This is a genomic window from Streptococcus uberis, from assembly GCF_900475595.1.
Classification (GTDB): Bacteria; Bacillota; Bacilli; order Lactobacillales; family Streptococcaceae; genus Streptococcus; species Streptococcus uberis.
In genome coordinates, this window is sequence record NZ_LS483397.1 from 1,535,134 (window position 1) to 1,592,804 (window position 57,671).

At 36.2% G+C, this 57,671-nt stretch carries 60 protein-coding genes, 1 tRNA gene and 1 pseudogene (2 of these 62 only partly in view); 12 read left to right on the top strand and 50 right to left on the bottom strand.

From position 1 onward, the window contains the following. From tkt to DQM95_RS07925, 11 genes are all read right to left on the bottom strand, one after another. Positions 1–836: the start of a transketolase gene (gene tkt / locus DQM95_RS07870; protein WP_037593477.1), read on the bottom strand. 1,150 nt of this gene lie to the left of the window's left edge; only the first 836 of its 1,986 coding nucleotides appear in the window; it begins with the start codon at positions 834–836; the stop codon falls past the left edge of the window. Positions 837–1,015: 179 nt separating this feature from the next. Continuing rightward, complete coding sequence (gene fsa, locus DQM95_RS07875) at positions 1,016–1,660, bottom strand: fructose-6-phosphate aldolase (RefSeq protein WP_015911747.1); 645 nt, start codon at positions 1,658–1,660, stop codon at positions 1,016–1,018. 135 nt (positions 1,661–1,795) lie between these two features. Continuing rightward, positions 1,796–3,250: a helix-turn-helix domain-containing protein gene (locus tag DQM95_RS07880; protein WP_037593478.1), complete on the bottom strand. Its 1,455-nt coding sequence runs from the start codon at positions 3,248–3,250 to the stop codon at positions 1,796–1,798. Then, the gene (locus DQM95_RS07885; protein WP_046389616.1) at positions 3,247–4,584 is read right to left on the bottom strand and encodes an NAD(P)/FAD-dependent oxidoreductase; all 1,338 of its coding nucleotides are present in this window, start codon (positions 4,582–4,584) and stop codon (positions 3,247–3,249) included. The genes DQM95_RS07880 and DQM95_RS07885 overlap by 4 nt, the downstream gene beginning before the upstream one ends. Before the next feature lie 77 nt (positions 4,585–4,661). Then, on the bottom strand, positions 4,662–5,363 hold the full coding sequence (locus DQM95_RS07890) for an MIP/aquaporin family protein (RefSeq protein WP_015911750.1): 702 nt from the start codon (positions 5,361–5,363) through the stop codon (positions 4,662–4,664). A gap of 12 nt (positions 5,364–5,375) precedes the next feature. After that, entirely contained in the window at positions 5,376–7,205 is a 1,830-nt protein-coding gene (gene glpO / locus DQM95_RS07895) for a type 1 glycerol-3-phosphate oxidase (protein WP_037593480.1), read from the bottom strand. Positions 7,206–7,228: 23 nt separating this feature from the next. Continuing rightward, positions 7,229–8,731: a glycerol kinase GlpK gene (gene glpK, locus DQM95_RS07900; RefSeq protein ID WP_015911752.1), complete on the bottom strand. Its 1,503-nt coding sequence runs from the start codon at positions 8,729–8,731 to the stop codon at positions 7,229–7,231. Positions 8,732–8,872: 141 nt separating this feature from the next. Beyond that, the gene (locus DQM95_RS07905) at positions 8,873–9,130 is read right to left on the bottom strand and encodes a DUF896 family protein (RefSeq protein ID WP_037593488.1); all 258 of its coding nucleotides are present in this window, start codon (positions 9,128–9,130) and stop codon (positions 8,873–8,875) included. Positions 9,131–9,191: 61 nt separating this feature from the next. Further along, positions 9,192–11,231, bottom strand: coding sequence for a glycine--tRNA ligase subunit beta (glyS, locus tag DQM95_RS07910; protein WP_015911754.1), 2,040 nt, complete (start codon positions 11,229–11,231; stop codon positions 9,192–9,194). Next, positions 11,231–12,148: a glycine--tRNA ligase subunit alpha gene (glyQ, locus tag DQM95_RS07915; RefSeq protein ID WP_037593481.1), complete on the bottom strand. Its 918-nt coding sequence runs from the start codon at positions 12,146–12,148 to the stop codon at positions 11,231–11,233. Before glyQ ends, glyS begins: the two co-directional genes overlap by 1 nt. Before the next feature lie 502 nt (positions 12,149–12,650). Continuing rightward, positions 12,651–13,190, bottom strand: a complete 540-nt coding sequence (locus DQM95_RS07925) for an isoprenylcysteine carboxyl methyltransferase family protein (RefSeq protein WP_037593483.1) — start codon at positions 13,188–13,190, stop codon at positions 12,651–12,653. 345 nt (positions 13,191–13,535) lie between these two features. Here DQM95_RS07925 and DQM95_RS07930 point away from each other — a divergent pair. Beyond that, a pseudogene (locus tag DQM95_RS07930) lies at positions 13,536–13,863 on the top strand (transposase); the annotation flags it as partial. On the opposite strand, the gene DQM95_RS07935 reads toward DQM95_RS07930, so the two are convergent. From DQM95_RS07935 to nagA, 3 genes are all read right to left on the bottom strand, one after another. Continuing rightward, positions 13,855–14,154 carry a hypothetical protein gene (locus DQM95_RS07935; protein WP_145959610.1) on the bottom strand — a complete coding sequence of 100 codons (300 nt, stop codon included), beginning with the start codon at positions 14,152–14,154 and terminating at the stop codon, positions 13,855–13,857. The pseudogene DQM95_RS07930 and the gene DQM95_RS07935 sit on opposite strands and share 9 nt — an antisense overlap. A gap of 42 nt (positions 14,155–14,196) precedes the next feature. Beyond that, positions 14,197–14,454 (bottom strand): hypothetical protein, encoded by a 258-nt coding sequence (locus tag DQM95_RS10005; protein WP_145959611.1) that lies wholly within the window; start codon positions 14,452–14,454, stop codon positions 14,197–14,199. A gap of 645 nt (positions 14,455–15,099) precedes the next feature. After that, complete coding sequence (gene nagA / locus DQM95_RS07950; protein ID WP_015911757.1) at positions 15,100–16,248, bottom strand: N-acetylglucosamine-6-phosphate deacetylase; 1,149 nt, start codon at positions 16,246–16,248, stop codon at positions 15,100–15,102. 180 nt (positions 16,249–16,428) lie between these two features. Here nagA and DQM95_RS07955 point away from each other — a divergent pair, with 180 nt between their 5' ends. Beyond that, the gene (locus DQM95_RS07955; protein ID WP_015911758.1) at positions 16,429–17,154 is read left to right on the top strand and encodes a lipoprotein; all 726 of its coding nucleotides are present in this window, start codon (positions 16,429–16,431) and stop codon (positions 17,152–17,154) included. A gap of 34 nt (positions 17,155–17,188) precedes the next feature. On the opposite strand, the gene DQM95_RS07960 is transcribed toward DQM95_RS07955, so the two are convergent. After that, positions 17,189–18,031: a DegV family protein gene (locus tag DQM95_RS07960; RefSeq protein WP_015911759.1), complete on the bottom strand. Its 843-nt coding sequence runs from the start codon at positions 18,029–18,031 to the stop codon at positions 17,189–17,191. 138 nt (positions 18,032–18,169) lie between these two features. On the opposite strand from DQM95_RS07960, the gene DQM95_RS07965 reads away from it, so the two are divergent. Then, the gene (locus DQM95_RS07965) at positions 18,170–18,727 is read left to right on the top strand and encodes a TetR/AcrR family transcriptional regulator (protein ID WP_015911760.1); all 558 of its coding nucleotides are present in this window, start codon (positions 18,170–18,172) and stop codon (positions 18,725–18,727) included. A 25-nt stretch (positions 18,728–18,752) separates the two neighbouring features. Here the strand turns inward: DQM95_RS07965 and DQM95_RS07970 are convergent, their stop codons facing one another. The 13 genes from DQM95_RS07970 to DQM95_RS08030 form a co-directional block, all read right to left on the bottom strand. Then, the gene (locus DQM95_RS07970; protein WP_080939063.1) at positions 18,753–19,574 is read right to left on the bottom strand and encodes a Cof-type HAD-IIB family hydrolase; all 822 of its coding nucleotides are present in this window, start codon (positions 19,572–19,574) and stop codon (positions 18,753–18,755) included. 100 nt (positions 19,575–19,674) lie between these two features. Then, positions 19,675–21,078 carry a 6-phospho-beta-galactosidase gene (gene lacG / locus DQM95_RS07975; RefSeq protein ID WP_037593484.1) on the bottom strand — a complete coding sequence of 468 codons (1,404 nt, stop codon included), beginning with the start codon at positions 21,076–21,078 and terminating at the stop codon, positions 19,675–19,677. 8 nt (positions 21,079–21,086) lie between these two features. Then, the gene (locus DQM95_RS07980; protein WP_111685995.1) at positions 21,087–22,775 is read right to left on the bottom strand and encodes a lactose-specific PTS transporter subunit EIIC; all 1,689 of its coding nucleotides are present in this window, start codon (positions 22,773–22,775) and stop codon (positions 21,087–21,089) included. A gap of 15 nt (positions 22,776–22,790) precedes the next feature. After that, on the bottom strand, positions 22,791–23,105 hold the full coding sequence (gene lacF, locus DQM95_RS07985) for a lactose-specific PTS transporter subunit IIA (protein ID WP_015911763.1): 315 nt from the start codon (positions 23,103–23,105) through the stop codon (positions 22,791–22,793). Between the two features lie 10 nt (positions 23,106–23,115). Then, entirely contained in the window at positions 23,116–23,949 is an 834-nt protein-coding gene (locus DQM95_RS07990; RefSeq protein WP_037593485.1) for a PRD domain-containing protein, read from the bottom strand. A gap of 169 nt (positions 23,950–24,118) precedes the next feature. Next, positions 24,119–25,015 (bottom strand): aldose 1-epimerase family protein, encoded by an 897-nt coding sequence (locus DQM95_RS07995; RefSeq protein WP_015911765.1) that lies wholly within the window; start codon positions 25,013–25,015, stop codon positions 24,119–24,121. Between the two features lie 9 nt (positions 25,016–25,024). Beyond that, positions 25,025–26,008, bottom strand: a complete 984-nt coding sequence (gene lacD / locus DQM95_RS08000; RefSeq protein WP_046391556.1) for a tagatose-bisphosphate aldolase — start codon at positions 26,006–26,008, stop codon at positions 25,025–25,027. A gap of 5 nt (positions 26,009–26,013) precedes the next feature. Then, positions 26,014–26,949, bottom strand: a complete 936-nt coding sequence (locus DQM95_RS08005; RefSeq protein WP_015911767.1) for a tagatose-6-phosphate kinase — start codon at positions 26,947–26,949, stop codon at positions 26,014–26,016. A gap of 8 nt (positions 26,950–26,957) precedes the next feature. After that, complete coding sequence (lacB, locus tag DQM95_RS08010) at positions 26,958–27,473, bottom strand: galactose-6-phosphate isomerase subunit LacB (RefSeq protein WP_015911768.1); 516 nt, start codon at positions 27,471–27,473, stop codon at positions 26,958–26,960. A gap of 17 nt (positions 27,474–27,490) precedes the next feature. Then, positions 27,491–27,916 carry a galactose-6-phosphate isomerase subunit LacA gene (gene lacA / locus DQM95_RS08015; RefSeq protein WP_015911769.1) on the bottom strand — a complete coding sequence of 142 codons (426 nt, stop codon included), beginning with the start codon at positions 27,914–27,916 and terminating at the stop codon, positions 27,491–27,493. A gap of 113 nt (positions 27,917–28,029) precedes the next feature. After that, positions 28,030–29,478: a PTS galactitol transporter subunit IIC gene (locus DQM95_RS08020; protein ID WP_037592784.1), complete on the bottom strand. Its 1,449-nt coding sequence runs from the start codon at positions 29,476–29,478 to the stop codon at positions 28,030–28,032. A 15-nt stretch (positions 29,479–29,493) separates the two neighbouring features. Further along, the gene (locus DQM95_RS08025; protein WP_037592783.1) at positions 29,494–29,799 is read right to left on the bottom strand and encodes a PTS sugar transporter subunit IIB; all 306 of its coding nucleotides are present in this window, start codon (positions 29,797–29,799) and stop codon (positions 29,494–29,496) included. Then, the gene (locus DQM95_RS08030) at positions 29,792–30,265 is read right to left on the bottom strand and encodes a PTS sugar transporter subunit IIA (RefSeq protein WP_015911772.1); all 474 of its coding nucleotides are present in this window, start codon (positions 30,263–30,265) and stop codon (positions 29,792–29,794) included. The genes DQM95_RS08025 and DQM95_RS08030 overlap by 8 nt, the downstream gene beginning before the upstream one ends. 216 nt (positions 30,266–30,481) lie before the next feature. Here DQM95_RS08030 and DQM95_RS08035 point away from each other — a divergent pair, with 216 nt between their 5' ends. Next, entirely contained in the window at positions 30,482–31,249 is a 768-nt protein-coding gene (locus DQM95_RS08035) for a DeoR/GlpR family DNA-binding transcription regulator (protein ID WP_015911773.1), read from the top strand. A gap of 27 nt (positions 31,250–31,276) precedes the next feature. Here the strand turns inward: DQM95_RS08035 and DQM95_RS08040 are convergent, their stop codons facing one another. The 14 genes from DQM95_RS08040 to DQM95_RS08105 form a co-directional block, all read right to left on the bottom strand. Beyond that, on the bottom strand, positions 31,277–31,477 hold the full coding sequence (locus tag DQM95_RS08040) for a heavy-metal-associated domain-containing protein (protein WP_037592782.1): 201 nt from the start codon (positions 31,475–31,477) through the stop codon (positions 31,277–31,279). Between the two features lie 12 nt (positions 31,478–31,489). Further along, complete coding sequence (locus tag DQM95_RS08045; RefSeq protein ID WP_037592780.1) at positions 31,490–33,721, bottom strand: heavy metal translocating P-type ATPase; 2,232 nt, start codon at positions 33,719–33,721, stop codon at positions 31,490–31,492. Then, positions 33,714–34,154 carry a CopY/TcrY family copper transport repressor gene (locus DQM95_RS08050; protein ID WP_037592817.1) on the bottom strand — a complete coding sequence of 147 codons (441 nt, stop codon included), beginning with the start codon at positions 34,152–34,154 and terminating at the stop codon, positions 33,714–33,716. Before DQM95_RS08050 ends, DQM95_RS08045 begins: the two co-directional genes overlap by 8 nt. 102 nt (positions 34,155–34,256) lie before the next feature. Further along, positions 34,257–34,607: a 30S ribosome-binding factor RbfA gene (gene rbfA / locus DQM95_RS08055; protein ID WP_015911777.1), complete on the bottom strand. Its 351-nt coding sequence runs from the start codon at positions 34,605–34,607 to the stop codon at positions 34,257–34,259. Positions 34,608–34,705: 98 nt separating this feature from the next. After that, a complete protein-coding gene (infB, locus tag DQM95_RS08060) occupies positions 34,706–37,555 on the bottom strand; it encodes a translation initiation factor IF-2 (protein ID WP_037592778.1) in 2,850 nt (949 codons plus the stop codon). Positions 37,556–37,574: 19 nt separating this feature from the next. Further along, positions 37,575–37,877 (bottom strand): YlxQ-related RNA-binding protein, encoded by a 303-nt coding sequence (locus DQM95_RS08065; protein ID WP_015911779.1) that lies wholly within the window; start codon positions 37,875–37,877, stop codon positions 37,575–37,577. Next, complete coding sequence (gene rnpM / locus DQM95_RS08070; RefSeq protein ID WP_015911780.1) at positions 37,870–38,166, bottom strand: RNase P modulator RnpM; 297 nt, start codon at positions 38,164–38,166, stop codon at positions 37,870–37,872. Before rnpM ends, DQM95_RS08065 begins: the two co-directional genes overlap by 8 nt. Before the next feature lie 15 nt (positions 38,167–38,181). Continuing rightward, the gene (nusA, locus tag DQM95_RS08075) at positions 38,182–39,330 is read right to left on the bottom strand and encodes a transcription termination factor NusA (RefSeq protein ID WP_037592777.1); all 1,149 of its coding nucleotides are present in this window, start codon (positions 39,328–39,330) and stop codon (positions 38,182–38,184) included. A 55-nt stretch (positions 39,331–39,385) separates the two neighbouring features. Next, positions 39,386–39,868 (bottom strand): ribosome maturation factor RimP, encoded by a 483-nt coding sequence (gene rimP, locus DQM95_RS08080; protein ID WP_080502310.1) that lies wholly within the window; start codon positions 39,866–39,868, stop codon positions 39,386–39,388. A 158-nt stretch (positions 39,869–40,026) separates the two neighbouring features. Further along, positions 40,027–40,113 (bottom strand) — tRNA-Ser (locus DQM95_RS08085). Positions 40,114–40,145: 32 nt separating this feature from the next. Then, entirely contained in the window at positions 40,146–40,781 is a 636-nt protein-coding gene (trmB, locus tag DQM95_RS08090) for a tRNA (guanosine(46)-N7)-methyltransferase TrmB (protein WP_015911783.1), read from the bottom strand. After that, positions 40,781–41,572 (bottom strand): cell cycle regulator CcrZ, encoded by a 792-nt coding sequence (gene ccrZ, locus DQM95_RS08095; protein ID WP_015911784.1) that lies wholly within the window; start codon positions 41,570–41,572, stop codon positions 40,781–40,783. Before ccrZ ends, trmB begins: the two co-directional genes overlap by 1 nt. Positions 41,573–41,632: 60 nt before the next feature. Beyond that, positions 41,633–42,667 carry an ABC transporter permease gene (locus DQM95_RS08100; protein ID WP_037592775.1) on the bottom strand — a complete coding sequence of 345 codons (1,035 nt, stop codon included), beginning with the start codon at positions 42,665–42,667 and terminating at the stop codon, positions 41,633–41,635. Position 42,668: 1 nt separating this feature from the next. After that, on the bottom strand, positions 42,669–43,394 hold the full coding sequence (locus tag DQM95_RS08105) for an ABC transporter ATP-binding protein (RefSeq protein WP_037592773.1): 726 nt from the start codon (positions 43,392–43,394) through the stop codon (positions 42,669–42,671). Positions 43,395–43,669: 275 nt separating this feature from the next. Here DQM95_RS08105 and DQM95_RS08110 point away from each other — a divergent pair, with 275 nt between their 5' ends. Together DQM95_RS08110 and DQM95_RS08115 are read left to right on the top strand one after the other, a co-directional pair. Continuing rightward, entirely contained in the window at positions 43,670–44,089 is a 420-nt protein-coding gene (locus tag DQM95_RS08110; protein WP_015911787.1) for an HIT family protein, read from the top strand. Further along, positions 44,086–44,391, top strand: a complete 306-nt coding sequence (locus DQM95_RS08115) for a hypothetical protein (protein ID WP_037592771.1) — start codon at positions 44,086–44,088, stop codon at positions 44,389–44,391. The genes DQM95_RS08110 and DQM95_RS08115 overlap by 4 nt, the downstream gene beginning before the upstream one ends. 27 nt (positions 44,392–44,418) lie before the next feature. On the opposite strand, the gene lytR is transcribed toward DQM95_RS08115, so the two are convergent. From lytR to DQM95_RS08135, 4 genes are all read right to left on the bottom strand, one after another. Continuing rightward, positions 44,419–45,735, bottom strand: a complete 1,317-nt coding sequence (gene lytR, locus DQM95_RS08120; protein WP_037592770.1) for a glycopolymer--peptidoglycan transferase LytR — start codon at positions 45,733–45,735, stop codon at positions 44,419–44,421. 8 nt (positions 45,736–45,743) lie between these two features. Continuing rightward, a complete protein-coding gene (locus DQM95_RS08125) occupies positions 45,744–46,256 on the bottom strand; it encodes a GNAT family N-acetyltransferase (RefSeq protein WP_037592815.1) in 513 nt (170 codons plus the stop codon). Between the two features lies 1 nt (position 46,257). After that, the gene (tsaE, locus tag DQM95_RS08130) at positions 46,258–46,701 is read right to left on the bottom strand and encodes a tRNA (adenosine(37)-N6)-threonylcarbamoyltransferase complex ATPase subunit type 1 TsaE (RefSeq protein ID WP_037592769.1); all 444 of its coding nucleotides are present in this window, start codon (positions 46,699–46,701) and stop codon (positions 46,258–46,260) included. Positions 46,702–46,793: 92 nt separating this feature from the next. Next, the gene (locus DQM95_RS08135) at positions 46,794–48,254 is read right to left on the bottom strand and encodes an NCS2 family permease (protein WP_046389630.1); all 1,461 of its coding nucleotides are present in this window, start codon (positions 48,252–48,254) and stop codon (positions 46,794–46,796) included. A gap of 244 nt (positions 48,255–48,498) precedes the next feature. Here DQM95_RS08135 and DQM95_RS08140 point away from each other — a divergent pair, with 244 nt between their 5' ends. The 5 genes from DQM95_RS08140 to DQM95_RS08160 all read left to right on the top strand — a co-directional run bounded on the left by DQM95_RS08140 (position 48,499) and on the right by DQM95_RS08160 (position 52,997). Continuing rightward, a complete protein-coding gene (locus DQM95_RS08140) occupies positions 48,499–49,311 on the top strand; it encodes a Cof-type HAD-IIB family hydrolase (protein WP_037592767.1) in 813 nt (270 codons plus the stop codon). A 370-nt stretch (positions 49,312–49,681) separates the two neighbouring features. Continuing rightward, positions 49,682–50,671 (top strand): PTS sugar transporter subunit IIB, encoded by a 990-nt coding sequence (locus DQM95_RS08145; protein WP_015911794.1) that lies wholly within the window; start codon positions 49,682–49,684, stop codon positions 50,669–50,671. A gap of 113 nt (positions 50,672–50,784) precedes the next feature. After that, entirely contained in the window at positions 50,785–51,597 is an 813-nt protein-coding gene (locus DQM95_RS08150; protein WP_111685996.1) for a PTS mannose/fructose/sorbose transporter subunit IIC, read from the top strand. 14 nt (positions 51,598–51,611) lie between these two features. Then, positions 51,612–52,523, top strand: a complete 912-nt coding sequence (locus tag DQM95_RS08155; RefSeq protein WP_015911795.1) for a PTS system mannose/fructose/sorbose family transporter subunit IID — start codon at positions 51,612–51,614, stop codon at positions 52,521–52,523. 111 nt (positions 52,524–52,634) lie between these two features. Further along, on the top strand, positions 52,635–52,997 hold the full coding sequence (locus DQM95_RS08160; RefSeq protein WP_015911796.1) for a DUF956 family protein: 363 nt from the start codon (positions 52,635–52,637) through the stop codon (positions 52,995–52,997). Between the two features lie 27 nt (positions 52,998–53,024). Here DQM95_RS08160 and DQM95_RS08165 read toward each other — a convergent pair whose 3' ends face one another. Beyond that, entirely contained in the window at positions 53,025–54,092 is a 1,068-nt protein-coding gene (locus DQM95_RS08165; RefSeq protein WP_037592763.1) for an acyltransferase, read from the bottom strand. Positions 54,093–54,394: 302 nt separating this feature from the next. Here DQM95_RS08165 and serS point away from each other — a divergent pair, with 302 nt between their 5' ends. Next, complete coding sequence (gene serS / locus DQM95_RS08170) at positions 54,395–55,672, top strand: serine--tRNA ligase (protein ID WP_015911798.1); 1,278 nt, start codon at positions 54,395–54,397, stop codon at positions 55,670–55,672. A gap of 66 nt (positions 55,673–55,738) precedes the next feature. On the opposite strand, the gene DQM95_RS08175 is transcribed toward serS, so the two are convergent. The 3 genes in view from DQM95_RS08175 to DQM95_RS08185 are tightly spaced (at most 8 nt apart) and all read right to left on the bottom strand, a layout consistent with a single transcriptional unit that may run on beyond the window. After that, entirely contained in the window at positions 55,739–56,509 is a 771-nt protein-coding gene (locus DQM95_RS08175; protein WP_015911799.1) for an acetyl-CoA carboxylase carboxyl transferase subunit alpha, read from the bottom strand. Beyond that, positions 56,506–57,372: an acetyl-CoA carboxylase, carboxyltransferase subunit beta gene (gene accD, locus DQM95_RS08180; RefSeq protein ID WP_015911800.1), complete on the bottom strand. Its 867-nt coding sequence runs from the start codon at positions 57,370–57,372 to the stop codon at positions 56,506–56,508. The genes DQM95_RS08175 and accD overlap by 4 nt, the downstream gene beginning before the upstream one ends. Positions 57,373–57,380: 8 nt before the next feature. Continuing rightward, on the bottom strand, positions 57,381–57,671 hold the 3' end of the coding sequence (locus DQM95_RS08185) for an acetyl-CoA carboxylase biotin carboxylase subunit (RefSeq protein ID WP_037592761.1). 1,074 nt of this gene lie beyond the right edge of the window; 291 of the gene's 1,365 nt are visible here — the last part of the coding sequence; the start codon falls outside the window, past its right edge; it ends in the stop codon at positions 57,381–57,383.

The following is a 57,671-nucleotide window of genomic DNA, read 5'->3' on the forward strand; positions in this document are numbered from 1 at the left end:
GCTTTTTTAGCAAATGCAATACCTTCTGCACCTAGAGGAGCGCCATGGACGGCTGAAGTTCCTTGTTTTTCAGCACCGTAACCAATGATAGTTTTGACTTCAATAATGGTTGGTTTTTGGGTTTCAGCTTTAGCTTCTTCAAGAGCTTTGGCAATTGCTTCTAAATCATTACCGTCTTTAACTAAGATATGTTGCCACCCATAGGCTTCAAAACGACCTTTAACATCTTCTGTGAAAGCCATTGATGTTGGACCATCAAGTGAAATGTCATTTGAATCATAAAGAAGGACTAATTTCCCTAGTTTTAAGTGGCCGGCTAAGCTCGCTGCTTCCTGGCTGACGCCTTCCATCAAGTCCCCGTCACCATTCAAGGCATAGGTGTAATGATCTACAATATTATATCCTGGTTTATTGTATTTAGCTGCAAGGTGAGCTTCGGCCATGGCTAAACCGACTGCGTTGGCAATCCCTTGACCAAGTGGTCCAGTAGTTGCTTCAACGCCATCTGTGTGATTGACTTCAGGATGTCCTGGGGTTTTAGATCCCCATTGGCGGAAATTCTTAATATCCTCAATAGAAAGATTATAGCCTGCTAGGTGTAAGAGATTATATAACATGGCACTTCCATGTCCTGCTGATAAAACAAAGCGGTCACGGTTTGTCCAATTGCGGCTTGTTTTGGGGTTAACGGTCATGAAACGATTCCACAACACATATGCCATTGGGGCTGCACCCATTGGTAAGCCAGGGTGACCTGAATTTGCCTTTTGAATAGCATCCATAGAAAGTGTACGGACAGTATTCACTGCCAACTGATCAACTGCATCAAATGTCATAAGTAAAAAACCTTTCTGTAATCACACTAAAATTAAACGTTTTCCGTTCTCTATTGTACCATATTTTATAGGACTTTTTTAGAAAAATAGAAATCCTTTTTTATAAGTCACAGGGAAACGATTTTTTAAAGCCAAGTCAATAAGAAACCTAGTCACTTTTTAGCAGCTAGGTTTGACTCTTATTTTTTGAAGCTTGCCCAGTCATCCATAAATTGTTTAATCCCATTTGTAGTGAGTGGATGTTCCGTCATTTTTGAAAAGACGCTGTCTGGAATCGTTGCTATGTGTGCACCGATTTTTGCAACTGCTTCGACGTGCGCTGCATTGCGGATGCTTGCCGCAATAATTTCGGTATCAAAATCATACAAGTCAATAATATCACGTAAGTCTTCAATTAATTGATATGGGTCAGTGCCAATGTCCTCCAGACGACCGACAAATGGACTGATGTAGGTTGCTCCTGCTTTCATTGCCATAAGACCTTGAGAAACGGTAAAGACGAGGGTAACATTTGTTTTAATACCTTCTTTTGAAAGGATGTGAGTTGCTTTTAACCCATCTTTAGTCATAGGAATTTTAACCACAACATTGTCATGCCATTTTGCTATCTCACGCGCTTCAGCTACCATTTCTTCAGCTGTTAAACCTGTAACTTCTGCAGAAACTGGTCCATCAACAATCTGGCAGATTTCTTTAATGACTGTTTCAAAATCGCGTCCCTCACGAGAGATAATGGTTGGATTTGTGGTTACCCCATCAACGAGCCCATGCTCGTTTAAGTCTTTAATAGCTTCTACATTTGCAGTGTCCAAGAAAAATTTCATATTATCCTCCAAAAAAATAATCTCAACTAACAACAATAAGCATCTACTATCATTATAAAAAGGTGAGTGTTATTTATAAAGACCAAGTATCACACACCTTTGTGTTCAAAATTAGACCTCCAATATCATATTAATTTATTTATATTCTAGAGGACTGTTTTTGGCTTTTAATCTGTCCTCTAAGAAAAGCTGTAATTCACTTAGTTCAAAAGGTGACGTATAAGATTTTAAATGAAAATGTGGGATTGCCAATTCTTGTATCCTATTTTCAAAAGTGATAAGACAATCTGCTTTTTCAGATAAAGAAACAAATTGGTAATTCCTATTATTGTCTAAATAACTTTGAATACTTAATTGAATCATAGCATTTTTAACAGAATGAGCACCGATTTCTAGTGCAATTTTTAGAGGTTTATGGTGACGTTCAATAGAAAAAACCAAAAGTTCCAATAAATATGATCTTAACTGAATAGCCAAATCTGAACTTTCACCTTTATCGCCACATAGAATAAAAAGATGTCGCAAAACTAGTTCTATTTTATCTATATCCTCATCAGAAACTAACTGATAGAGTGTCTTATCATTGCTATCACTTGCCAAGATGGTTCCATTAAAGAAAGTTGACTTTGAGAAAAAAATACCCAATGCATAAATGATTTCTTCTTTGGTTTTATCAGCAATAATTTGTGCTTTTTTTAAAAGCCACAAGGCTTCTGATATCTTATCAGAAATCGGACCTCCAAATCCAAGTATATATTCCATAGTTCTTATGGGTAGTATATGATGGGAATGTAAAAAAATAAAGAGACTTTTTGATTCAAAACGATCAAATTCAATGGCATATCGACTTAAGAAACGCAACATGAGACGTTCTAAACGTTTATAAAAAACGTTTTCTTCAATATAGTCAACCTCAATATGAAGAGGTAATTTTTTGTCTTTTTGAAAGAGCAAACGTTTTTGGGAAATAGCAAGCCATAATGCTAAGTCACTCACTTTTTTAGTAGGTAGTTTTTCACCGATTATCTTTTCACATAAATAACTTAAATGATCAAAATCAAGATCGCTACACATTTTTTTCCATTCATATTCTGTTAGTGTGACTTGAAAAAGTTCAAAATAAAAATAACGCCAGTTTAATTCACTTCCAACTTGTTTTCCCTGATAAATAGCAATATCAAATTCTTCTAAACAAGAATTAATAAACGATAATTGACGATTAAAGGTTGCCTCACTTACTGCTAACTCTTGGGCTAAAAATGTTACATTGAAAAATTCATTACACATCAAATACTTTAAAATTTGATATGAAATCGAATTTTGTAATAGGAGTGAGATAACCTCCTGCCAAGTAAAATGATGCTTTTCTAAGACTTTTATATTGATATCATCCACACAAACGATACAAGACAAATTATTTTCTTGAAATAAAGTATTGAGATTAGAAATGTACTTTATTAAAGTCACTTTTGTTAATCCCATTTTCTGTAGAACTTCTTTAATCGAAGCGCCGTCTTTTCGTTCATATAAGTATACTAATAATTGATATTGAGCTCTACTCTCCTTATCCATTAACTGATCAATTTTCATAGCAATAACCTCTTTTCAAATAGGCCCAAAGCCGCTTCATGTAAGAGGAATGCCATTTCACTTTCTCCTTTGAGAAAGACAAAGTCTTGAAAGGCTAATTCGCTATCTGATAATTGGATAGAAATGGCCTGTGCTACTTGGTTAATAAGCAATAGATGATTATCTTTAGAAATAATCTGACAACCTACTATACGGCCATCTTTTCTTCGAGCAATTAATTTTAACCAGGCTAAAGCAGAAGAATTATCATCTGATTGAATCTTTTGACAGTGACTAACCAAATCTTCATATAAAGATCCCTCTTCCTCAGTAAGTCCTACACTAGATTGATAAAGGTTAAAAGAATGACTACCTATAACCTTTGTCTGCTGTAAAGGAGGTAAATCAATACCTGCTAAATGGTAGGCTAAATATTGACCAGTTTTAATAGCTTGGTTAATCAAAGGACTATAATATGGTAAATGAATAGTTGACAAGGGTAGGGCAATTAAATCACCAATGGCATAGATATGAGGGTCTGAGGTTCTTAAGTTTTTATTAACTTTAACCGTTTTGTCTAAAGACCGTTCAACAACACTTTCCAAAAGATGACTATTAGGCCTGAAATTAACTGCAAGAAGAACCCGTTCGCCTTCATAACTTTGCCCAGAATCAGATATTAATCTCAAGTTCCCTGAATTGGTCTGACTAATCTCCTTAACCCTTACATTCTTAACAATCCTAATGCCGACAGCCTCCATTTCTGCTTGAAGAGGTATCATCATTTCTTTATCAAATTGACGAAATTGAATTGTATCAGTAGCTTCTAACAAGGTTACCTTTTTTCCTTGTAATGATAAACTATATGCCAAATCAATTCCAATAATCCCTGCTCCTACGATGATAATATCTTCTTTTCCTTTTATCATCTCCAAAGCTTTTTGACTTTCCTTAAAGGTTTTTGTGGTTAATACGCCATCCAAGTCACTGCCTTTAATATATTGCGATTTTGCGATAGATCCCATCGCACAAATAAGCGTTTCATACGGTTCAATTTTAAGCTCATTATTAGGGTAACGTAATAAAAGCACTTGTTCTTTTGATCTAATCTCCAAAACTTCAGCATGAGTAACAATCAACCTCTGACAGATTTCTTCATCATTCCACAACTCCATTTTGGACTCTGCCAAGTCTATTATTTTTCCTCGTAGCTGGTCATTAACGCCATTCGGGATGTACTGAGCATCCACTTCTTTATCGATGAGAATTATCTCAAGTTCTGGCATGAGTTGAGCCAGTTTAAGAGCACAAGCTTTCCCCGAAAAGGAGGCTCCTAATATATGTATTTTCTTCATAATGTCATTATATCAATTCCTTATTGTATTGTCATAAAGCAAGAAAAAGCTCAACCATTTGATTGAGCTTATACTTACTATTTCATGATTTGGAATAATAAGACTGCTAAACAGGCACCGATTATTGGACCTACAACTGGAATCCATGAATAACTCCAGTCAGAATTACCCTTATTTTTTATTGGTAAAACTGCATGAATGATGCGAGGACCTAAATCTCGCGCAGGATTAATAGCATATCCTGTTGTTCCTCCGAGTGATAAGCCAATTCCAATAATTAGGACACCTACACATAATGTTCCCAAACCTACTGGCATATCATATAAACCAAAAGAGAGAATCCCTAACATAAGTACAAAGGTACCAAAAATTTCACTGATTAGGTTTGAAGCAGTATCTTTAATAGCAGGACCCGTTGCAAAAGTCCCTAAAATATCAGCTGAATTTTCAGCAGCTTGGTAATGTGGTTTATATTGCAAATAAACCAATAGTGAACCTAGCATAGCACCCAGCATCTGAGCTATTGAATAAGACAAAGCCGTTCCCCAAGAAATGGTATGATTTAAAGCAAAAGCTATGCTGACAGCAGGATTAAGGTGGGCTGGTGCCATTTTGCCTGAAATAAATGCTGAAACTGCAACCGCAATTCCCCAACCTGTTGCAATAACAATCCAACCTGAGTTATTATTTTTTGTTTTAGGTAGAACAACGCCTGCAACGACACCATTTCCTAAAAGAATCAACAAAGCTGTTCCTAGAAATTCTCCAAATATATCCATTTTTATTTTCTCCTATTTTGCTTTTAAGCTTTCTAAATCATTATCTTTTAATGTCTGTATCAACTCATTTTCATATGTTTGTTTTTCAACTTCTGTCCAATCAAAATGAGAAGCCATTTCTGCAATTACAGGTTGAATCAAGGATTCCATCTCTTTACGATTAAAGAGCATGTGATTTGTTCTTCTTAAGAAATAATCCGTCGGTCTTAAAGCCATTTCATAATCCATTGCATAATAAAGAGATAAGGTTTCTGCTAAACTTAAGTCTTTACATGCTTTAATTTTTCGAGTTAAGGCAAACACTTTTGGAGCATTTGATCCATAAAGATTAGCCAAATATCGCGCATCAGACATGGATAATCCACTAAGGGTTCCGAGTTGAGCATAGGCTTCTAATTCAGAATCCACTTTAGCAGGATTAAGTTCTCCACCTGAAACTGGATAAGTTGTTGAATTGATTAATTTAAAGCTTTTACCAAAATCTTTTTGCAGTACAGCAATAATTCCTTTTAAAGCACCCTCGGCCATTTTCCGATAGTCTGTGATTTTTCCACCTGCTAGTGTAAATAAGCCATTTTCGTCTCTTTCAAAACTTGACCCTCGAGAAACTGATGATGGGTCTAAATCTTTTTCTGAATTACTTGTTTCAACAGAGTGGATTGCCTGTTCAACTGTTGCTCTATCTACTTTTTGATCAACATATTCTTGAACCGTTTGAATAAGGTTTTCAAAGCTATTATCAGATAGTTTGCCGCTATTGCCTCCATTATAATCTGAAGCACTATTTCCTGCTAAAAGCGGACGTAATCCTGCCCAAGAACTTTCAATGTCATCAATACTTAGATTTGCTTCAGGGAAACGTCTATTAATGACATCTAGTAAATAATCGACATCTTCTTTAGTCACAGTTGGGTGTTTTAGATCGCCTGAATAATCTGTATCAGTTGTTCCAAAATAGGTTTTTTCCTCACGTGGTAAAACAAATACCATTCGGCCATCTTTCAAACCAGTATCAACATAAATAGGCTGAGTAACGTTTAACTTTTGACGGTCTACAACAAGATGTACTCCCTTAGTTGGTCTCATTTGTTTGATTTTCTCTCCCTTATTTGAGAAATTGCGAACAGTATCACTCCACGGACCAGTTGTATTGATAACAGTCTTTGCTTTTATCTTTATTATTTCATCTGTAAACAAGTCTTTTGCAACAACACCAATGACTTTCCCAAAATCATCAAAAATAAAATCTTCAGCTTTGACATGACTCGCAATAAGCGCACCATCTCTATTAGCTCTTTTAATATTTTCGATAACTAAGCGAGCATCATTGTTTCTATAGTCAAGGTAAACTCCACCCCCTAAAAGGTTTTCCTTTTGAAGATTAGGTTGTTTTTCTAAAACTTCTTCTTTTGTTAATACTTTATTTGCTGCAGGCGTATTGCTAACACCTGCTAACAAATCATATAAATCCATTGCTACTTTTAAACGGAACATGTTAAAGGTACTTCCAGGTTCATCATAGACAGGTAGCAACATTGGATCTGGTTTTGGAATATGAGGTGCAATCTGTTGAACCACAGCGCGTTCAGAAACAGTATCTGAAACAACTTCAACATCAAATTGTTTTAAATAACGCAAACCACCGTGAACTAATTTGGTAGAGCGACTTGAAGTACCTTCTGCAAAATCTTGCATTTCAATAAGGCCAATATCTAAACCGCTAGCCGCTGCTTGAAGTGCTACCCCTGCACCAGTAATCCCCCCGCCAATTATTAGCAAATCTAAATCTCGTTCTTGCATTTTTTGAAGGGCAAGTCTTCTCGTTTCTCTTGAAAATTCCATTCTTTCCTCCTTTTTTAACCTTCCTATTCCTCAGCGAAAATCTGTGTGGCCATTACTGCTTTTTTCCATCCTTTATATAGTTTTTCTTTTCGAGATTCATTCATACTTGCTTTGAATAATTGACCAGTCTCATTGAGTTCTTTTAAAGAATCCAAATCTTCCCAGTAACCAACGGCAAGACCTGCTAAGAAGGCCGCTCCTAAAGCAGTTGTTTCAAGATTTTTTGCTCTAGCAATATCAATTCCCAAAATATCTGCTTGGAACTGCATTAATAAATTATTCATGGCAGCACCTCCATCAACTCTGAGTTGTTGAATGTCAATCCCAGAATCAATTTGCATCGTATCAATGACATCACGAACTTGATAAGCTATTGATTGCAAGGTTGCTTTAACAAAATCTTCTTTCGTTGTACCACGTGTTAATCCAAAAACAGATCCTCGTGCATTTGAATTCCAATAAGGTGCTCCTAAACCTGTAAAAGCAGGTACAACATAAATTTCATCGTCACTAGTTGAAGCTAATGCTAAGGCTTCAGATTCTGGAGAGGTTTCAATCATCCGTAATCCATCACGTAACCATTGAATAGCACTTCCTGCTATAAAAATTGAACCTTCAAGGGCGTAATAGACTTTACCATTTATTCCATAACCAATTGTAGTTAATAGATTGTTTTCAGATAATTGCATGTCTTCGCCAGTATTCATAATGATAAAAGATCCTGTTCCATAGGTATTTTTTACCATACCTGGTTCAAATGCTAATTGACCAAATAATGCCGCTTGTTGGTCGCCCGCCATTCCCGAAATAGGAACTTCACCCCCATAAAAATGAAAGGCTGCAGTTTTTCCATAAACTTCAGAATTGGATTTGACCTCTGGAAGAATAGCTTTCGGAATATTAAGAAGTTTTAAAATCTCTTCGTCCCATTTCAACTCCTTAATATTGTATAGCATTGTTCTAGCCGCATTCGAGTAATCTGTAACATGTGCAGCCCCATCAGTTAGTTTCCAAACTAACCAAGTATCAATCGTTCCAAATAGCAGTTCACCTTTTTCAGCTCTTTCTTGTGCTCCTGGAACATGGTCAAGAATCCATCTAATCTTTGTTGCAGAGAAATAAGCATCAATGACAAGACCTGTTTTTTCATGAATCAAATCAGTATAGCCATCTTCTTTTAATTGGTCAGCAATTGGTGCCGTTTGACGAGATTGCCATACTATAGCATTATAAATAGGAAGACCTGTTTTTTTATCCCAGATAACTGTGGTCTCACGTTGATTGGTTATTCCAATTGCTTCAATCTGACCTGGTTTTATACTCGATTCAATAAAAGCACCTGCTATGACTGATTGTACAGAGTTCCAAATTTGATTAGCATTATGCTCAACCCAACCAGCTTGTGGAAAAATCTGTGGGAACTCTTTTTGGCTACTGGCAATTTTTTCCCCTTTTTTGTTAAAGATAATGGCACGAGAACTCGTAGTTCCTTGATCAATGGCCATAATGTACTTCTCTTCTGACATGTCTTTTCCTCCTTAGGTAAGCGATTTCTTTTTTGATAATTCTATTATATCAAATTTCTTGAATAATGTATTATCACAAATTTCATCTAGGTCTCAAATTTGTGATAAAAAAAGAAACTAGAACATTTCTAGTTTCTTTCTTTAAGATTTTGGGTCATCTAGGGAGCGTCCATGTAGCCCTTTTTCACGTTGAATTTGTTTTAATTTTTCAGGAGTGACATCGTTTCCTTTTTCGTCAACAAGTTTGATTCCTTCGATATGGTGACGAACTGAACGACGGTAACCTTCAATGTATTCTTCGCGTAACTTAGCTTGTTCAACTTTCTCAGGACCTGTTAAACCAACCGTTTTTTTCTTTTTAGCCAGTTCATTAATCCGAGCAATTTTTTTAGGATCCATAATTGATATTGGACTTGTCATCAAGACAAGTTTTATCCTTTCTTTTATTTTTAATGCGTTTTTACTTGCTATTTAAAAGATTAAATTGTGCAAGTGTCTGAGCTTTTGAAACTAAGCTAGACAAGAGTGCTAAACGATTATTTTTGACATTAACGTCTTCGACCATAACCATTGTATGATCAAAAAAGTTCACAATAACATCATTTAAAGCAAACAATTGTTCTACTTTTTCTTTGGCATTGCCTTCAAGGTTGAGGTTTTCAATAGCTTTGTACAAAGCTATTTCTTCATCATTTTCAAAAAGGTCACTATTAATTTGAGGTTCTTGCTCAGCTTTTTCCGCCAAATTAAAGACACGCGATAAGTTTTCAACTGCTGTTTTATAGCCTTGGCTTTGTGAAGCACTTACCAATGCTTGAGCCGTTTCTAACATTTGTGGAACTTGATAGTTAGTAGAAGCAAGCACTGCATCACGAATATCTTTTGGAATGGCTTTGCCCATCATTTTGTCGACACGGGCAGAAATGAATGACATCACTTGATCTTTATTCGTATAAGTGAGGCTCTCAAATGGCAATTGATAACAGTTTTCAACAAGAGCATCCATCGGAATATTCCAGCCAAAAGCTTCTAAAATACGGACTATTCCTTGTGTAGCCCTACGTAATGCATAGGGATCATTTGAGCCACTTGGTATAAGATCTACTGAGAAGAAAGATAGTAAAGTGTCCAATTTATCAGCCAATGCTAGTAATGCACCTACTTTACTTTCTGGAAGAGCGCCTTCAGCTGAGTTTGGAAGATAATGTTCACGAATGGCTGTTGCTACCATTGCCGACTCTCCAGCTAGCAAGGCATACTTTTCTCCCATGATACCTTGTAACTCATCAAACTCACCTACCATTCCTGTTAGCAAGTCAAACTTATAAATCTGACTAGCACGGTCAAGGGCTTGTCGTTCTTGATCTGATAGACCTACTTTTTCTGCCAAATGACTTGCAATGACTTTAGTGCGGGCCATATGCTCAGAGAGAGAACCAATTTTTTCATGGAAAGTGACGTTTGCTAGTTTCGCTACCAAATCCTCAATGTTTAGTTTCTGATCCTCTTTCCAGAAGAATTCACCATCTTCAAGACGTGCCACTAAAACTTTTTCATTTCCTTTAATGACATTTTCAATATATTCTGAGTTTCCATTACGGACAGAGATAAAATTAGGTAATAAATGGCCATTTTTGTCACGCACCACAAAATAACGTTGATGATTTTTCATCGAAGTCACTAAAACTTCTTCCGGCACATCTAAGTACTTTTGATCAAAGGTTCCCATGAAGGCAGTTGGATATTCAACTAAATTTAAAACTTCGTTTAATAAGTCTTCATCAATATCAACGGCAACATTTTCAGCAATTTCTATTGCCTTAATTTGATCAAGAATCATTTGTTGACGTTCCTTAGGATCAACAATGACGAAAACGGTTTTCAAATCTGACTCATAAGAATTGGCATTTTCGATAGTAACTTCTTTTCCTAAGAAACGATGTCCACGTGATTTTTGCCCAGAGTGAATATCCAAGAAATCTAAATCTAAGGCATTATCATCTAATAATACAGTTAAAGTATGTACTGGACGAATATATTCAAATGTGTGGTTAGCCCAATGCATTGAAACTGGAAAAGTTAAACTAGACAATACTGATGGGATATCTTTTAAGACTTCCTCTGCATCTTTACCATTTTCATGTTTTGTGACATAAACATATTCCTCACCTTTGATAGTTCGGAATTCAATAGCATCGGTTGTTAAACCTTTACCTCTTACAAAACCTTGAGCAGCCTTTGAAAATTCACCATTCTCGTCTAAAGCAATTTTTTTAGAAGGTCCTTTAAAATCTTCAATTAAATCTTCTTGTTTCTCAGCTAAGCCTATTACTCTCACCGCCAAACGACGTGGTGTTGAGAATGTTTGAATACTTTCAAATGACAGTCGATTTTCTTTCAGAAAGGATGCTACTTTTTCACCTAATTGCATCTCACTTTTTGTTACGACATATGCAGGTAATTCTTCAAGACCTAATTCAAGAAGTAAATTTTTAGTCATTATTCTGCCTCCTCTTTTAATAGTTCTACTCGTGTAGCCTCATCCAAAAGGGGATAACCCAGTTTACGACGCTCCGCTACAAAGGTTTTGGCAACAAGTCGTGCAAGATTACGGATCCGTGCAATATAACCAGCTCTTTCGGTTACTGATACAGCACCTCTAGCATCTAACAAGTTAAAGGTATGAGAACATTTTAATACATAGTCGTAAGCTGGGTGAACAAGACCTTCCTCTAAAGCGCGACTTGCTTCTTTTTCAAATTTTTCAAAGTTTTCAAGTAACATCACTTGATCTGAAATTTCAAAAGAATATTTAGAATGCTCATATTCTGGTTGTAAGAAAATTTCACCATATTTGACGCCTGGTGACCATTCAATATCATAAACAGAATCAACTTCTTGGATGTATGAAGCTAGGCGTTCTAAACCATAAGTTACTTCTGAAGTTACAGGCTGAGTAGCTAAACCACCAACTTGTTGGAAATAAGTGAATTGCGTAATTTCCATTCCATCCAACCAAACTTCCCATCCCAATCCTGCTGAACCTGTTGATGGATTTTCCCAGTTGTCTTCAACAAATCGTATGTCATGCTCCAATGGATTGATGCCTAACTTTTCTAACGATTCGAGATACAATTCTTGAATGTTTGAAGGTGAAGGTTTCATCACCACTTGGAACTGATGATGTTGGTAAAGGCGATTAGGGTTTTCACCATACCGGCCATCTGCAGGACGACGACTTGGTTCTACATATGCAGCATTCCAAGGTTCTGGTCCAATTGCTCTAAGAAAGGTATAGGGACTCATTGTACCTGCACCCTTTTCATTATCATAGGCTTGCATCAACATACAGCCCTTATCATTCCAAAATTGTTGTAAAGTCAAAATAATTTCTTGAAATGTTAATTTTTTAGACATAATAGTCCTCCTTTTAAGTTAGTCAATCAACATAAACTTTCTTAGTCGATTCTGCTCATATGAGCAAACAAGTACTTTCACTAGCTGAAGTTTAAAATCGATATCATTTTCCAAAAGATTTTATATCCCAACTTCAAGCTTGAAACCTTAACAAATTAAAAAGGTGAAACCTATCTTCCTGCCCCTATACAGCTAGTAACTGTATAGGGGCGTAGAGACGCGGTTCCACCCTAGTTTATGACTTCGTTATTATTTCATAAAGATATATAGGAAAGTGCCTTATTCATTAATTTCTACGCTCAGCTTTCACCATCCTGAACTCGCTTCTGTAAAAGAGAAATGAACTTCTTTCTGAAACCCATTTTAGCATATCATCATTATTTTGTCCATAAAATAAAGAAAGCAGTAGGTTTTTAAATGTCAGAAATGAAACCTTACTTTTTTTATTGAAGCGAATATCTTTCATGGAAACAAGCATTTTTTATCTTTTAGAAAACATAAGCTAAGTATTAAGCACTTTTTTAAGATAGCCATTTGGAATAATCACTTCCTTAATCAATCTATTTTCTTCATGGATTCGAATGGCGATTGTGATGGCATATAATGGAAAAAGTACCATTGCTGTTACTTTAGCATGACAGAGCAGAGCTATGCCTATTAATTCTGGACAAATATTTAGAAAATAATTGGGGTGCTTAATATAGCGAAATAACCAGTGATCAACAAATTTGTGATTTTTTGCAATCATTAGTTTTACAGTCCAAATTCCTTCTAGTAGCTGGGTAACCCAATACAAAACGAACAATGAGAAAATCATTAAAGAAACTCCAAATAAACTCCAAGTATCAAAGGGAACTTTTTTTAGAATGGCTTCAAGTGTCGCAAAAAAATAAACTAATATGTGTAGCAATGTTAAAAATTGACTATTTATCTTACCGAATTCTCTACCTCCATTGGCAAGAATGTTTTTTTCGTTTTTTATTGATATTTTTAGAAATAGTAATCTAACAATGAACATGCTTAGCATAATGATTAGAACCATTGTTTAACCTCTTTCATTTTTCGTTAATTTTATGATAAAACGATTATATATAAGCAGGTTATACTTGTCAACGCAAAAAAAAGACTGAATCAACTGATTCAATCTGATTAACATTCTTTAGTTGTATTACTAAATGATAGTTTAAACCTGATACAACAAGCATCTAATGTTTAAATTCCTTTCACAACTTAAGAAAATTTTGAAGCAATCAAAAATTAGCTCTGCTTTTAGATTTTTGAATAGACAAGTCTATCTGGTTATCTTATATCTGATCCTGAATAGGTTACATTAAACTAGACAGAAATTATAAAGTGTTCTACACTTAAAAAAAATAGGAGAAAAACCATGTCTAGAAAAGTACGTCGTCACTTCACCGATGATTATAAGCAACAAATTGTTGACCTTTACAATGCTGGTAGAAAGCGTAGCAGTCTCATCAAGGAATATGAACTTACCCCTTTCCACCTTCGATAAGTGGGTCAGACAAGCCAAAACAAAAGGTTCATTCAAGTCTGTTGATAATCTGACAGATGAACAGCGGGAGCTGATTGAACTCAGGAAACGCAATAAAGAACTCGAAATGCAATTAGATATCCTAAAGTAAGCGGCGGTGATTATGGCACAAAAAGGGAAACATACCAATGTAGATAAGACTAGGATTAAACTAACAGCAAAAAAAATAACGCCAATCACCATTACTTGCTAAGAAACCAAAAATCAGACTAGGGGGCCCATAAACAGTAGGATTAATCCATTTTAGCGTTAATAATAAAGCACCTATAGCTTCAGCCCCTATGGTCACAATCACCATGGGAATCAAAAGAATTGATTCTAGTATAATGGGTAACCCTAAAATTAATGCTAATGGTTGATCCACTATAATAGGAATAAGGGGCAAGTGGCCCAATTTTAATAATTTTTTATTTTTATGCTTTCTCGCGTAAAGAATGATTGCAAAAAGCATCGGCAAAATCATCCCTAGGCATCCAAACATTACAAAACTATCTCATAGGGTATATAGAGTATGAAAGTGAGGGATTGAAGTGAGATGACCTGTAAGAGCTGCCTGTAAATTATCATTGGTGACCGTCAAATCAATTGCCTGATTTTGAAAGATGGAAGGAACCATTAAACCCGTCATTTGAAAGAAAATTCCTGCTGACGACCATAAGAATACCGAAGTAAGGCTTGTGGGACCTTTCCCAATTAGTGAAGAACTCATGGCTTCCTCTAAAAAATCCATGCCAAAAGTCATTTTTGCCATCAAAAACTTACCTGTACTAATTGCCAAAAAAGTAACCATTACAAAGAAAATGAGGGTCACTGTCCGATTTTGTTTTTCTATTTTTTGACCTAAAAAATCGAGTCCAACTCCCAAGAATCCTAAAAATAACCAGGTTGGTTCTATAGGAAATGCATTATCAAGATCATAACTAGAGGAATAGATTAACCAGGTTAGAAAAAAAGTGAACATCGGTAAGAAATAATTTTTTTATTCTTTTTCAGAAGTATAGCCCGCAACAAAATAATATAAAAAAGTTGCTGCAAGCAAAACAATAACCATTTTGGATAACTCAGCTAATTGATCTGAAAACCAGAGAAACCATTTATTTGAAAAGATTTTTGCATTTGTTGTTGCTAGAAAAGAATAGGGAGATAAAAAAAGATTTTGAACTAATTGGACCCAAGAAAACAGCAACGCTATTGGAAAAAGTTTTCTGAGACTTTTTTAAAAACTAAGCCAAAATGATGAAAAAATCAACTATCAATTGGTCACCTCTGTTCTGACAATCATTGAAATCATTATTTTTTGAAAAAATTAACCTGTTTTCTCATATTTCATCATATTTAAAGCTAAAGCAAAGTAAAAAGATTAAGATAAGCGATATCTTAATCTTTTTGCTTTTTGTTAAACCTCAAAGGCTTTTTGACCATCCAAATAGGTTGCTTTCAATTCTAATGCCTTATCTAAAACGATGAAATCAGCTGCATAGCCTTCCTTGATTTGTCCACAGATATGATCAAGTCCAACTGATTTTGCTGCCACATAAGAAGCCATATGAATAGCTTCTGCAGGACTTGCAATTCCCCAGTCAACCACATTCTTAATGCCGTCTTTTAATTGTAAAATAGAACCTGCTAAATTACCGCTACTTTTTAGTCGAGCAGTCCCATTTTCAACTTTGACAGGAAATTCACCTAACATATAATCCCCATCCTCAGCGCCACCTGCACGCATACAATCTGTAATTAGCGCAACATGATCATGTCCTTTTTGTTGCATTAAAATATCACATGCGACTGGTGAAACATGGTGTCCATCACAAATCAATTCTGCATAAGTATTGGGAATATGATAAACTGCCCCAACCATACCAGGTTCCCGATGGCTTAAACCGCGCATTCCGTTATAGGCATGTACCCATACACTAGCACCAGCATCCACAATTTTTTTCGCTTCTTCATAAGTCCCGTTGGAATGCCCAAGGGCCACAGTCACTCCCTTCTTAGTAAGAGTTGTGACAAACTCTGCAACACCTTCACGTTCCGGTGCCAAGGCTATTTTTTTAATAAGGCCATTTGCAGCTTTCTGCCAAGCATCAAATTCATCCAATCGTGGATTTTTCATATAAATTGGGTTTTGTGCACCTTTATATTCTTCTGTAAAGTATGGTCCTTCAAAATATATTCCTTGGATTTTTGCACCTTTAACCTTATCGGCAACTGAGGCAATCGTTGCCGAAACTTTTTCCAACTGTTCAAAACTTGACGTTAATGTTGTTGGTAAAAATGAAGTCACTCCTGTTGATAAAAGGCCTTCACTCATTTTGTGGATTCCTTCTGCAGAATTATCCATAACGTCGGCACCTGCAAAACCATGAATATGAGTATCTACTAGACCTGGTGCAATCTGATAACCACTATAATCAATGATCTCAGCATCCTCTGACACAGTTTGTAACCACTGTCCAAATTGACCATCTTTGATTTCAAGAAATCCACCAGACTGAACATGATTTGGAAAATAAAAACAATCTGCTTTAATATAACGTGTCATTTGAAACCTCCCTTTTTCTACCATTATACGCTCAATTATAAGATTTGTAAATGGTATATACCAGTTTTGGATTGCTTTTTTTGTTTTTCTTATTAAAGCTTTTTTCAAAGCTTTAATTCTCACAAAGTAAAGTGTATAATAAAGACGTATAGCTTTTGAAATAGAATAAAAGGAGAAGAAATGAAGCCATCAAATACGGAAAAACTATTTCTCATTTTGAGTCTTTTAACATTAATTCTTGCAGGTAGTTTTTATTTATTCTTTGCAAGAAACCATATCGGAAACGCCTTAACACAAAAAGAAACACAAACAGTTCAAAAAAGTAATATGTTAAGCAAGGCCATTGACGCCCTAGAAAAAGCTGAGAAAAATCCAAGTCTTGAAGCAATTGAAAAAGCTGAGAAAGCCATTAATCAGTTGAAAAAAACTGATACTAAGTTACGTCTCCAAGAGCGACTAAATCAACTAAAAAAAGCTTTCTCCATTGAAAAGGAAGCCATTAAAGCACTTGAGGAGGCTGAAAAAAATCCTAGTCTTGAAACCAAAGACAAAGCTAAAGAAGCCATTGATAAAATTGGAAATCTCACCAAAAAAAATGAGCTCTTAAATCGATTAGGAGCAATTGTCATTTCAGATCAAGCACCTGAATCAAGCTCCACATCGTCAGAAGCTGCAAGTGACACGACTATAAGTGATGCAAACACAGGAAATGCAGAACAAGCAACCATTTATGAAAGTCCGGTTGCACCAGCTGAAAGCTATGTTCCTCAAGCCCCCGCTCAAAGTGTTGGAGAACCTGTCCAACCCGCAACACCAAGTACTCCTGCGCCAAGCCCTGAGGCTCCAAGTACTCCTCCAACTGTTCCTGCGACAGATACCCCAAGTGAATCAACCCCTAATCCATAAAAAGAAAGCAGATGGTATGTCATCTGCTTTCTTTTTATTTTTCGTAGCCTAATAATATACCTTCTTCTTCAGCATAAAAACTACATAATCCAGATGTTGGACACAAGTCAATCTGAGTTTGTGGATAAAGAGCAAGTACTTTTTCTTTAATTTGTTGACAAATTTTTTCATTATTACGATGAGCTATAAAGATTTTTCCACCTCTATAACCTGCTTTTTCAAGTTCTTCAACCACTGCTGTAACAGCTTTTTTTTGGCCTCTGGCTTTTTGCAAAAGCTCTAAAGTTCCTTCTTGGCTAGCACATCCAACCATACGAATGTTCAATAAGCCTACTATGGCACCAATTAATTTATTGAGTCGACCATTTTTTACAAGATTGTCAACTTTGGCTAATACGAACAGTAATCCTGTTTGTTTTTGATAATCTGTTATTTGTGAAACGACCTCTTGGAAATCTAATCCTTCTTCAATCAATCTAACAATTTCTTTAACGATTAAATCCATTTCACCACCTGCTGATAGAGAATCGATGACATGAATATTTGCATTTGGATTTTCTTCAAGTAGCATTTCTTTTGCTAAGCGAGCACTATTATGGCTGCCAGACAATGTTCCGGTAATGGTAATAGCTATAACATTATCAGCTCCTTTGAAGGCCTGTAAAAAGGCGTCTGGGCTGGGACAGCTTGATGTGGTTGCGGTTTCCGACTCACTCATGGCTGTCATCATTGCGTCAACGTCTAATGAGGCATCATCAATGAAAACTTGATTGCCGATACGTAGTGTTAATGGTACTCTTTCAAAAACAAATTGGGATGACTCTTTTTCAATACTGATTAGGTCGCAACCTGAATCTGCTACAATTTTCCACTTCATTTTTCTTCCTCTTATTCCATACTTTTATAAAATAACTAATCATTGACAAAGCATTGCTTTTCTCCTAAAATTATATCATTAATAGTTTTACCGAAGCTATAAAAAATAGCCGGATGTAACAGTTGAAAGGTATTTGTGATGTCCGATAAAATCATGTCAGAAAAGTCTCTCCAAAACTTAAGACAATGTAACCGTGAAGCTAAGACAATTTCTAGAGAATCTCTAGAGCTTGCTTTATTAGACTTATTAGAAAAAAAATCATTAACTCAAATCACCATCTCAGAGTTAGTAACTAAAGCTGGAGTCTCGCGTAACGCATTTTATCGAAATTACAAATCTAAGGAGGATATCCTCTTTCAGATTATCACAAAATTTATCAGAAGGCTCTTTCAAGGAATCAAACTTTTTGACCTCCACACTCAAGCCAATCAAGCCTGGTATTTTCTTTTTTCTGAAGCCAAAAAAGAAGAACGCCTCTTAAAAATTATGTTTCGAAATCATTTACAACAAGTTGTTATCCAGATTGTAACCAAACGTCTTAAAGCTTATCAAAGATGGAAAGCAACGCAACAATCACACTATACACGTCTTTTCTGGAGTAATGCCATCGTCTCCGTTCTTGCCAACTGGATTAAAGATGGCATGGTTATTCCTGCAGAAGAAATGGCAAAGATGGGTTTACCACTCTTACCATAAAAAAGGAATCGTTTGGATTCCTTTTTTATATGTCTAAAACATAATCTTTAATTGCTTTTGAAACACCGGCATGATCACAGTCTAATGTTACTCTATCAGCTAAAACCTTAATAGCTTCACTTGCATTTCCCATTGCTATTCCTAGTCCTGCATAAGATAGCATCTCAATATCATTAGGTGCATCACCAATAGCCATCACATTTTCCGGTAAAAAGCCTAACTTCTCAGTCAATTCTTTTAAGGCATAAGCTTTTGTCACTCCTTCAGGCATAATCTCCAAGATATAAGATTGACTTCTAACCACACTAAAAGATTCACTTAATAGAGAACGATTTTCTCTTTCAAATACATCCATAGCACTTTCTTCTCCCATATACATGGCTTGAAAAATAATTTCCGGATTTGTCTCTAAGGCTTCCATAGAAATGGCTTCCACAGTATTAAAAACCAAATCCCCATCTGCTTGAACTAAATCAGGGACATGTTCCCCAACAACATAATAATGATTTTCAGTCGTTAAGGTTAAGTAGATGTCGGGATACTGCTCTGAAACCTTATACAGATGTTCTACCTGATTTAAACTTAAGGCATGATGACCTATCAACTCCCAGTTTAGACTTTTGTAGGTGCTACAACCATTATTTAAAATGAGGTATTCATCTTCAACAAGATCTAATTGATTAAAATATGGTTTTGTGCCACTTGTCGGTCTCCCTGTACACAAGACGATTTTTACGCCCTCCCTTGTTGCCCTTTTGATTGTTTCAATATTTTCAGAAGGAATGTCCTTTTGGCTATTTAACAAGGTACCATCTAAATCGATGGCGATAAGTTTAATATCTGTCACTTATGACTCCTTTCAAAACCTCTTCTATATCTAATATACTATTACTACTAGTCTATCATTTTCAGATCAAAAGAACAAAAAAGAGCTTGTTAGCTCTTTTTTATTTAATGACACCAGTATCTGATAGCTCCTTATACCAATAAGCACTTTTTTTAGGATAGCGTTCCTGTGTTTCGAAATCAACATAAAAAAGTCCATATCGTTTTTCATAACCATTTGACCATGAAAAGACATCCATGAGAGACCAAATAAAGTATCCCTTCACATTGACCCCATCTCTAATGGCATCTGATACAGCTTCCAAATGGTGCTTAACATAATCAATTCTTTCAATATCATTTACGGTATCATTTTCAAAAACATCTTTATAGCCTAGCCCATTCTCAGTAACATAAATCTTATGGTAATTTGGGTATTCTTTTTTAATTCGCATCATTTGGTCATACAAACCTTTAGGATAAATAACCCAATCCCAATCCGAGCGTGGAACATCAATATCTAGCGTTCTGCGACCGACACCTTTCACTTGGTGTTTAGAAGATCCTTTATTTCCTCTGCTATTATGAACAATCTCAGTCTCACAGTCGATTCCTTCTAGCCAGTCACTCATATAATAATTGATTCCTAAAAAGTCATTTAAATCCTTAGCTTCTTCTAGAATCCTAAAATCTTCTTCCCTAAGGTCTAATTGACCACCATTTTGAGACAAGATATGCGTCACAGCTTCCATTGTAACATCTGAATAATGACCGAGATATGTGGCATCTAATAGGAAACGATTATCAATCACATCATCTAATTCAGCGGCTCTGACGTCCTTGGGGTTATTTGCATCTTTAGGATATTTCATTGGAAGACTATGAACAATACCAATTTCACCTGGATAACCTTTTTCTTTATAAAGTTTTACGGCCGAAGCATGCGCTACCATCATATTATGATGAGATTGAAAGAGTTTTGCCAAATCATATTTGATTCCCGGTGGAAATTTTCCAACAAGGTATTGGCTATATCCTATCGGACCAATTTCATTAAAAGTCGTCCAGTAACGAACCTCTGAAAATTCTTCGAAACAATATGCAGCATAGTCAATAAAATACTGTATAGTCTGACGATTTAAAAAGTCACCTTTTTCATGAAGTTCCGCAGGCGTATCAAAATGATGTAAAGTCACAAAGGGTTCCACACCATTTTTAAAACATTCTTCAAAAAGGCGATGATAAAATGCAACCCCTTTGGGATTGACCTCACCAAACCCTTTAGGAAAAATTCGAGACCAAGCAATGGAAATTCGAATACCGTTAATTCCGAACTTTTGACACAAATCAAGGTCAATAGGATATTGATGGTAAAAATCACTAGCAGGTTCAGCTGTATACCAATAATTTTCTTCTAAGTACTTATCCCACGCCACTGGCCCTTTGCCATCTGTTTTTGTAGCGCCTTCGGCCTGATAGGCAGCTGTTGCGCCACCATAAATAAAGTCTTTCGGTAAAGTTTTCATTTGTCACCTCATTCATTTACAAATTGTTTTAAAACATAATCTAAAGATCCTTTAGGGTCTCTTGTTAGATTGATGTATTCCATACCTTCTGTTTTTGTTAATTTAACACCTAGTTTATCTGTTTCTTTTTTGATATCTTGATAGTTTGATGCAACTTGAGGGGCTAAAATAACCAAATCAAAGTCTTTTAAAATATCTTGATGGGTTCCATAAGCTCCTGCAGTTGAGGTAATATCCACTTGAAACTCTTTTGCTGCTTTATTTAATGCATTTGATAACAAACCACTAGTTCCTCCTCCAGCACATAGAACTAGTACTTTTTTCGAAAGAGTAGGCAAGGTCTCTTGATTTGCTGCGCTCATTTCAGAATCTTTTTCTTTCGAATGTACTGGTTGGATGTCCACTTGGCCATCTACAATTAAATCATGTTTTTGATTTTCTTCTGCTAAGATTTGATTATCATAAACTTTGAAAAATGGATAGTACATAAGGACATCAAAGATAATGAGCACAATTGCTAAAAGAAAGGAAAGTCCTGCAAATCCAGTTCCTAATACTAATCCAAGTGGACCTGGCGTTGTCCATGGCAATACATAAGTAAAACTATTTATTCCAAGAAATTCAACAAAGAATTTAAAAATCCAGACATTAAAAATCGGAGTTAGGATAAATGGAACCATAAAGACAGGATTTAATACCAAAGGTGCTCCAAATAAGATGGGTTCATTAACGCCAAAGAAGGTTGGAACTGCTGCTGCTCTTCCTATTGCTTTATTTTGTTTGGACTTAGAGAGCCACATAAACATAAAAGGAACAACCAAGGTAGCACCTGTTCCTCCCATAGTCGCTACAAAGTATTGTAGGCCTGGTGTGATAAGGTGAGTTGCTTGTTGACCATCACCAATTAAAGCAATGTTTTTGTCAATATTTAATAACATAATGGCTGAAACTGCCGGTTCAACAATTGATGGACCGTGAATTCCAATAAACCAAAACATGGCCATTGCCCCATAAATAATAGCCAAACCAAGATAGCCATCAGCTGCTGTAAACAGGGGTTGAAACAAGGTAATAACGGTTGTTGCAAAATTTTGACCGCTTAATTGTCTTATCACTAAATCGATACCGTACATCACAAGTATTGAAGTCGATAAGGGGAATATATCTTTGAAAGTTTGTGCGATATTCGGTGGAACTTCAGCAGGCATTTTAATCGTAATATTCCGTTTAATAAAAAACTTGTAAATATTGACTGTGATAAATGCTGCAATAAAAGCTGCCAATAATCCAGAGGTACCTAGATGACTAGAAGAGAATCCTCCTTTAAGTGGATCAGAAGACAATAAGAGAAAACCTACAATAGCCGTAATTAATGTAGCAATATTATTGATTTGATTTGTCGCAGGTAAATCTCTATTAAAAGAGTCTGTCAAATTTTTTGCTGTTGTTCCAGCAACTAAAAGGCCTAATATTCCCATTGAATAAGAATAAGGCTTAACAATCATCGCTTCTATCTTGGGATCCCAATGAAATCCCCAAATGTTAGGAACAAAAGCGATTAACATAAAGATACTGGAAAAAATGATGATTGGCATTCCAGCTATAAAGCCATCTTTAATAGCTCTCAAATAAATATTACGAGAGACCTTTTCAAAAAAGGGTTTCATTTTTTCAATTTGATGAACTAATCCGTTCATAAGATTTCCTCCTGTTTACATATGATTTTGATAGAGATAAATGAAATGTGTCATTAAATCTTTTAATAGGACTGTTGTCATAAGATGGTCTTGTCCATGCATCATAATAAGACCCATTGCAATATCCTCTCCACTGGCTTCTTTAGCTAACATTTCTGTCTGTTTATTATGAGCTTCATTCAAAACTTTATTAGCTTCTTCAATCAAGCGATTGGCCTCACTAAAATCCTTTTCTTGAGCTTTTGTTAATGCTTCCAAGAGTTTTGAACGAGCTTCTCCTGCATATGCAACAATTTCAAAACCAAGCATGGTAACTGTTTCTTTGTCCATTTTATTCTCCTTAAAGTAATCTTTGAATGTGTAATACAATGTATAATTTTTCGCCTTCAAACAAGTCTTTATGTGTATGTTGAGCGATTAATTCATAAATGTTACTTCCAATCTGATAGGCTTTGGGGTACTCTTCTAAGATTTGTTTTTCTAAATTCAAAATAGAAGCGTTTGCTTTATTTTCGCGTTCTAATCCATGTAAAAAATAACTAAGGTGAATCATTAGTCGATCATAGTAATTGCTATTCAGATCACTCCTTAAAATCCCGTACTGCATTAAAACTGCTTTTATTTCTTGTAAAATAACGACTTCGTCAAAACTTTCCTTATCAGGTCTTGTTTTTTCTATACCTTTAGCATTGATAAAATGCAAGGCAATTCTTTGAACTTCATCTTCTGGAAATGTTACAGCTAATTTCTGATTGAACATGCTTAATGCCAATCGTCCCATTTCTGCTTCTAGTGGGTATTGGGCTAGTAATTCAGGTAAATTGCTGACCATATATCTATCCTCTTTTAACATGTTATATGAAGCAAATAAATGATCTGTTAAAGTCACATAGATGTAATTTTGTACGGGATAATGAAACTGTGCTACTAATTGGTCAATCACCTCAAATGTCACAGAAACAAAATCCAGTGGTACATCTTTTAATAACATCAATAAATTCTCTTTGGTTTCATTATTTTTAATCAGAAAAATTTTTTCAACTTTTTCTTCCCTGATTAAATCACCTTTTTTCTTTTGAAAGGTAATTCCTAATCCCATAATAACTGCTTCATTATTTTGTTTGTCTTTCACCAAAGCAGCGTTATTATTCAAGGAACGAATAAGCTTATACATGACTTCCTCCATTCTAAAAAAAAACAAAAGACCACAAATAAATTGAAATACCCCTTTCAATCTATTTGTGGTCTTGTCTAATTGATTTAGTTACAATCCACCATATGCTATTGTGATTAAATTATACAACAAAACCAAAATAATGTAAACCCTTTCAAACAAAAAATGTTTATTTAATGTTGATTTCGTAAGAATACATTTGCCTTTCCTGTGGTTTTAATAATTGTGTATTGACTTTATCTTGAAAACGATCACTTTCATTTTTAGAAGTAGAAACACCTAACCAAGGTTCTAGGGCAATAAATGGACCTTTATTAGCAGTTGACCATAAAACCAAGAAAGGAAAATCACGGAGATTTAATGTTAATCCTTTTTCATGGTTTCTCGAAAGCAAGCTAATACGCTTTGATGACAAACGATCCAGTAGCAAGGTATCATCTTTAAATAAGCCATAGTCTAAAGCTAGTTGTCTTGAATTTTCCAAAAATGGTTGGCGACTATCTAAATCAACTAAACCAGAATCAGCAAAAACCTGAGCGCTACTGCAATTTTCGATTTCTGAAAACTCTAAATAATAGTCTTCATAGGACTCATTTTCAAAAAGAGGGCAGTTAAAAGCTGGATGTGCACCAATCGTAAATGGCATTGAAAAGTCTGACTCAAGGTTTTTTACCCGATAGGTGACCGTAATAGTCTTACCCTTTAAGTAATAATCTACACTTAGAGAAAAACGATAAGGAAAAGAGCTTAACATTTTGTCACTACTGTCCAAATAATAGGTCACTTGATTATCTGAGACTTTTTTTCCCTTAAAATATTCTTTCCGCACAATACCATGTCTTGGCATGGTTCCTTTTTCTAGCCCAAGCCGATTGTCATCATAGAGTGTTTGATTGTTTCTTAAACTGCCACATATTGGAAAGAGAACTGGAGCTTGTCCACTCCAGTAATCCGGATTTCCTTGCCAAAGATATTCTAAACCATCTTTATCCTGGATGGATGACAGTTCCCCGCCTAAATCTTTAAAGCTCAGCCTTAAAAACTCATTTTCAAGCGTTAAAGCCATCTTCTACTCCTATTCTTTTACCTTATCATGCCAAGAACTAGCTGTTCTTTCAATGACTTTATTAAGGCCATCAATATTATTAAAGCCTTCTGTGCGTAACCACTGACGAGCAGCTTCTTGTCCTTGACCAATGTAAACTGGAACGGAACCTGCCCATGTCGCACGGCCACAGAGGACACCATTGAACTTAGCACCTGATTCTGCCGCAAAGACTAAGGTTTCTTGGAAAAGCTCCGCTGAAACACCGGCACTAAGGTAAATATATGGGAGGTGACTGGCAGCTTCTTGCTCTTTAAAGGCCTGCGCAGCTTCTTCCCTTGTGAAAACAGCTTCCCCTTCCGCGAATCCTTCTACATAATTCATGTTTACAGGTACTTCTACTTTTAGGACATCAATGCCGAATCGCTCATCTGAGAAAACTTTCATGGCTTCGTTAACTTTATGGGCTTTAACTTTTGCGAATTCAAGACTGCCGTTATCCGCAATCTTTTCATCATATGTTAAAATTTCTAGGAAAAATGGGATATCTTCTGCCTGACATTCTGATCCGATGCGCTCAATATAGGCTTTTTTCTGATTATTGATAGCTTGGTCTCCATCAACATCATAGTAAAGTAAGAATTTAACGGCGTCTGCACCTGCTTCTTTGAGGCGTTTTGCTGACCATTCCACTAAACAGTCCGGAAGTCGTGATGTCGTTGTGGCATCATAACCTGTTTTTTCGTATGCTAAAAGGAGACCGGCTTGCTCATCTTTGACTTTAACAGCTGGTAAACCATACTCTGGATCTAGCAAAATTGATGAAGCATAGGGTGTTAATTCTTCTGAAACCATAACTTTCAATTCTTCAATCTGCTCTACTGTTGGCTCTGTACTTTGGTGAGCAGCCATCATGCGTTTTAAAGCCCCTCGTTGATCAAAAGCAAGAGCTGAAATAATACCATTATGGCTTAGTTTTTCTAAATAGTCTCGTTTTTGTTTTGTCATTGTCATCAATCTTATACCTCTTCTACTCTCAATTGTTCAAATAAATCATTGTAATTCGCCATGTTGACATGTCCTGTCATTGCTTCTTGAGCATTTAACATCCCTAAAACATTTGCCTTTTTAAGTAATGTTTCTGGTTGATCTGCAACTTGTAAAGCCCATGCAATTCCTGCTACGGTAGAGTCTCCGGAACCTACTGGATTTGCAACAGTAATCTTCGGAATTGTCACTTTATAAAAAGTATCCAGATGCTTTGCAAAAGCACCATTTGCACCTAAAGAAACAATAATCCATTCAATTCCTTCGAAAATTGGCGATTTTAAAAGCTCTTTTAAGTGTTCCAAATCACCTTCTTTAATATTGCTACCAAGAATTTGCTCCAATTCTTCTTTGTTAGGCTTTATGACCGTTGGTTTAGCTTTGCCTTTTAAGACTTCAATCAAGGCTTGCCCAGAACAATCGAGAACAACTTTTTTATCGTATGCTTTTGCAGTGGCAATGAGTTTACTATAATAGTTTTGCTCTAAACCTCTTGGTAAACTACCTGAAATAGTGACTACATCAAATTGCTTAATAATAAGATTAAGGTGGTTAGTGAAGGCATCTGCTTCATCAATATCAACATAAGGACCATTTTCTAAGATTTCAGTTTGCATACCTTGATGGAGGATAGCAATGCAATTACGTGTTTCCCCTTTGATGGTTAGAAACTGATTAGCAATACCGGATTCGGTCAATTGATGACTTAAATAGTCGCCTAATTGCCCACCAATTAATCCAGTTGCCACAACTTCTTGACCTGCCTCATGTAAAACACGGGTCACATTTAAGCCTTTGCCACCAGCTGTTTTTTTAGGTAGAGCAACACGATTGACAGTATTCAAGTTAAAATCTTCTAATGGATAGGAAATGTCAACAGAAGGGTTTAAGGTAATGGTTAAAATCATGTTAACTCCTAGTCGTGATATTCGCCTCTGTCCCATTTTTCAAGAAACTCATTGAAAAAGTTAGGATTGGTTTGATCTGTATTTTGACTATCCAAGGCTGAAATTTTTTCTATCAACACCTTGTTTTCTGGACTTTCTTTATAGTCAGCCTTGATGAAAGCTTCAATAATGTCACACATTAAAAGTTCACCTGTGACTTTTCCCCCAAAACCAATAACGTTAGCATTTAACTCTTCTTTGGCATAAAGAGCAGAAGTCATATCACGTACGAGCGCAGAACGAATTCCTGCAACCTTATTAACCGCATTATTAATCCCTACACCTGTTCCACAAATACATACACCTAAGTCGGCATCCCCATTAGCAACAGCTTCACCAACTCGTTTTCCAAAAATGGGGTAATGGGTTCTTGTATGATCGTAAGTCCCAAAATCTAAAACTTCATAACCTTTCGATTTCAAAAAATCTGAAACAGCCATTTTTTCGTTCGTAACAATATGATCACATCCAATTGCAATTCTCATCTCTAATCTCCTTTTCCTTAAGCCATTTTATTAAGCATGTCAACACGAATTTGATGACGTCCACCATCATATTTACCTGTTACAAAACCTTTAGCAATATTCTTCGCTAATAGAGGTCCCACAATTTCTGATCCCATAGTTATCATGCGAGCATTATTATGGCCACGCGTCATATATGCTGAACGTTCATCTGATACCTCTGCAGCTACCATCCCTTTGAGTTTTGTTGCTACCATAAAAGGACCTGCTCCATAAGCATCTATCATAATTCCGAGGTTGTCTTCGTTTTCCATAACCGCTTTGGCAACCGCTAAGGTATTATCAACAAAATCTCTTTCATTATTTGAAACATCCTGAATGGAATACCCTTCATTTGTTAAGTATTCTTTTATCACTTCTTTCAAGTCAAATCCATTTTTATCGGAACCTAATATTATAGTCATGTCATTCTCCTTTTTTGTTTACAATTGTTTTTATTGTGTTTGTTTTTGTTTGGTAAAAACTAAAGTTATACACCAATAGTTTCAACTATCGGTGTATGTCTTCAATTGTCAAATTAGTTCTTTTCTGCTAGATAGAGTTCGTTACGTTTTTTCATTTGTTTTGCATACCAAGCAAATAAGCCAAGGTAAATCACCATAAAAATGAGTAAGGTAAAGATTGCACTTAATTGACCTGTTGTCGCTTGTCCAATCATATAACCAAATATTTTTTCCATTGGACCTTCTAATGTTGAATGGGTGATTAATGAGCCTGCTGGAGCTCCTGCTGGAAAGGCTCCAACTTTCTTAGCCAATTCAGTGGCAAATGGAGCAATCATTGTTCCAGAAAGTAAGAAGAGTGGTAAAAGAAGAGAACCAAAAATAATCATACGAATGAGACGTCCTCGTGTTACCACTAAGAGGGCAGGAGTCATTCCCATTGCAATTATTCCTGCAAGTGGCAAGATGCCGTTACCTACTTTTGATAAGATTAGAGCTTCCACAAGCATAATAGGAGCTAAGATATTAGCACAGGCCCAGATTTCAGCTCGACCAGCAATGAAAGGCCAATCTAATCCAATATTGAAACGGCGTCCTCCCATTTTGGCATTTGCAAAGTTGGTAATCCCTTGTGATAAAGGTTCAACGGCTGCAATAAACCAAGAGCCAATTAAGGAGAAGAGTTCAAGACAGGCACCTGCAGTGAATCCTAATTCAAACCAATGTTTGATTGACTCAATCTTAAAATGTGGGTCTCCCATAATCCCTATAACAAATCCTAAAATCATACCAATAAAGAATTTTGATCCCCAAAAACCAATTTTTTTATTGAGTTTCGCAGCATCAAAGTCATATTTATCTAGACCTGGGAAAACCTTGTCAAAAAGTTTATCAAGAACCATAATGACTGGGTTCATCATATAGTTCATATGAGTTGAGGTCATTGGAGAAGTAGGACCAGCGCCCAATAAGTCATCAAAAGTAGGTTTCATCAAATCAGAATTAATGATTTTTAGAACACCAACTAAGACTACGGCAAAGGTTGCAATGATAACCGATAAAATAATCGGTAAGTGATTACGGTTAGCATACCAGATGATAAGTAAACCAGTAATTGATAAATGCCAAATATCAAAAATATCAACATCTAACGTATCTGTTTTATTCATAATTATCATGAGGATATTGACTACCAACATAACGAGTAAGAAATAAAGTGTGTATGGTGATCCCCAGGTAATAGTAGCTAAAGGTGCCCAACCTACGTCAATAATATTTAAACTGATACCAGTATTTTTTACAAAGGCTTGTAACGATTCAGAGAAGGCTCCTGTTAAGATACCAATGATAGCTCCGATACCTGTTAAAGCAATGGCTAATTTGATACCGCCTTCCAAGGCTTTCGTAAATTTAACACCAAATGCCATGGCTAAGGCAGTCATAACAACAAGCATGACAACACCTGAGCCCATGCTTATGAGTGGATTGAATAGATGATTAACAATATCTAAAAAAGATTGCATATCTGTCTCCTCTTATTATTTTAATTGATTCTCATTAATAACGCGTTCAAGTTCTGCATAGACGGGCTCACTCATGACAGGAATACGGTAAAGAATTGGACCTGCTTCTACTGTTGGAATTGGCATGTCAAATCCTAAATCTGTTTTAGCAATTGGTGTAAAGATATCATATTTTGAAACCATTTCTTCTGTGATATCTTTGACCATTACTGCGTCACAATGAACATCATAGCCTCGTTCAGACATTTGAGTTTCAATGGCATCTTTAATTTGGTGACTTGAATTCACACCTGCTCCACATGCTGCTAAAATTTTAATCATAATTTAGTACTCCTTTTTCTATTAAATATTGGTTGATTTGATTTTCATTTCCTTCAAAACTTGCCAGTTTTTCTAGATTGCCTTTGGTCATAAAAAATGTGATAAGATTTGATAAGATATCAGTTTGGCCATCATTTCTATTATTAATAATAAAGAAGAAATCTTGAACATGACAGTCCTCTTCTGGATTAATCATGTGTTTAAAGGTAATAGCTTTATCATTTCTAACATAAACAACACGCTCAACAAGACAATAACTTGTTTCTGTATGTGGGATTGCAGCATATAAGACATCACTGCCATCTTTATAATCAATTTTTAAACCAGTTGGAAAATCCTTTTCTCTGTCCATTAAGGCTTTACGATAGTCTTCTGTGACATATTTCTTTGTTAATAACTGATTTGCAACTGCTTCGAATAAATCAGATTGAGAATCTACTTTTGTAAAAAGTATATCTGAAGTCATTTTATTCCTCACTTTCTCATTGTGTTCTTACACAAACTGTATTTTTGTTTAAACATGTTTAGTAATCGTTTGCAAAATCATTATAGTATAGTTTCAAACATAAATCAACACTTATTTTGAATTTTATTGTTATTTTTTGTTTATTTTTGTTATTTATTGAATTATTGCTTTTTTTGTGCTATTATAAAAAAAAAGTGACGAAAGGAGGAGAACAGCATGTTAAAGAGAGAACGATTACTCAAGATTATTGATAAAGTGAACACGAATGGCATTATTACTGTTAATGAAATCATGCAACATTTGAAAGTTTCCGATATGACTGCCCGTAGGGATTTGGATGAACTGGAAAAAGCTGGAAAACTTGTCAGAATTCACGGCGGCGCTCAAAGTATTTCTTCTCCCATCAAAAAATTAGAAAAATCCAATACCGAAAAATTAAACGTGCAAACGAAAGAGAAAAAAGAGATTGCTAGCTTTGCTGCTACTCTTATTAATGACGGCGAGACTATCTTTATCGGTCCAGGAACAACCTTAGAATTTTTTGCTGAGCAACTCATCGATAAAACCATTCGTATTGTTACCAATAGCCTTCCTGTCTTCGATATTCTCAAAAATAGTGACAGCATTGATTTGATTTTAATTGGTGGAGAATATCGTAATATCACGGGTGCTTTTGTTGGTAGTTTAACCAACCAAACCATTTCAACACTAAAATTCTCAAAAGCATTCATTGGCTGTAATGGCATTTACCAAAATGACATCGCAACCTATAATGAATCTGAAGGGCAAATCCAGAGAATTGCTTTAAATAACGCCATAGAGAAAATACTGTTAGTTGACAATCAAAAATTCAATGCCTATGATTTCTCAGTCTTCTATCAACTAGATCAAATTGATAAAACCATTACTGATTCCCGTATCCAGCCAGAAGTCTTTAATGATTATAAAGAACGGACTCAATTAATCATAGCAAACCAAAAATAAAGCCATTCTCAAGAGAGAATGACTTTTTTATTTTTTTCTGATCTTAAATTTGGTTCCTTTTAAAGCTCTGCTTAATGCAAAAGGAAAAGGGTTGCCTGTTATGAGAGCTTCTTGCTTGTTAAGATCTACAAGAACCTTTTCTACCCCTCTAACGGCTGAAAGTTTTTCCGTTACTGTTTTGACACAACCGTCACATTTCATTCCCGTGACCTGATAAGCTTTTTCCATAAGTGTTCTCCTTTATAATTTTAGTGTTTTTAATCTTAAGGCATTGAGGACGACTGAAACTGAGCTCAAACTCATAGCCATACCTGCTAACATTGGATTTAATAAGGGACCACCAAACAAATGAAGGATACCCATTGCCACAGGAATCATTAAAATGTTGTAAATAAAGGCCCAAAATAGATTTTCTTTAACAATTTTTATCGTCTTTTGACTAAGAGAGATGGCCTTAAGTAAATCTTTGACTTGTGATTTCATCAAGATGATATCTGCTGATTCCAAAGCTATATCTGTTCCTGATCCAATGGCAATACCAATATCTGCAGATGCCAAGGCAGGAGCATCATTAATACCATCACCTACCATAACTACTTGCTTGCCTTCTCTTTGCAATGCTTTAACAAGCTTCTCTTTTTGGTCTGGAAAAACTTGGCTATAAAACTTATCTATACCCGCTTCTTGGGCAATGGAAGCAGCTGTTTCATGGTTATCACCTGTTAGGAGTATGGTTTTTACTCCCTTTTCTTTTAAGGCAGTGACTGTTTCCTTGCTATCAGCTTTGATTTGGTCAGCAATATAGAGTTGCCCTTTGAATACCTTGTCTTTTGCAATATAAACGATTGTTGAGGCTTGATTACCTTTCTTTTCTTCTGACAAGTGACTGCTAGGTAGTGATATTCCCTCTTCTTCCATGAAAGCTTGGTTCCCAACCAGAAGCCATTGATGATTCACTCGTCCTTTGATACCTCTGCCGGTACAACTTGTAAAGTCTTTGACCTCCACTTCATCAACATCTTCTGCCTCAGCTTTGGCAACAATAGCTTTCGCCAAAGGATGTTCCGACAATTTTTCTAAGGCGATGACTTCTTTTAACAAGTCAGGATCTTTGGGATCCACGAAGTGGGAATCAATAACCCTTGGTTTTCCTTCTGTAATGGTTCCTGTTTTATCGAAAACAACGGTGTCCATATGATGGAGGCTTTCCAGATATTCTCCACCTTTAAAGAGGATACCGTTCTGAGCTGCGCGACCAGAACCAACCATTATGGCTGTTGGCGTTGCCAAACCAAGCGCACAAGGGCAGGCTATTACCAGAACTGCTATGGCAGTTGTTAAAGAAAAGGTTAAACTTTCATGCATGATGAAAAACCAAAATAAGGCCGTTAGAAGGGCTATTGCCATAACAATTGGGACAAAGATACCGGACACTTTATCAGCAATATGTGCAATAGGGGCTTTGCTTCCTTGCGCTTCTTCTACTAAACGAATGATTTGCGCTAGAAAACTATCTTCTTCTGTTTTGGTCACTTCAATGCTTAGATTACCCTGTCCATTAATGGTTCCCGTGTAAACGAGACTATTTATCCCTTTTTCTTTAGGAATACTTTCTCCTGTTAACATAGCTTCATCCACATAAGAACTCCCATTAACAACTTTACCATCAACAGGAATCTTTTCACCAGGTTTGACCATTACCCAATCACCAATCTGGACACTTTCAATAGGAATTAAGCTAGTACCAGTAGATGTGATTTTTCGGACTTCATTTGTTTTTAGGGATAAAAGCTTTTGGATGGCTTCAGAAGTTTGATTTTTGGACTTACTTTCAAAAAAATGACCTAGAGTAATCAATGTAAGGATAACGACAACTGATTCATAGTATAACTGATGGATGTAGTGGTTATGACCCAGAATGATGTGATAAGTAGCAAAAAGACTATAGCCAAATGCAAAACTTGTTGCTAAAGCAACAAGACTATCCATATTAGGATGACCTTTAAGAAGTGCTTTAAAACCATTTAGGTAATAACCTCTACTAATATAAATAACCGGTAGGCTTAAGAAAAGTTGCAAGAGAGCAAACCTTATCGGTTCAGATTCTGGTGATAAACCTAATGGTAGCCAAAACCCTAGCATTGAGCCCATCGCTAGATAAAGAAGGGGGATTGAAAAAAGGCTTGATAAAATAAACTGATGCCAGTAACGGTTGACATGTTGACGCTGACGATCAGTTAGGTTATTTGTTGCATTTGGTTGATAGACTGAAGCTTTATAGCCGGCATTGGCAACAACCTCTTCAATCATTTGAGCTGTCACTTCTCCTTCTGGATAAGTAACTGTTAATTTTTCTGTTGTTAAATTGACAACTGCTGTTTCAACATTTGGAAGTTCTTTCACAGCATTTTCAACAGTTAGTGCACAGGAAGCACAAGTCATACCATCAATAAGGTAAATATCTTTAGACATTTGAGTGTCCCCCTTTCATACACTGGCATTGTCCGGGTATACAGTTACAAGGAATAGCAGCTACTGTTTCTTTCTTTTTTTCCAACAAGAGTGCTTGCCAGGCATCACTATCTGCATCTGTCATAGGTAATTTTTTGATCAACTCTCTCAATAATGACTGGTGTTGACGCTGACAAATTTGATTTAAATTGGTTTCCAGCATTTTGAGATGATAATCCTTTTGATTAACCGATGACTGATAGACATAGGCTCGACCTTCTCTTCTGCTTGTTACCAAATTCTTGTCAACTAAGCGTCCTAATAAAGTTTTTATCGTAGAAGGCGACCATGACCATTTTTGTTGCAAAATTTCTATAATGTCACTACTTTTAACTTCTTCTCCAGTCCAGATAACACGCATGACTTCCAATTCTGAACTTGTCATTTCCATTATGACCACCTCTTTTGTTTACATTTGTAAATATATTATAACTGATATATCTACAATTGTAAATATATAAATTAAAAAAATTGACCTAAAAATTAGGTCAATTTTTTATGACTTCTTATCTAAAGCACGAAGAAGTTGGTCAATTTTATTACCATAGGCAATGGAATTATCTTTCTCAAATATCAAATCAGGAATTTTATACATGGTAAGGTTTTTCCCTAATTCTCGTTTGATAGTTCCGGTAGCTTTTTCAAGTCCTAGTTGCGCTTTTTGATTATCAGAAGCTAAATCACTCATTACTGTGTAATATACTTTTGCTGCAGATAAATCACCCAACATTTGCACTTCTGTGATGGTAACACCCTCTACGCGTGGATCACGAACTTTTTTTTGCAAAATAGCATTTACTTCGCGTTTTATTTCCATTCCCACTCGATCAATACGATGATTTGCCATAGTAAGACTCCTTTCTGAAATATCTTGGAGTAACTCGGAAGTTCTCAATATAGCAACTTCCCTTTTACATAGAGAGACTTAGGTCTCCCTTGTTAATATCATTTACGAACGATTTCTTCCATAATGTATGCTTCAATGTTGTCATCAACTTGCAAGTCGTTGAATTTTTCAATCATTAAACCACCTTCTTGGGCATTTCCAACTTCTTTCACATCATCTTTATAATGTTTCAAGCTAGCTAGTTTTCCATCAAAGATAACAACGCTATCACGAATAACCCTGACATTTGAGTCACGCGTAATTTTACCATTAAGGACCATAAATCCACCAATAGTTCCCACTTTAGAAACTTTAAATGTTTCGCGGATGACAGCTTCACCAAGAATTTTTTCTTTATATTCTGGATCAAGTTTCCCTTTCATGGCTTCTTCAACTTCTTCGATAACTTTATAGATGATGCTATGAAGACGAATTTCAACATCATCCGTTTCTGCTTGTTGACGGGCTTGAGGTGTTGGACGAACATTAAAGCCGATGATAACAGCATTGGATGCTTCAGCAAGGGTTACATCTGATTCATTGATGGCACCAACTGCTGAGTGAACAACATTGACACGAACACCCTCTACTTCAATTTTCAGTAATGATGCTGCCAATGCCTCTACAGAACCTTGTACGTCAGCTTTAATGATGACATTAACTGTTTTGATTTCTCCAGCTTTAAGGGTATCAAATAGATTATCCAAGCTTACGCGCTGAGTGTTTTGACGTTGTTTAAGAAGAGCACGTTTGGCACGTTCTTCACCTGCTGCACGCGCAGCTTTTTCATCTTCATAAACTGCAAAATGGTCACCAGCCATAGGAGTTTCATTTAGTCCAGTAATGGATACTGGGGTTGATGGTGGAGCGACTTTCACTCGACGTCCTAAATCATTTGTCATAGCACGGACACGTCCGAAAGTATTACCAATAACAATCGGATCTTGAACATGAAGCGTTCCTTGTTGTACAAGAAGGGTAGCAACTGCCCCTTTTCCTTTATCAAGACGAGCTTCAATAACAGTACCAATAGCACGAACAGTAGGATCTGCTTTTAGCTCTTCTACTTCTGCAACTAATAGAACCGTTTCTAACAATTCATCAATATTTTTATTGAATTTTGCTGAAATTTCGACAAATTCAGAGTCCCCACCCCAAGCTGTTGAGATGATGCCATGTTCTGCTAACTCTGAGATGACACGCTCTGGATTAGCTCCAGGCTTATCAATTTTGTTAATAGCAACAATAATTGGGACTTCAGCTGCTTTTGAGTGGTTGATGGCTTCAATTGTTTGCGGCATGACACCGTCATCTGCAGCAACAATTAAGATGGTAATATCAGTTACAGATGCTCCACGCGCACGCATACTTGTAAAGGCCGCGTGACCTGGTGTATCTAGGAAAGTGATTTTTTTACCAGCTTCTTCAATTTGATAGGCACCAATATGTTGTGTAATACCACCAGCTTCTCCAGTTGCAACACGTGAATTGCGCAAGGTATCAAGCAATGTTGTTTTACCATGGTCAACGTGTCCCATAATAGTGACAACAGGAGCGCGCTCTACTAACTTATCTGGATTTAAGTAAGTGTCATCTTCGAAGAAGCGTTCGATATCAGCATCATCAACTTGGACTTTTTCTTTTGCTTCAATACCATAATCAACCATTAACAGTTCAATCGTATCACCATCAAGAGACTGGTTTTGTGTTGCCATAACACCCATCATAAATAGTTTTTTAACAATTTCTGCAGGTTCTCTCTTAATACGTTTTGCAATTTCGACAACTGTCATACCTTCTGTATATTCGAATTCTTTTGGTAATTCATGGAATTTACGCTCTGTTACTGGTTTTGGAGCGACAGTGTTATTTTTTGCATTTTTACCTTTTTTAGGTTTTTTGTTCCAGTTACTATTTCTTTGATTTCTCACTTGGTTTTGATTGTTCCAACTCTTTTTATTTTGTTTTTGTCCATTTTCATTAGAAGATTGATCTTCATATGATTTTTCAGGACGTGCTTTTTTCCGACGTTTATCGACTGGTTTAACAGCCTCCGGTGCTACCATACTAGCTACAGCTGATTTGGGTTCAAATCTTTCTGTTTTAACAGCTTTTTCTGCTTCTTTCGCTTTTTCTTCAGCTGCTTTTTGTGCAGCTAAGCGTGCTTCTTCCTTAGCACGTTCTGCTAAGCGTCTTGCCTCTTCTTGTTCACGAAGTTGTGTTTCTTTATGACGCATGTATTCTGCATTTTGCTCAGCTTTCAAAGCAGCTGCACGAGCTTTAAAGTCAATTCTTGCCGCACCAACTTGTCTTTCTTGTTGACTATTGTTTTGATTGCGATTAGCCGCATTAAACTTGTCATTATGGTTTGGCTTGTTTGATGCTATACGACTGTCTTGGCGATTATTTTGCTGAGAACCTTTCGCATCAAATCGTCTGTCCTTGGCTTGACCCTGTGACTTATTAAAGTTACGATTTTTTGACCCTTGGTCATTTTTTTGTTGGTAACGATTATCTTGTCGACGTTCTGTTGACTCTTGTGCATTTCGTTTTTGACGAGCCGCTTGTTCTTTAGCACGTGCTTCACGTTCAGCTTTAAAGTTTCGGCTTTTAGGTCTGGCTACTGTTGGTTTTACTGTTTCCTGTACAGTTTGCGTTTTTTCAACCTTCACTTCTTCTTTTACAGCTTCAAGTTTTGGTTTAGGAGTTTCATCAACTGCTTTAATCTTTGGTTTTGTCTCAGTTTTTGGTTTTTCTGTAAATGTCGATACAATTTTTTTGGCATCCTCTTCGCTAACGCTTGAGGCATGACTTTTGACATCTAATCCTAAACTTTTAGCCTGCTCTACAACTTCTTTACTTGTTTTACCAATTTCCTTGGCAATTTCATGTAATCTTTTCTTTGACAATTTGTGTCCTCCTATTCGTCTATTTCATAAGAGTCCTCATTTTCTTTGAAAATCCAGCATCTGCTATGGCAACAACCTTTCTCGGCTTACCAAGTGCAGCACTTAATTCCAGTGCGTTAAACACTGTGGAGACTTCTACATTATAATATTTACACTTATCTGTTACTTTTTTTGTGACATTAGGTCCAGCATCATTTGCTAGAAAAACCAAATTGATTTGATTCCCTTGAATGGCTTTAACGACCAATTCCTCACCAGAAATGATTTTTCCTGCACGCTGTGCCAAGCCAATGAGATTAGCTAATCGTTGTAAATTATTCAAGACCTAACTCTCTTCTTTTCACTTTATGATCAACGTAAGCAATTAATTCATCGTAAAAACTTTCTGGAATATCCATTGAAAAACTACGATTGAAAACCATTCTCTTCTTTGCAAGAAGTGCTTCTTCATTATCTAGTTTTATATAAGCCCCACGACCATTTTGTTTACCTGTCGGATCAATAAAAACCTGACCATCTTTTGTTTTGACGATACGAAGTAAATCACGCTTATCAATAATTTCACCTGAAACGAGTGATTTGCGTAAAGGAATTTTCCTTGTTTTAGGCATATAACACCTCTATTCTTATTCTTCCTCGTTTGAAATAACTTCTTCTGTTTCTTGGCCATCTAAGTCTGCTAGTGCTGCTTCTGAAGCTTCATAATCACTAGCAGACTTGATATCGATACGATAACCTGTCAAATGTGCTGCTAAGCGAACATTTTGTCCACGACGACCAATAGCTAAAGATAATTTAGAATCAGGAACAACTACCGTTGCACGTTTTAAATCATCATCATCAAATAGAACCATATCAACTTCTGCAGGTGCAATTGCATTGTATATAAATTCTGCAGGATCTTCCACCCATTGGATAACATCAATATTTTCTTCCACAGGAATTTCGATACCTGTCTTGGCATCAAAACGCTTAGGATGGAATTTACTGATAACCTTTTTGATATTACTTCCGCCACGACCAACAATTGTACCAATGGCATCAACATTTGGGTTATGACTACGAACTGCAACTTTTGTTCGATCACCTGCTTCACGAGAGACGCTCATGATTTCTACGGTACCATCAAAAACTTCAGGAATTTCCTGTTCCATAATACGTTTGATGAATTCTGGATGGCTTCGGCTAACAAAAACATTAACACCTTTTGGATTGTTTTCAACCTTATAAACATAAACCTCAATACGATCATGAGATTTAAAGGTTTCCCCCGGAATTTGATCTTGGTGTGAAAGTTGTGCTTCCAATGAACCTAAATTGACATAGATAAAACGTTGGTCAAAACGCTCTACTGTCCCGGTCATGATTTCACCCTCATGTTCTTTATATTCATTAAAGGTCACTTCACGAATTTGACGACGCATTTTTTCCATAATAGTTTGTTTAGCAGATTGTGCTGCTACACGTCCAAATTCTGCAACAGATTCTTCAAATCTTATTTTGTCACCCAACTCATAAGCTGAGCTGATGGCTAAAGCATCACTAAGACTGATTTCTAAACGGCTATCAAAAACTTCTTCAACAACTTCTCTAACTGAGAAAACTTGGAAATCACCTGTCTTTTCATTAAACTCGATGACACATGATTCAGATTGCCCATATCGACGTTTATAAGCAGACTTAAGTGATTCTGTGACTGCTTCAATAATATCTTCTTTGTTAATGTGTTTCTCTTCTTCCAAAATACGGAAGGCTTCTAGCATTTCTTTGCTCATAGTGTGTAATGCTTTGCATGAATTGCAAAAGCAAAATTCCTTTCTACTAAATCGATTATAATTTTACAGCCAAACGCGCTTTTGCAACAGTTTGGTAGGGGATTTCAACAGTTTTTTGACGTGTCTTATCAAGGTAATGGATGGTCAAGGTATCACCATCAAATGCTACTAAGTCTCCTTGAAAAACTTTGACTTTATCAATTGCTTTATAAAGACTGACATTAACATAGGAACCAATGGCTTTTGTTAAAGCCTCAGGCGTTTTAAGCGGTCTCTCTAGGCCAGGACTAGATACTTCTAACATATATTGTTCTGGAAATGGGTCTGGATGAATGGCATCTAATAATGGACTGATTAATTCCGTTAAAGTCACGGTATCTTCTACTGAGATACCCCCTTCTTTATCTACAAAAACACTGAGAATATAGTCACTTCCCATTTTTTCATACTCAACATCAACCAATTCATACGGTGGTTCAATTACTGGCGATACAGTCTTCATAACAGTATCAATGATTGTTTGGTTAGCTATGGTGATTCCCCCCTTTTCTCAAAAAACGCAAGGTCTAAGCCTAAATCACTAAAATTCAATACAAAAGTGGTGAGAAATTTCTCACCACCTTTCTGTATTCGTTAATGTCATTATACCACAAATAAAAGATAATGCAAGACATTACCCTCTCACCTGAGTATCTAAGGAGAGGAGGGGATTCGAACCCCCGAGCCCCGTTAAGGACTACACGCTTTCCAAGCGTGCGCACTCGGCCACTATGCGACCTCTCCATATAAAGAAGTTGAACACAACTTCATAATCCTTAAAAGAATGCCTCTACCCTATAAATCACTTGTCCTTTTTTCGAAAACTTTTCTTCATACTCTGTCATGACATTTCCTTCAAAATCACTAGCATGCAAATCTAACCAGACTTGTTTTAAAGTCATGCCAAATTGTGAAAAGCTAGCTAGGCTATATTCGAACAAACCACGATTATCTGTTTTAAAATGAATTTCACCATGTTCAGGTAAAATCTGCTTATAGGTTTCTAGAAAATCCTTATAAGTGAGACGTCGTTTTTCGTGTTTTGTTTTAGGCCATGGATCAGAGAAATTTAGATAAAGTAAATCAATTTCACCATTTTCAAAGTAATTGGTTAGACTAGAACCATCAACACGTAAAAGTTTAACATTTGGAGCATTTGACTCCAATACTTTATCCAAGGCGTAACTAAGAACAGACAGTTGGATATCAATTCCAATATAGTTAATTTCCGGATTTTGCAATGCTTTACCTGTGATAAAGCCACCTTTTCCAGAACCAACTTCAATGTGAATGGGATGGTCGTTACCGAAGACTTCTTTCCAATGTCCTTTGATGTCCTCAGGATTCATAATAACATATTCTGGATGATTTTCAAGATGCTCTTCAGCGCCTTTTCGTTTTCTAACTCGCATTATTTCTTTCTAAAACTCTCTTTAAACTTACGGAGATTATAAATCTCTTGGTTGACATGCTCCATATCACGTTTATCAAAACATCTTAATATTTGTGTTAAGTAAGATAGTTGGCCATACCAATAAATCTTATTCATCACTTTTTCATTGTTTTTATAACCGTAATAAGACAACCAATCTGACCATCTTGATTTAGGAATATAGTGCGTTAAGAGATAGGCAACATCATACATCCTGTCAGTTAACCTTACAGAATCCCAATCACAGAGATAAATCATTCCACTTGTGGTAATAACCCAGTTACTATGCTTGATGTCACCATGAACAATGGTTGCAACATCAGCTCTAAATTCTGGCATACTCCTTTTCAATTCTTTTACAATACCTTGTAAATAAGTGTTTTGTTGAATTTGCAGTGGAGCATTTTGCTCAAAGTCCGCAATTAAATCATAAGGATTTTCGATTTTATAATTCAGTTGCAATAATTGATTAACCAACTGTTTAGATTTGTGTAGTCGCACTAAAATATGAATGATTTGTTTACTATTCATATCTTGACGTGTCAAGATACGACCATCTAACCATTCTTGAGCGCTCATCATATCCCCGTTACCCATACGTTTTGCCCAAAGTAACTGAGGAGCAATCTGTTCTTTTGCCAAGGCGGGTAGAATTGGAGTTGTATTAAGCTTAATAAAAACCTGATCCCCATTTGGATAGGTCCCTTTATAGGCTTTACCACTATTTCCTCTTAAGGGCGTCAAAGTTAATTCATCTTCTGTTACTGTCATGTTGTCGCCCTCCTTTTCTTTATCAAATCACTTATTCCTATTTTACTTGTTTTGGTTCTCTTAGTCAATTATGTTCTTTAATTTATGTGGGAGATAAATCAGATTTAAGAAAAGTAATAAGATAGCTAAGCCAAAAACGACTACTAAGTGATGATTAATAATGATTTCAACAACAAAAATAATAAGAGATAATCCTTTTAAAAAGGTTAATAAATTTGAAACTTTAACAGGTTTTGAACTTGGATAAAGAAGGTTCAATCCATAATAATCAAAATGATGGTACAGGGCAAGCAGTTGAAAAAGCAACAAATAGTTAAAGAGACATGCTAGCGCTAGGGCTAGATAAGTATTGGAAATAAACAGTAAGGCCAAACATGATAGCGTGGTTAAGCGAACAAATATGCCCAAATAATCTGACCCCCTTAAAAAAGCTCGCAAATATAAGTTTAGCCATAAATGCTCTGGTTTTTTTCCGATAAATTTAAGCAGTCCATTAAGATAAGGACGCGCTTTGAAACTGCTGGAGATACCTTTTACTTGCGTGAACAATGAGTAAAACTTAAGAAGTCCCTGTTTGCGACCATGCTCTGTTTCAATAGCTTTCTCCCAGTCTAAATCATTCCCATTCAAAAGAGCTGTGTTTTTCCAATGATGTATAAACCACTTTGCCACTGTAAAAATTGCCAACAGTAAAAGAAATCCCCAAAATGTAAAACCTGATTTTAAAAACAGAGGTAATAAGACAATCAAAATGACAATTGCTAGTAGTGTCCATTGACTAAAAGAAACTTTAGTTGAGTGATGAATGTGCTCTACCACGGCCTTTTCTTGAGGTAAAAGAAATTGACTATCCGCTTTTTCTAAATAAGTAGCTGTCTTTCCTAAAGGCCATAAGATCAATACCACCAAGGCTAAGGCTAGTAGAATAATAATAGGATTTTTGGGAAAATTTTTTAGGAGTTTACTGTATTCAAATAAGACATAGCCTGTTAAAAAAAGTAATACAAGAACAAAATGATCATTAAAAACATATTTTAGGTATTTTAATTGTTTTTTTTGAAAAGCACGTTTTCTTTCTGCAAATAACTGTTTCATTTTAAACCTCTTTTGTTAACATTAGGTAGATATCATTTAAGCTAGCACCTGACTGTCCAAAGCTTTTTCTTAGCTCTTCAAGTGTTCCTTGAGCTTTAATCTGTCCCTTGTGAAGAATAATGAAACGGTCACACATTTTTTCAGCAGAATCTAAAACATGAGTACTCATTAAAATGGACTTGCCCTTCTTTTTTTCTTCTTCTAAATGTGCAACCAAATCTGCAATAGCTAAAGGATCTAGTCCTAAAAAGGGTTCATCTAATATAAAGAGACTAGGATCAATAATGAAGGCACAAATAATCATCACTTTTTGTTTCATCCCTTTAGAAAACAGGCTTGGAAACCAATCCAATTTATCCGAAAGGCGATACGTTTCTAATAAACTTTCAGCTCTTTGTAAGGCCTTCTCAACAGGGATATCATAGGCCATTGCTGTAATTTCAATATGTTCTTTAAGGGTTAATTCCTCATATAAACTTGGCGTTTCGGGAATAAAACCAATTTTTTTCCTATAGTTTTGATTATCTTGTTCTATACTAAGGCCATCAATTGTTATTTCCCCATTATAAGGTTTTAATAAGCCAATGATTTCTTTAATGGTTGTTGATTTCCCGGCACCATTTAAACCAATTAGGCCAACTAGTTCTCCATCTTCTATTGTAAAAGAAATATTTTTTAACACTGGAATATTAAGGTAACCGCCTGTAAGATTTTCAATTTTTAGCATAAGGTTTCTTTCTAGTCTTTTCAATTCGTATTATCATTATATCAGATTGACCTGTATAATGAATCTGAAAATTTTTATCTTTAAAGGCCTAGCCCAGAAAAAAAGCAATTTAAAAGGGTAGCTTACTGCCACATGGAAAATTTTGTTTAGGGCTTGCCTTTTCCATACAAGAAAAAACAATTAGCCATTCCCTTCCTAAAGCATTTCTTTAGACAGTCATTTTAGTTATATTTTGTTATACTAGTACTATTAAGAAGAAAATGAGGAAGAAATCTATGGACGATTGTATTTTTTGTCAAATCATTAATGGAAACATCCCTTCATCAAAAATATATGAGGATGAACAGGTTTTAGCATTTCTTGATATTTCTCAAACGACTCCTGGACATAGCCTTTTAATTCCCAAAAAACATGTTAAGAATATGTTTGAAATGGATAGTTCAACCGCAAGCGAAACCTTCTCTCGTTTGCCTATGATTGCTCGTGCTGTCCAAAAAGCGACGAAAGCTAGTGCAATGAATATCGTCAATAATAACGGTGAGTTAGCTGGTCAGACTGTATTTCACGCTCATATCCATTTGGTTCCCAGGTATAGTCAAGAGGACGGTCTTTCCATTCAATACACTACTCACGAACCTGACTTTGAAAAGCTTGCCCAATTGGCTGAAAGTATTCAGAAAGAGGTTAATTTATGAAATTAAAACCATTTCTAATATCTAGTTTAACCTCTTTTTTAGCCTATACAGCTTATCACAAGCGACAAACAATCAAAAACAGTGCTAAGGCTTTGAAAGAACAAAAAGATGTGATTCAATTTGATCTTGATCGCATAAAAGCAAATGTCTCATTGATACAAACAGAAGTTCACAAACTACAGGATATTGGTGACGATGTGTCACATAAACTGAAGGTTTTTAATCAGGAGACACAACCATTAGTTTCTCAAATTAAAGACCGTATGGAAAAATACCAGACAGAAGAAAACGAAAACAAGTAAAAACAGTTCCAATTGGAACTGTTTTTATTATGGATTCTGAGTTGTTACTCCTGTCTCAGGTGTGACAGTTGATGGAGGGCTAGCTGGGGAAACCGCTCCGCTGTTACCAGAAATGGTTCCCGTAGTAGTATCTGCTGGAACCGTACCAGAGACAGAACTTGAATAAGTCTGATTGCTACTTTCTGGAGGAATGATTGTGACCGAGTTATTTGGCGCTGAGTAATAAGTGCCCGCAGAGTTGGACTCACTATAGGTTGAAGATTGATTATTTGATGGTACTGATGACGTATCCCCTGTGCTAGAAGACTCTGTATAGGTTACTTTACTGATACCATACAATTCTTCATAGGTAATAGCACTTGTTTTTAACTGCGTTAACTCTGTGAGTCCAAGTTGTTTTCTGATGCGATTTTGGACTTCAAGGAGATGTTCTTCCGTTACAATTTGATAAGAGCCCCCATCAGCTAAGGTTTCTCCTTCCCCTTTTAATTGATAAGATTTTATACTTTTTAGGGCATCAGCATAGCCCAACAACTTAGGAATTGTAGAAGAGGAAATTTCAATGTTAGTCTGCATGTTATTACTTACTGCTTGTAAAATTTTGCGATAAGATGTCACACTATTTAAGGCCAAAATTTTCTGTAACACCTTTTGAATCACTATGCGTTGGCGTTTTTGACGTCCATAATCTCCTTCTGGATCATCGTAACGCATTCGAGCATAGACTAAAGCCTGTTCACCATTGATTTTATGAGTCCCAGGTTCTACTTTTGCCTGATATTCTGGCTCATTGTCCGCAATAGAAATGGGAAAATCAAATTCATTTGTCACCGTAATCCCACCTACTGCATCAACTAAATCGACTAAACCTTGCATATTAATACGGACATAATTATCGATTTTGATGTTTAACAAATCTTGAACGGTCATAATTGCCATCTCTGCACCGCCAGCTGCATAAGCAGCATTTAGTTTGGCTTCTGCTCCATTCATGTCATTTGAACTAGGTCCCGTTAAGGAAATCAATATATCTCTTTCCAAACTAGTCATCGTTGTTTTCTTTGTTTTAGGATTGATAGTGACCAGTATCATTGAATCACTATTACCTTCCCATTTGGATTTTCTTTCAGAAGAACCTGTATCCACACCCATCAATAAAATCGAAAAGGGCTTTGTTTGACTAATGGCTGTGCTTTTTGAGCCTGGAGTTCCAAAGTCTTTGAAGGTTTTTGATAATTCTCCAGTTGAAAACGTATAAGCACTTGTAGCATAGACAGCCAAAGCAAGCACACTCGTCAGTATGATCGCTGATAACATCAAAAAGATTTTTTTTCCAATTTTCATTTAATTTTTTATTTTAGAACTTTTCCCATATAGTATAGATCTAAAAATTCTCCATCCTTTGTTTTCACACCCTTTTTGCGAGTGCCTTCTATCCTAAATCCACATTTTTCATATAATGATTGCGCAATCTCATTTCTAACCTGAACTTGTAGTTCTAATTTTCTTAAAACCGGTGTTTGGTTTGCCCAGTCTATGGCCATTTCTAATAAATCTCGTCCTAACCCGTAGCCACGAAATGGTTTTTGGATGGCCATAAATAGTTCTCCAATATGTTGGCTAGTTTCATGATGACTATTGGTTACATTCAGGATTCCAACAATTTCCTGGTTAATCTTTATAAGTAAGCACAGGTCTGATTCAGATTGATTTTGCAAGTCCAAATATTTTTCGAGTGCCGAGAGAGACGTTTGAGTAACATTTTCTGTCTCTGTGATATAAGTTGTTTCTTCTTCGAGCTCAATAAATAATTGTTTAATGCCGATTGCGTCTGAAGCTCTTGCCTCTTCGATAACAACTTCCATTTCAATCAATAGTTATTTCCTCTAGTAATTGTTGACTTCTTACGCCTTTGGCTTTTAAATCCAGCAAACGACCATCCTCTTTTTTGCTTAAAACAATTTCAAGGTAATCATCAAACAAGGATAAATCTAATAGATTTCCCCATTCAATAACAGTAACACCTCCGCCATAGATAAAGTCATCTAAATCAATCGAGTCTGGATCATCACCAATTCGATATACATCTAAATGATAAAGGGGTAACCGTCCTTGGTATTCTCTAACAATTGTGTAGGTTGGACTTTTAATCATTTGACTAATATCAAGCCCTTTTGCAATACCCTTAGTCAAAGTTGTTTTTCCTGCACCTAATTCACCCGTTAGGATGAGGATATCCCCTTCCTTAAGAAGTTTTCCAAGTTGTGAACCAAAATCCATCAGTTCCATTTCATTTTCACTATAAAACATAGCATTATTATAGCAGAAAACAAATTGACTTCCAAGTCTATTCCATGAGACAAAAAAAGCAAGTAATCAAAGACACTTGCTTTATCGATTAATTAAATAATTGCGAGAATGACAAAATTCAAAATAAATAAGAATGTTGCTCCCCATAAGATAGGGTGAATTTCTTTAGATTTGCCTGTTACAATTTTAACTAAACAATAGAAAATAAAGGCACCCGCAATACCATATGAAATTGAATAACATAAGGCCATGAAGAAAGCTGCGAAAAAGGCTGGAAGAGCATCTTCAAAATTGCTCCAGTCAACATCCAAGAATGATGATACCATCATAACCCCTACTATAATTAAAGCCGGTGCAGTTGCAGCTGCTGGTACAATACCAACGAGAGGAAGGAGTAAGATTGAAAGGAGGAAACACATTGCTGTTGAAACAGCAGTTAAACCAGTTCGTCCACCTTCAGCAATACCTGCTGCAGATTCCACGTAAGTTGTTGTATTAGATGTTCCAAATAAGGCACCGATTGATGTCCCAATAGCATCGGCAAAAAGGGCGCGATCCATTTTGGAACTGAAACCTGTACTATTTTCAAGTGCTTCTTCATCTGCTGCAGAGAAGATACCTGTACGACGACCAGTACCGATAAAAGTACCAATGGTATCAAATGTGTCAGATAAGGAGAAGGCAAAAATTGTCATTAATACTAATGGTAGACGACTCGTATCGCTAAATAAAGATGACATGCCACCAAAAGCAGCAAAAAATGTAGTTCCTAATTCGTTAAAGGCTTGGCCTATATGGTTTGATCCAAAATTGATTGCTGACAAATCAACAACTCCTAAAGGAATACCAACCAATGTTGTCACAATAATACCGATTAAAATAGCGCCTCGAACATTTTTGATGACTAAAACAGCCATTAACAATAAGCCAAAGACTGCTAATAAAACACTTGGGTTCGTAAATGTTGAAATTGCAGGAACAACCCCACCGTTTGCATTCACTGAAAAGATACCTTTCGCGAAAGTTTTAGCGGTTGCTTTGGCAGGTTCAACACCATTTACCGCAACAATATTTTGAGCAGACAATGAAAAATCAATAATATTGGCATTCTTGAAACCTAGATAGGCCACGAATACACCAATTCCTCCACCGATAGCATGTTGTAAGCTTTGAGGAATTGCTTTAATGATACTTTTACGAACTTTTGTGACTGTAATAAAAATGTTAAATAGACCACAGATAAATACCATCGCGAGTGCTTCTTGCCAAGAAAAACCAAGGCCAAAAACGACTGTGTAGGTAAAGAATGCATTTAGTCCCATACCTGGAGCTAGTGCATAAGGTACATTTGCAAATAGTCCCATAATAAGCGTTGAAATGGCAGCAGCAATGATAGTAGCTAAAAATACTGCCTTAGTTGGCATACCTGCAGCCCCAAGAATACTTGGGTTGACAAATAAGATATAGGACATCGCAAAGAATGTTGTCAGACCAGCAACAATCTCTGTTGAAACGGTTGTACCGTTTTCTTTTAATTTAAAAAACTTTTCCATTTGAATGGAGTCTCCTTAGTGTAAAAGTAAAATCAAAAAAAGCGTCATCCTAAATGACTGGCTTTCCTTATCATCTTATATCGTTTCAAACGACACCATTTATAGTACCACTTGCAGAATCACTTTTCAAACTATTTTTCAAAATTTTTAATAAACGTTCGCTTTTTCGGGGGAATCGCTAGCGCTTTTAAAAGATTTATAATCATTACTATTGAAATGACAGTTTTTTTGTTATACTTTAAGCATGACTAATAAAATTATTGCAATCGATTTAGATGGAACATTATTACACCACGATAACACAATTTCAGAATACACTAAAAAGGTTATCCAAAAAGTACAAGAGAAAGGGCATCAAGTTGTTATTTCAACTGGAAGACCCTATCGAATGGCCTTAGATTATTACATGCAACTGCAATTAAAAACACCTATGATAACATTTAACGGCTCTTTAACTCACATGCCCGAACAAAAATGGGAGTATGAACATAATGTTACTTTAAATAGGAAGTATTTATTTGATATCCTGAAATGCCAGAACGATTTCAAAATGGATTTTATTGCCAGTGAGTACCGCAAAAACTTCTACATTACACTTTCCAATCGTGATAAAATTGATCCCCAACTCTTTGGTGTTGATGAAATTACGGATGACATGAAACTTGAAGAAAGCAAAATCACACGCAATCCAAATGCCCTATTAATGCAAACTCATCATGAGGATAAATATGCATTAGCTAAAAATATGAGAGCTTACTTTGATGACGAAATAGAGGTTGATTCTTGGGGCGGTCCATTAAATATTTTAGAGATTTCTCCTAAAAACATAAATAAAGCCTATGCACTTAATTATTTGTTGAAAATTATGAATAAAGATAACAAAGACTTAATTGCTTTTGGCGATGAGCATAACGATACCGAAATGTTGGCTTTTGCAGGAACGGGATATGCTATGAAAAACGCAAGTCCTGTTTTATTACCTTATGCAGATCAGCAATTGGACTATAGTAACGAAGAAGACGGCGTAGCTAAAAAGCTTGAAGAGCTTTTCTTATGAGTAAAAACGAAACCACTTTTTGAATAAAAGTGGTTTTTTTGGCATTATTTTGCTTATTAAACACTTTTAAGTTTTCATATTTTTTCTGTCACTTTCACTCTTTTTCCTGTATTTTCTTCTAAAATATTTCCATTCAATCATAATATAATACCGATATTTAGGGAAAAATGATTATATCCTACTAAATTCTGAAAAGATTTTCATATTTTATAATTATTTTGAAAAAGGTATTGCTTTTTACTTGAAAACGTTTTAAAATAGAGACGTTCTTGAATTTCGTTTAAAAGGAAAAGAATTGCCAAATGATTTTGGAAGGAGATTATTCTTTTTCATTTCAACGAAAAAAAATATATAAGGAGGAAGAACAAGAATGGGTATCGGTATTATTATTGCCAGCCACGGTAAATTTGCTGAAGGTATTCATCAATCTGGTTCTATGATTTTTGGCGAACAAGAGAAAGTACAAGTTGTTACTTTCATGCCAAACGAAGGACCTGATGATTTATACGGACACTTCAACAATGCTATCGCTCAATTTGATGCTGATGATGAAATCCTTGTCCTAGCTGACTTATGGAGTGGATCTCCATTTAACCAGGCTAGTCGCGTGATGGGAGAAAATCCTGATCGCAAAATGGCAATCATCACAGGTCTTAACTTGCCAATGCTTATTCAAGCCTACACAGAGCGCCTTATGGATGCAAATGCAGGGGTTGAAAAAGTTGCCGCAAATATTATTAAAGAATCTAAGGATGGTGTTAAAGCACTTCCTGAAGAACTTAACCCAGTTGAAGTTGCTCCAGTTGTAGCTGCTGCTCCAGTTGCCCAAGGTGCAATTCCAAAAGGAACCGTTATTGGAGATGGAAAATTAAAAATCAATCTTGCACGTATTGACACTCGTCTTTTACACGGACAAGTTGCTACTGCTTGGACTCCAGCTTCAAAAGCAAACCGTATTATTGTTGCTTCTGATTCAGTTGCTAATGACGAATTACGTAAACAATTAATTAAACAAGCTGCACCTGGCGGTGTTAAAGCTAATGTTGTTCCTATTGAAAAATTAATTGAAGTTTCTAAAGACCCACGTTTTGGCAATACACATGCCTTGATTTTGTTTGAAACGGTTCAAGATGCACTTCGTGCTATTGAAGGTGGTGTTGAAATCGGCGAATTAAACGTTGGTTCAATGGCTCACTCAACAGGTAAAACAATGGTCAACAACGTTCTTTCAATGGATAAAGATGACGTTGCCGCTTTTGAAAAACTTCAATCACTTGGCGTTAAATTTGATGTCCGTAAAGTTCCTAATGACTCTAAAAAAGATTTATTCGAACTCATCAAAAAAGCAAACGTTAAATAATCAAAGAAATGGGGAAAACTTGTTTTTCTTATTTCAAAACCATTGACAACTCGTTATATGTGATAAGTTTACATATAATATGATGTTTATTTACACTTCGAAAGGATAAGAAAATGTCAGATATTTCAATTATTTCTGCTATCTTGGTCGTTGTGGTTGCCTTCTTCGCAGGTATGGAAGGTATCCTTGACCAATTTCAATTCCATCAACCACTTGTTGCTTGTACACTTATCGGTCTAGTTACTGGTAATTTAGAAGCAGGAGTTATGCTTGGTGGTTCTTTACAAATGATCGCTCTTGGTTGGGCAAACATTGGTGCTGCAGTTGCACCAGATGCTGCTTTAGCTTCAGTAGCCGCTGCTATTATTCTTGTTAAAGGTGGAAACTTCACTCCTCAAGGTATCGCAGTCGCAACAGCAACAGCTATTCCGCTTGCCGTTGCTGGTCTTTTCTTAACAATGATCGTTCGTACACTTTCAGTCGCTCTTGTTCACACTGCTGATAACGCTGCTAAAGATGGTAATATTCCTGCTGTTGAACGTGCTCACTTTATCGCACTTCTCCTTCAAGGTCTTCGTATTGCTATTCCAGCTGCACTTTTAATCGCTATCCCTGCTTCTGCCGTTAAAGATGCTCTTGGCATGATGCCAGACTGGTTAAACGGTGGTATGGCTGTCGGTGGTGGTATGGTTGTTGCCGTAGGTTATGCTATGGTAATCAACATGATGGCTACTCGTGAAGTTTGGCCATTCTTCGCTCTAGGTTTTGCTTTCGCAGCTTTAAGCGACTTAACACTTATCGCTCTTGGTACAATTGGTGTGGCTATGGCCTTCATTTACCTTAACCTTTCAAAACAAGGTGGTAACGGTGGTGGAAGCAACGGTGGATCAAACGATCCAATCGGCGACATCCTAGAAGACTACTAGAAAGGGGCCAAAAAATGACTGAACAAATTAAATTATCAAAAGCTGATCGTCAAAAAGTTTGGTGGCGTTCACAATTCCTTCAAGGTTCTTGGAACTACGAACGTATGCAAAACTTAGGTTGGGCATATTCATTAATCCCTGCTATCAAAAAACTTTATACAACTAAAGAAGATCAAGCTGCGGCTCTTACACGTCACTTAGAGTTCTTTAACACACACCCATATGTAGCTGCTCCAATTATCGGTGTTACTCTTGCTCTTGAAGAAGAAAAAGCAAACGGTACTGAAATCGATGATGCTGCTATCCAAGGGGTTAAAATCGGTATGATGGGACCATTGGCCGGTATCGGTGACCCAGTATTCTGGTTTACTGTACGACCAATCTTAGGTGCTCTTGGAGCTTCACTTGCTACTTCAGGTAACATTGTTGGTCCATTGCTCTTCTTCTTTGGATGGAATATCATCCGTATGGCATTCTTATGGTACACACAAGAGTTTGGCTACAAAGCAGGTTCTGAAATCACTAAAGACATGTCTGGTGGTATTTTACAAGACATCACTAAAGGTGCATCTATCCTTGGTATGTTTATCCTTGCTGTCCTTGTGGAACGTTGGGTATCTATTAACTTTACAGTTAACCTTCCTTCAAAACTCTTGTCTAAAGGTGCTTACGTTGAATTCCCTAAAGGAGCTGTTACAGGTCCTGAACTTAAAGGTATTCTTGGTCAAGCAATCGGTGGTATGAGCTTAGATAAATACCAAGCACAAACACTTCAAGGACAACTTAACTCACTTATTCCAGGTTTGATGGGATTACTCCTTACATTCCTATGTATGTGGTTACTTAAGAAAAAAGTTTCTCCAATTACAATTATCATTGCATTATTCGTAGTTGGTATTCTTGCTCGTGTTGCTGGAATCATGTAATCCGCTGGAAACCTGAGGCTTAAGTCTCAGGTTTTTTTTAGTGGTAATTAGTCATTCATTATGACTTTCCATGTGCTATAATATTTTTAAAGCAATGAAGGGAGTTTCACTTTGGCAAAATCCATGAACACTACTGTCGACTTTCAAACCAAAGCAACATCTTACTTGGGCATGGGAGGCAAGGTAGGCAAAATTTTAGTTGGTGACAAAGCTTTTGAATTTTACAATGATAAAAATGTTGAAGACTACATTCAAATTCCTTGGTCATCCATAAACCAAATAGGTGCAAATGTTTCAAGAAATAAAGTTAGCCGACATTTTGAAATTTTCACTGATCAAGGTAAGTTTTTATTTGCCTCCAAAGACTCAGGTAAAATTCTAAAATTAGCTCGTTTAAAAATTGGTAATGAAAAGGTCGTTAGACTTCCAACCTTAATCCAGTTAATGATTAGCAAATGGTTTCGACAAAAATAAGCTAGGACAAACTGTCCCAGCTTATTTTTATTCTTCAAAAGGGATCATTTCATCTAAACGATTCATCAATTGCTTAACATGTAACCATTTAAAAATATGTAATCGACTTTTTTCAATGAAGAAAGCAAAAATGTAAATCATGATACTAACACCTAAAATCAATAAAGGATAAATCACAATTGGCGTATTGACGAATGATTCAGCAAAGCCACGAATAACAAATTTCACCAATAATGGATGTAAATGAGCCAAGTAGACACCTAAAGTCGTTGGCGAAATTAAAACTATCCATTTAAACAATAAAGAACCTTTTTTAATTTTCATTTTGGCAAATAGTATGAATAAACTAATAGCTCCTAAACTCAAACTTGGAGACACATACCAATACCAAATGTTACCAACCATAAATTTCATCGCAAAGGTTACAACCATACATCCAAAATAAGTTGCTAATAATTTCTTTCCACTAAATTGGTTTAAATTCAAACGATGAAGATAGGCTCCAACAATATATAAAATCATTAGCCATGTCATCTCAAAACCTTTACTCAGTGAAAACTCAGCAACCCGGTTATTCATCATAGCAGGTAAGATTGAAAAAACAACTGCCATCAAAATAACCAAATGCTTTAATTGCTTATCCGTTAATGCATTAATACCAGCATTAATCATCGGCATAAAAATGAGTAGACCAAAATATGCTGTCATGTACCAATATTCACCACTGACTATTGGAAAAAAGGCATGACGCCAATTCAAGGCAGTTATTGGAAATCCTGAAAGTGCAAATAAAGATGTAATCGTAAAGGTATAGAAAAAAACTTGAAGCCAAATATTGGCTAATTTCGAATATTTATAGCGTGATTGAATACCAACATATCCACTAATTAAGGCATAACAATTGACCGCACCATAAACTAAAACCTGGATAATCCAAGTTGTAATAAAATAAATATCAACATGTCCTTCAACAGTGGATCGAAGCCCACCCTTTCCTAAAACATGGGTGACGACAATCATAAACATGGATAAGATTCTTAATAAATCAAGTCCGTAATGATGCTCTCTTCTCATTTCATTCGATTTAATAGTCATAACAATAGTTTATCATATCTCATTTATTATTTCTTTCCTCAAGTATTAACCAACTTTTCGTTAGTAGTTTACAAATCATTCATTTTTGATATAATTAACATATCGGATAAGTAATATTACCTTTCTTTTCAGAAAGTCTGTGGTTGCTGAAAACAGATAGGAATGGAATATGAAATTCTACCGATTGATACAATTGGATACGAATCAAGTGCACAGATTGTGAAGCTGGATGGAACCGCGCTATTGCGCTCCAGCATATTGACATCTGTGTTTTTTTCTATTCAAAAACAAAGGAGCATTATATGTTAGATTTAAAACGTATTCGTACAGATTTTGAAACCGTTGCCCAAAAATTAGCCACTCGTGGCGTTTCAGAAGACAGTCTTAATCATTTGAAAGAGTTAGATGAAAAACGTCGCCAACTCTTAGTCAGTTCAGAAGAATTAAAAGCTGAGCGCAATCTATCTTCTGCTGCTATTGCACAAGCTAAACGCAATAAAGAAGATGCTAGTCAACAAATTGCAGAAATGCAAAAAATGTCTGCTGATATCAAAGCAATTGATGCCGAATTAGCAGAAATTGATGAAAAAGTAACCGAAATCATCACAGTCTTACCAAATACACCTCACGATTCCGTACCAGTGGGTGCCGATGAAGATGACAATGTCGAAATCCGCCGTTGGGGAACACCACGAGAATTTGATTTCGAAATCAAAGCGCACTGGGATTTAGGGGAAGATTTAGATATCCTTGATTGGGAACGTGGTGCTAAAGTTACCGGCGCTCGCTTCCTCTTTTATAAAAATTTAGGTGCCCGACTAGAACGTGCTTTGTACAATTTCATGCTAGACGAACATGCTAAAGAAGGCTACCAAGAAATCATCACTCCATACATGGTTAATCACGACTCTATGTTTGGTACAGGACAATATCCAAAGTTTAAAGAAGACACTTTTGAACTCAAAGATTCTAACTTTGTTTTGATTCCAACAGCCGAAGTTCCTTTAACCAACTACTACCGTGGTGAGATTTTGGATGGAAAAGACCTACCCATTAATTTCACAGCAATGAGTCCATCTTTCCGCTCCGAAGCAGGTTCTGCCGGTCGCGATACGCGTGGATTAATTCGTTTGCATCAGTTCCACAAAGTTGAAATGGTAAAATTTGCTAAACCAGAGGAATCTTATGAAGAATTGGAAAAAATGACAGCCAATGCTGAGAACATCTTACAGAAATTAAACCTTCCTTATCGTGTTCTAGCCCTCTGTACTGGGGATATGGGCTTCTCAGCAGCCAAAACTTACGATTTAGAAGTTTGGATTCCTGCCCAAAATACTTACCGCGAAATATCATCATGTTCAAATACTGAGGATTTCCAAGCAAGACGTGCTCAAATTCGTTACCGTGATGAAGCTGATGGTAAAGTAAAATTATTACATACCTTAAATGGTTCTGGATTAGCTGTCGGTCGTACCGTAGCTGCCATTTTAGAAAATTATCAGAACGAGGATGGTTCAGTAACTATACCAGAAGTTTTACGTCCGTATATGGGCGGAGCAGAAATGATTTCTCCAAAGTAAAAATCAAAAAAGAGTGATTGCCAGCAATCACTCTTTTTTTGATATAAAAATCCTTTTAAAGGATTTCTAAAAGTTTCTAAACCGTTGATAGCGGTTTTCCAATAGTTCCTCAAGCGGAAGAGAACGTAACTGATTGATTTCTGTTTTGAGATGCTCTTTTATCATTTCAACTATTTCACTTGAGAAATAACCCCTCTCAGGAATAATGCGGTCAATAACAGTCATTCTCTTTAATTCTTTAGCCGTGATTTTCATTAATTCAGCAGCTTCAGTAGCGCGTGAGCCATCTTTCCAAAGAATTGACGCAAAACCTTCTGGACTCAAAACAGCATAAATAGCATTTTCTAACATCCAAACTTGGTCTGCAACTGCTAAGGCCAAGGCTCCTCCAGAGCCACCTTCGCCAATAATGATAGCAATAATAGGTACCTTGAGGTCACTCATTTCAAATAAGTTTCTCGCAATAGCCTCACCTTGACCTCTTTCTTCTGCACCTACACCTGGATAAGCTCCCGCAGTATTGATAAAGGTGATAATAGGTCTACCAAATTTTTCTGCCTGTTTCATTAGTCGAAGGGCTTTACGATAACCTTCCGGGTGAGGTTGTCCAAAATTTCGAAAGAGGTTGTCCTGTAAATGACTCCCCTTTTGAATACCAACCATAGTGACTGCTATGTCATCTAGATACCCAATACCCCCTACGACCGCACCATCATCTGCAAAATGACGGTCGCCATGAAGTTCCATGAAGTCATCAAATAGTTGATTAGCATAATCTAAGGCCGTCATACGTCCTTGATCACGGGCTTCTTTCAATATCCTTGCAACATCTGTCATTTTACACCTCCATGGAATGAAAGTAAATAAGCAATCTTATCAGGTAATTCGGTCCGTTTGACGATAGCGTCTACAAACCCATGTTCTAAGAGAAATTCCGCTTTTTGAAAATCTTCTGGTAGATTTTCTCTAACAGTTGTCTCAATAACCCGTCTCCCTGCAAAACCGACTAAGGATTGAGGTTCTGCTAAGATAATATCACCTAACATCGCAAAACTTGCTGTGACACCACCGGTTGTTGGATCCGTTAATATGGTTAAATAGAAAAGCCCCGCATTAGAATGTCTTTTTACGGCTGCTGAAACCTTGGCCATTTGCATTAAGCTCATGATACCTTCTTGCATTCTAGCTCCTCCAGAAGCCGTAAAAATGACGACAGGAAGTTTTTCCTGTGTTGCCCACTCAAATAATCGGGTGATTTTTTCACCGACAACAGTTCCCATACTTGCCATAATAAAATGAGAATCCATGATGGCTAAAGCCACTTCTTCACCTTTAATCCTAGCCTTTCCTGTCAAAACAGCTTCATGAAGGCCTGTTTTTTCTTTTGCCTGAGCTAATTTCTCCTTGTATTTCGGAAAATGTAAGGGATCAGTTGTTTCAATAGCATCAAACATCTCTACAAAGGAACCTTCGTCAACCGTTAGTTGTAACCGTTCATAGGCAGAGATTCTAAAATTGTATGAACATTCCGGACAAATTTTAGCTGGTCCTAAATCTTTTTGATAAATGAGGTGTTTACAGGCGGGACATTTGGCAAAGAGTTCGTCAGGTACTTCTGGAATCGTTTGACTCACTGCACTTTTTAAAGAATGATTGGGAGTGATTCGGATATATTTATCTTTCTTACTAAATAATGCCATGTTAACTCCTAATTCTTATGATAATGTGGTAAAAATGTCTCCATTAAAAATGAAGTATCATAATCTCCAGCAATAACATGCTTATCTGAGATTAAATCTAATTGGAAATCAACGTTAGTTGCAATTCCCTCAATTTCTAATTCGTAAAGTGCGCGTTGCATCTTCATCAAAGCATCAAAACGGTCTTCACCATGAACAATAACCTTAGCAATCATGCTGTCATAATAGGGAGGGATAGTGTAACCATGATAAACAGCTGAATCCACTCTTAAACCAACCCCACCACTTGGTAAATATAA

What these genes read in the sequence shown, in the direction of transcription:
- DQM95_RS08025 (WP_037592783.1), bottom strand. Translation starts at nt 29,799, where the DNA reads ATGATTAAAATTTTAGCAGCATGTGGAGCAGGTGTGAATTCAAGTCAC.
- lytR (WP_037592770.1), bottom strand. Translation starts at nt 45,735, where the DNA reads ATGAAAATTGGAAAAAAAATCTTTTTGATGTTATCAGCGATCATACTG.
- DQM95_RS07980 (WP_111685995.1), bottom strand. Translation starts at nt 22,775, where the DNA reads ATGAACGGATTAGTTCATCAAATTGAAAAAATGAAACCCTTTTTTGAA.
- DQM95_RS08145 (WP_015911794.1), top strand. Translation starts at nt 49,682, where the DNA reads ATGGGTATCGGTATTATTATTGCCAGCCACGGTAAATTTGCTGAAGGT.
- DQM95_RS08150 (WP_111685996.1), top strand. Translation starts at nt 50,785, where the DNA reads ATGTCAGATATTTCAATTATTTCTGCTATCTTGGTCGTTGTGGTTGCC.
- DQM95_RS08175 (WP_015911799.1), bottom strand. Translation starts at nt 56,509, where the DNA reads ATGACAGATGTTGCAAGGATATTGAAAGAAGCCCGTGATCAAGGACGT.
- DQM95_RS08140 (WP_037592767.1), top strand. Translation starts at nt 48,499, where the DNA reads ATGACTAATAAAATTATTGCAATCGATTTAGATGGAACATTATTACAC.
- DQM95_RS07965 (WP_015911760.1), top strand. Translation starts at nt 18,170, where the DNA reads ATGTCCGATAAAATCATGTCAGAAAAGTCTCTCCAAAACTTAAGACAA.
- DQM95_RS08020 (WP_037592784.1), bottom strand. Translation starts at nt 29,478, where the DNA reads ATGCAATCTTTTTTAGATATTGTTAATCATCTATTCAATCCACTCATA.
- DQM95_RS08045 (WP_037592780.1), bottom strand. Translation starts at nt 33,721, where the DNA reads ATGTCTAAAGATATTTACCTTATTGATGGTATGACTTGTGCTTCCTGT.
- glyQ (WP_037593481.1), bottom strand. Translation starts at nt 12,148, where the DNA reads ATGTCTAAAAAATTAACATTTCAAGAAATTATTTTGACTTTACAACAA.
- DQM95_RS07960 (WP_015911759.1), bottom strand. Translation starts at nt 18,031, where the DNA reads ATGAAGTGGAAAATTGTAGCAGATTCAGGTTGCGACCTAATCAGTATT.
- accD (WP_015911800.1), bottom strand. Translation starts at nt 57,372, where the DNA reads ATGGCATTATTTAGTAAGAAAGATAAATATATCCGAATCACTCCCAAT.
- DQM95_RS07925 (WP_037593483.1), bottom strand. Translation starts at nt 13,190, where the DNA reads ATGGTTCTAATCATTATGCTAAGCATGTTCATTGTTAGATTACTATTT.
- DQM95_RS08040 (WP_037592782.1), bottom strand. Translation starts at nt 31,477, where the DNA reads ATGGAAAAAGCTTATCAGGTCACGGGAATGAAATGTGACGGTTGTGTC.
- lacA (WP_015911769.1), bottom strand. Translation starts at nt 27,916, where the DNA reads ATGACTATAATATTAGGTTCCGATAAAAATGGATTTGACTTGAAAGAA.
- DQM95_RS08030 (WP_015911772.1), bottom strand. Translation starts at nt 30,265, where the DNA reads ATGACTTCAGATATACTTTTTACAAAAGTAGATTCTCAATCTGATTTA.
- lacG (WP_037593484.1), bottom strand. Translation starts at nt 21,078, where the DNA reads ATGAAAACTTTACCGAAAGACTTTATTTATGGTGGCGCAACAGCTGCC.
- glyS (WP_015911754.1), bottom strand. Translation starts at nt 11,231, where the DNA reads ATGACTAAAAATTTACTTCTTGAATTAGGTCTTGAAGAATTACCTGCA.
- DQM95_RS07890 (WP_015911750.1), bottom strand. Translation starts at nt 5,363, where the DNA reads ATGGATATATTTGGAGAATTTCTAGGAACAGCTTTGTTGATTCTTTTA.
- DQM95_RS08135 (WP_046389630.1), bottom strand. Translation starts at nt 48,254, where the DNA reads ATGGAAAAGTTTTTTAAATTAAAAGAAAACGGTACAACCGTTTCAACA.
- DQM95_RS08105 (WP_037592773.1), bottom strand. Translation starts at nt 43,394, where the DNA reads ATGCTAAAAATTGAAAATCTTACAGGCGGTTACCTTAATATTCCAGTG.
- DQM95_RS07955 (WP_015911758.1), top strand. Translation starts at nt 16,429, where the DNA reads ATGAAGCCATCAAATACGGAAAAACTATTTCTCATTTTGAGTCTTTTA.
- fsa (WP_015911747.1), bottom strand. Translation starts at nt 1,660, where the DNA reads ATGAAATTTTTCTTGGACACTGCAAATGTAGAAGCTATTAAAGACTTA.
- trmB (WP_015911783.1), bottom strand. Translation starts at nt 40,781, where the DNA reads ATGCGAGTTAGAAAACGAAAAGGCGCTGAAGAGCATCTTGAAAATCAT.
- DQM95_RS07880 (WP_037593478.1), bottom strand. Translation starts at nt 3,250, where the DNA reads ATGAAAATTGATCAGTTAATGGATAAGGAGAGTAGAGCTCAATATCAA.
- DQM95_RS08115 (WP_037592771.1), top strand. Translation starts at nt 44,086, where the DNA reads ATGAAATTAAAACCATTTCTAATATCTAGTTTAACCTCTTTTTTAGCC.
- DQM95_RS08035 (WP_015911773.1), top strand. Translation starts at nt 30,482, where the DNA reads ATGTTAAAGAGAGAACGATTACTCAAGATTATTGATAAAGTGAACACG.
- DQM95_RS08125 (WP_037592815.1), bottom strand. Translation starts at nt 46,256, where the DNA reads ATGGAAGTTGTTATCGAAGAGGCAAGAGCTTCAGACGCAATCGGCATT.
- DQM95_RS08165 (WP_037592763.1), bottom strand. Translation starts at nt 54,092, where the DNA reads ATGACTATTAAATCGAATGAAATGAGAAGAGAGCATCATTACGGACTT.
- DQM95_RS07905 (WP_037593488.1), bottom strand. Translation starts at nt 9,130, where the DNA reads ATGGATCCTAAAAAAATTGCTCGGATTAATGAACTGGCTAAAAAGAAA.
- DQM95_RS07995 (WP_015911765.1), bottom strand. Translation starts at nt 25,015, where the DNA reads ATGGCTTTAACGCTTGAAAATGAGTTTTTAAGGCTGAGCTTTAAAGAT.
- DQM95_RS07935 (WP_145959610.1), bottom strand. Translation starts at nt 14,154, where the DNA reads ATGCTTTTTGCAATCATTCTTTACGCGAGAAAGCATAAAAATAAAAAA.
- DQM95_RS07990 (WP_037593485.1), bottom strand. Translation starts at nt 23,949, where the DNA reads ATGTATAAGCTTATTCGTTCCTTGAATAATAACGCTGCTTTGGTGAAA.
- serS (WP_015911798.1), top strand. Translation starts at nt 54,395, where the DNA reads ATGTTAGATTTAAAACGTATTCGTACAGATTTTGAAACCGTTGCCCAA.
- DQM95_RS07885 (WP_046389616.1), bottom strand. Translation starts at nt 4,584, where the DNA reads ATGAAGAAAATACATATATTAGGAGCCTCCTTTTCGGGGAAAGCTTGT.
- DQM95_RS08100 (WP_037592775.1), bottom strand. Translation starts at nt 42,667, where the DNA reads ATGAAACAGTTATTTGCAGAAAGAAAACGTGCTTTTCAAAAAAAACAA.
- lacB (WP_015911768.1), bottom strand. Translation starts at nt 27,473, where the DNA reads ATGAGAATTGCAATTGGATGTGATCATATTGTTACGAACGAAAAAATG.
- lacF (WP_015911763.1), bottom strand. Translation starts at nt 23,105, where the DNA reads ATGGACAAAGAAACAGTTACCATGCTTGGTTTTGAAATTGTTGCATAT.
- nagA (WP_015911757.1), bottom strand. Translation starts at nt 16,248, where the DNA reads ATGACACGTTATATTAAAGCAGATTGTTTTTATTTTCCAAATCATGTT.
- DQM95_RS10005 (WP_145959611.1), bottom strand. Translation starts at nt 14,454, where the DNA reads ATGGCAAAAATGACTTTTGGCATGGATTTTTTAGAGGAAGCCATGAGT.
- ccrZ (WP_015911784.1), bottom strand. Translation starts at nt 41,572, where the DNA reads ATGACAGTAACAGAAGATGAATTAACTTTGACGCCCTTAAGAGGAAAT.
- tsaE (WP_037592769.1), bottom strand. Translation starts at nt 46,701, where the DNA reads ATGTTTTATAGTGAAAATGAAATGGAACTGATGGATTTTGGTTCACAA.
- glpK (WP_015911752.1), bottom strand. Translation starts at nt 8,731, where the DNA reads ATGTCAGAAGAGAAGTACATTATGGCCATTGATCAAGGAACTACGAGT.
- rbfA (WP_015911777.1), bottom strand. Translation starts at nt 34,607, where the DNA reads ATGGCAAATCATCGTATTGATCGAGTGGGAATGGAAATAAAACGCGAA.
- DQM95_RS08005 (WP_015911767.1), bottom strand. Translation starts at nt 26,949, where the DNA reads ATGATTTTAACCATTACCTTAAACCCTTCTGTTGACATTTCCTATCCA.
- DQM95_RS08110 (WP_015911787.1), top strand. Translation starts at nt 43,670, where the DNA reads ATGGACGATTGTATTTTTTGTCAAATCATTAATGGAAACATCCCTTCA.
- lacD (WP_046391556.1), bottom strand. Translation starts at nt 26,008, where the DNA reads ATGACAATGACAAAACAAAAACGAGACTATTTAGAAAAACTAAGCCAT.
- glpO (WP_037593480.1), bottom strand. Translation starts at nt 7,205, where the DNA reads ATGGAATTTTCAAGAGAAACGAGAAGACTTGCCCTTCAAAAAATGCAA.
- DQM95_RS08155 (WP_015911795.1), top strand. Translation starts at nt 51,612, where the DNA reads ATGACTGAACAAATTAAATTATCAAAAGCTGATCGTCAAAAAGTTTGG.
- nusA (WP_037592777.1), bottom strand. Translation starts at nt 39,330, where the DNA reads ATGAGCAAAGAAATGCTAGAAGCCTTCCGTATTTTGGAAGAAGAGAAA.
- rnpM (WP_015911780.1), bottom strand. Translation starts at nt 38,166, where the DNA reads ATGCCTAAAACAAGGAAAATTCCTTTACGCAAATCACTCGTTTCAGGT.